Here is a 46,199-nt window from a genome sequence, read left to right on the forward strand (position 1 = left end):
CCTCAACCAGCCAATCTGATCATCCTCAACCGTCACGGATGTCTCCGAACACCTGTCACGGATGTCCCCGGTCTGAACAAACAGCAGGGGGAGAGGGAAGTTAGTCCGACTAGGGTCGAGGCTGTGTGAAAACTCCTGCTGGCCGCAAAACACCCTTAGCCACGCCCCTAAAAATCGCCAATCAGGCGCTCTGTGGCTCTTAGCGGCCGGTCGGGACACGAAAGCTCTCCTTCGCGAGACATCTCAGCTCCGCGTTTCCACACAGCCTCGGTCGTTTCCAGTCTCCAGCCTAAATCCGGAAAGCCGACCTTCCCGGCGAATGCCGGGATCCAGATCGAACCCGTGAGAGCCCAACTCTTGAGCGCGGAGCGATATCGCATCACCCCCAGCCGCTCCGGATGAATCTGGGCCCCGGCATTCGCCGGGGAGGTCGGTTTGTTGGAAACGTCAGTTCGGCTTGAGGCGCGTCTCGTCTTCGGCGAGCTCAGCCCCTACACCATCCCCACAGTCCGCAACCGCGCGCGCGGGTGGATCTCGTTCTGGCTCATCACCACGGTCTGGCCGCGGAAGCGCTCGATGATCGAGCGGACATAGGGGCGCACGCCGGGGCTGGTCAGCAGGACGGGGGACTCGCCGGCCAGGGCCGCGCGTTCGAAGGCGTCGCGGACGCCGCGGATGAAGTCCTGCAGGCGCGAGGGCGGCAAAGCCAGCTGTTTGTCGTCGCCGGGACCGATCAGGCTCTCTGCGAAGGCCTGCTCCCAGTCGGCCGACAGGGTGATGATCGGCAGGGCGCCGTCGTCGCCGCGATTGGCCCAGCACAGCTGGCGGGCCAGGCGGGCGCGGACCTGCTCGACCAGCAGGGTGACGGAAGCCGTGTGCGGCGCGGCCTCGCCGATGCCTTCCAGGATCTGCGGCAGGTCGCGGATCGAAACGCGCTCGCGCAGCAGCGACTGCAGCACGCGCTGGACGGTGGCGGCGGTGGCCGTGCCCGGGATCAGGTCGTCGACCAGCTTCTTCTGCGTCTCGGGCAGCTCCTTCAGCAGCTTCTGGACCTCGGCGTAGGAGAGCAGGTCGGCCATGTTCTCCTTGAGGATCTCGGTCAGGTGCGTGGTCAGCACCGTGGCCGGGTCGACGACCGTGTAGCCCCGGAAGGTCGCCTCCTCGCGCAGGTCGTCGGCGATCCAGGTGGCCGGCAGGCCGAAGGCCGGTTCGCGCACGTGCTCGCCGGGCAGCTCCACCTGACCGCCGCGCGGGTCCATGCACATCAGCATGCCAAGCCGCACCTCGCCGGCGCCGGCCTCCATCTCCTTGATGCGGATGGCGTAGCCCTGGTTGGCCAGGCGCATGTTGTCCAGGATCCGGACCGGCGGCATGACGAAGCCGTACTCGCTGGCCAGGGTCTTGCGCAGGGCGCGGATCTGGTCGGTCAGCTTGCGGCCGTCCAGGTCGTTGATCAGGGTCAGCAGGCCGTAGCCCAGCTCGATCTTGACGTCGTCGATGGCGAGCGACGCGCTGATCGGTTCCTCCTCGGCCTCGGCCGGGGCGGCGGCCTCGAGGGCGGCGGGATCTATGGGCTTGGGCGCCTTGGCGTCCTGGATGCGCTTGTAGGCCAGGAGGCCCGAACCGACCGCCACGGCCGCGAACGGGATGATCGGCATGCCCGGGATCAGGGCCATGACGCCGGCCGAGGCCGAGACCATGCCGAGCGCGGCCGGGTTCATCGCCAGCTGGGTGGTCAGGGCCTTGTCGGCCGAGCCTTCCACGCCGGCCTTGGACACGACCATGCCGGCCGCGATCGAGATGATCAGGGCCGGGATCTGGCTGACCAGGCCGTCGCCGATGGTCATGATGGTGTAGGACGAGGCGGCCTCGCCGATCGGGATCTTGTGCTGCACCACCCCGATGATGATGCCGCCGACGATGTTGATGCCGGTGATGATCAGGCCGGCGATCGCGTCGCCCTTCACGAACTTGCTGGCGCCGTCCATGGCCCCGAAGAACGTGCTTTCCTGCTCCAGCTCCTTGCGGCGCAGCTTGGCGCCTTCCTGGTCGATCAGGCCGGTCGACAGGTCGGCGTCGATCGCCATCTGCTTGCCGGGCATGGAGTCCAGGGTGAAGCGGGCGGCGACTTCGGCGATCCGGCCCGAACCCTTGGTCACGACCATGAAGTTCACGACGATCAGGATGATGAAGACGATCACCCCGATGACGAAGTTGCCCTGCATCATCAGGTGGCCGAAGGCCTCGATCACCGCGCCAGCGCCGCCCGTGCCCTCCTGGCCGTGACCGAGGATCAGGCGGGTCGAGGCGATATTCAGGCCCAGCCGGTAGAGCGTCGCGACAAGCAGCACGGTCGGGAACGAGGTGAACTCCAGCGGCTTCTTGATCAGGATCGCGGTCATCAGGATCAGCACCGATCCCGTCACCGAAATGGCCAGCAGCAGGTCCAGCAGGAACGACGGGACCGGCAGGATCAGCAGGACGATGATGCCGACGACGCCCAGGGCCAGGCCCATCTCGCCGCGCAGGAACCCGTCCAGCAGCGACTTGGCGCTGGGCATCGAGCTTGCGGTCGGGGCGGCGGCTTCGGCCATTCGGAACCTTGGAACGGTGAAGGTCTAGCGGACCAGCGCTTGGAGCGATTTGCGGTCCGCGGCCATATCCTTAATGAAAATTAGCCATGTGCGGCGCCGGACCGATGGTCGCGGCGCCGCGGCATCTTGGCCTCGCCTTAGGCGGCGGCGCCGACCCCGCCCTGGGGCGGCGGCACCGGCACGCCGGCGTCGGAATACTCCTTCAGCTTGTTGCGCAGGGTGCGGATCGAGATGCCCAGGATGTTGGCCGCGTGGGTGCGGTTGCCCAGGCAGTGCTCCAGGGTGTCGATGATCAGCTTCTGCTCGACCTCGGCCACCGTCGAGCCGACGAAGGTGCGCGAGACGGCGTCGGCGGCCATCTGGGCCCCGCGCGCGACCGCCACGTCCGGGGCCGGGGCCATCGGCTGGCCGTCGGGCAGGCGGATGGCGAATTCCTCAATCTCCGCGCCGGTCGACAGCAGCACCGCGCGGTGCATGGCGTTTTCCAGTTCGCGGACGTTGCCGGGCCAGCGGTGGGCGACCAGCCGGCGCTTGGCCTCGGCCGAGATCGGCTTTTCCGGGATGCCGTTGGCGGCCGAGTACTTCTTCACGAAGAACTCGCACAGGCTGATCACGTCGCCCGGACGCTCGCGCAGCGGCGGCAGGCGCAGGTTCACGACGTTCAGGCGATAGAGCAGGTCTTCGCGGAACGTGCCGTCCTTCACGGCCTGGGCCAGGTCGCGGTTCGAGGTGGCGAGGATGCGGATGTCGACCTTGACCGGCTTGGCGCCGCCGACGCGGTCGATCTCGCGCTCCTGGATGGCGCGCAGCAGCTTGGCCTGCAGGCGGGCGTCCATCTCGCTGATTTCGTCCAGCAGCAGGGTGCCGCCGTTGGCTTCCTCGAACTTGCCGATGCGGCGGGCCATGGCGCCGGTGAAGGCGCCCTTCTCGTGGCCGAACAGCTCGCTTTCCAGCAGGTTCTCGGGGATGGCGGCGCAGTTGACGCTGATGAACGGCGCCTTGGCCCGGCGGGACTTGCCGTGGACGTAGCGGGCCATGACCTCCTTACCCGAGCCGCTCTCTCCGGTGATCAGGATCGAGGCGTCGGACGGGGCGACCTGGTCGGCCAGCTTGAGGACCTGCTCCATGGCCGGATCGCGGACGATCATCGGCTTGTCGTCGTCGCTGACGGCGGCCAGGACCGCGGCGATCAGCTCGGCGTCCGGCGGCAGCGGGATGAACTCCTTGGCGCCGGCCTTGATGGCGGCGGCGGCGCGCATCGGGTCGGCGTCGACGCCGCAGGCCACCACCGGCGCTCGGATCCGCTCGGCCTCGTTGGCGGCGATCAGGCCGGCGATGTCGAGGGCGTAGTCGACCATCAGGAGGTCAGCGCCCTGCCCCGCTCGAAGCGCGTTGGTCGCCTGCTCCGTCGTTTCGACGTGCGAGACCTTGGCCCCCGCGTTCATCGCCATCTTCACGGCGACCGAGAGCTGCCCGTTCAGTTTTCCGACGACCAGAAGCCGCATCTCTTACTCTCCCGAAGCTCTTCCGAGGGAAGAACCCAATCCCAGAATTTCCTTTGACGATCCGAGCCTTAGCTCTGGTCGCCGTCCTTGATGATTTCCGTCATGGTCACGCCCAGGCGCTCGTCGACGACGACCACCTCGCCGCGCGCCACCAGGCGGTTGTTGACGTAGATGTCGATCGCCTCGCCGACCTTGCGGTCGAGCTCCAGGATCGAGCCCTGGCCCAGCTGCAGCAGCTGCGCCACCGACATGTGGGCCCGGCCCAGCACGGCGGAGATGTTGACCGGGACGTCGAAGACCGGCGCCAGGTCCGAGGCGGTCTTGTCGGCGATCTCGACCGGCATTTCGGAGGCCAGCATCGCGCCGCCGAATTCGTCGAGGGTGAGGTTGTCTTCGGACATCGGTGTCAGCCTCGCTTATGAGAACATGGGTTCGGCGTGGAGGCCTTCAGCGGCGATCGCCGCCTCCAGCGCTTCGGCGACACGCTGGGCGGCGCCGCTGGGATCGAAGGCCGCGCGGCCCTCGCCCCAGTCGAAGGTGAAGGCGGCCGGCGGCATGGCGCCGTCGGCCCGGGCGACGATCTGGCCCTGGTAGCCGATCTGGGCGGCGACCGTTTCCAGCGCCTGCTGGGTGCGCTCCTCCATCTCGGGGGAAACCCGAACGAAGATGCGCGGCTGGGCCTCGACCTCGCGGGCGAGCGCCTCCAGGGCCGCCGTGACCGGGGCCTCGGGAAAATTGACCAGGGCCGCGTCGGCGATCTTGCGGGCGCAGGCCAGGGCCAGCATGGCCGCGCCTTCGCGATGCTCGTGGGCGACGTGGGTCAGGGCGCCGAAGGCTTCGCGCACGGCGCCGGCGATGTCGGCCAGGGCGTGGGCGGCGTCCTGCTCGGCGCGCGCCACGGCCGAGCGCTCGCCCTGCGCGTAGGCCTGGGCCTTGGCCGCCTCGACCTCTTCGGGCGTGAAGTTCTTCTTCACCTTCGGCGGCTCGTAGGCCACGCCGCCGCGATCGTCGAAGACGGTGTCGAAAGCGAACTTGCGAGGGGGTGTGTCGATCATGCCATCCGCCTCAGTAGATCAGCTCGTCTTCGGTGCCCGAGCCGGCCAGCATGATCTCGCCCTTGGCGGCGAGATCCTTGGCGACCTGGACCATGCCCACCTGGGCGGCGTCGACGTCCTTCAGGCGCACGGGGCCCATGCTGTCCATGTCCTCGCGCATGATCTTGGCCGCGCGCTCGGACATGTTCGACATGAACATGTCGCGCAGCTTGTCCGAGGCGCCCTTCAGCGCCAGGGCCAGCTGTTCCTTCGGCGTGCTGCGCAGCAGGGTCTGGATGCCGCCGGGGTCCAGCTTCGACAGGTCCTCGAACACGAACATCAGGGCCCGGATGCGCTCGGCCGCCTCGCGGTTGCGCTCTTCCAGGGCGGCGATGAAGCGGGCCTCGGTCTGGCGGTCGAAGTTGTTGAAGATCTCGGCCATCATCTCGTGGCTGTCGCGCTTCGAGGTGCGGGCCAGGTTCGACATGAACTCGGTGCGCAGAGTCATCTCGATCTTGTCGAGGATCTCGCGCTGCACCGGCTCCATGCGCAGCATCCGCGTCACGCATTCCAGGGCGAAGTCTTCGGGGAGGCAGGCCAGCACGCGGGCGGCGTGGTCGCTCTTCACCTTCGACAGCACCACCGCGACGGTCTGCGGGTACTCGTTCTTCAGATAGTTGGCGAGCACGGCCTCGTTCACGTTGCCGAGCTTGTCCCACATGGTCCGACCCGCCGGACCGCGGATCTCCTCCATCAGGGCGTCGACCTTGTCCTGCGGCATGAACGAGGCCAGCAGGCGCTGGGTCTGCTCGTACGAGCCCATGATCGCGCCGGTCGAGCTCATGCCCGAGACGAACTCGACCAGCAGGTCTTCGACCACCGAGGCCGACACCGTGCCGAGGCCCGCCATGGCCTGGGACACTTCCTTGATTTCCTCGTCGTCCAGGGCTTCCCAGATGCGGGTGTGATCCTCGCCCAGGGCCAGCAGCACGATGGCCGCCTTTTCAGGCCCCGACAGCTTCTGGACGTCGTTGACTGCGACTTTCATGGCCGTCAGCTCGACTCATGGAGCCAGTTGCGCAGGATCGCGACCGACTCTTCGGGGTGCTTTTCAACGAACTCCGACACCCGCTTGATCGACGAGGCCTTCACCTGGCCTTCGATCTTGGCGATGTCGATCCGGGCGTCGATGTCGCTGACCGGGCCGGCGATCGCCAGCGGCTCGCCGCTCTCGTCGACCACGACCTGCTGCTGGGTGCCGTCCGACAGGGTGATCATGCGGGTGACCGGCTGGCCGGGGCTCGGCAGGGCGGCGGTGACGTTGGGCTCGGACAGGTTCTTGATGAACGGGCGGACGGCGAACAGCAGGATCAGGATGGCGACGATCCCCAGAACGCCAAGCTCGGCGAAGCGCATGATGTCGTTCTTGTCGAAGCCCGACAGCAGACCCTGCTTCTCAAGGCCCTGGTCCTCGGGTTGCGGGAACTTGATGTTGGTGACCTTGACCTGGTCGCCGCGGGCGGCGTCGAAGCCTACGGCGGTCTTCACCAGGTCCTCGATCTGCTGGATCTCCTGGGCGGTGCGCGGGGTGTAGGCGCCAGGCTTGCCGTCCTTGCCGGGAGGGGCCGTGACGCCGTCGATGGCGACCGCCACCGCAACCTTCCGGATCGTGCCCGGCTCCTGGACGGTGGTCTTCACCGACTTGGAGATCTCGTAGTTGGTGACGCTTTCGTTGGCCCCGGCGCGCGAGCCCAGCTGCTGGAAGCCGCCCGCGCCCTGCCCCGGCACGTTGGCGGCCGCCGTCGTGCCCGAGTTGTCCTCGTTCTTGTTTTCCTGGCTGTTCGACTCGTTGGTGCTTTCCGACCGGACCACCTGGCCATCGGGATCGAAGCGCTCTTCCTGGGTGGTGACGCGGTTCAGGTCGAGGTCGGCGGTGACGTTGACGCGCGCCTTGCCCGGGCCGAGCACGCCTTCGATCATGTCCTTGACGGTCTTGGCGATGCGGGCCTCGGCCTCGACCTTGCGATCCTGGGCTTCCTTGCCGGCCAGGCTGTCGTCGCTCGGCGCCGACAGGGTCTTGCCGTGCTGGTCGATGACCGCGACCTTCTCGGCCTTCATGTTCGGCACCGACGACGAGACCAGGTTCTGGATCGCGTGGACCATGTCGGTCGAGGGCTCGCGCGAGCCGACGCCGATGGTGACGGCGGCGGAAGGCTGCTCGGCGTCCTCCTCGAACAGCTGGCGCTTGGGCAGAACGAGGTGCACGCGCACGCTGTTGACGCCCTGCATGGCCTTGATCGTCCGCTCCAGCTCGCCCTGCAGGGCGCGCTGGCGGTTCAGCTGCTGGACGAAGTCGGTCTGGCCGAGCGCATTGCCGCCGTCGAAGATCTCGTAGCCGATCGAGCCGGAGCTCACGAGCCCCTTGCCGGCGACCATCAGGCGGGCGCTGGCGACCTTGTCGCGCGGCACCAGGATGGTCGAGCCGTCGCCCTTGGTCTCGAACTTGATGCCCGCCTGGCTCAGCGCCTGGGTGACGTCCGAGGCCTCTTTCAGGTCTAGGTTGGAATAGAGCAGCTCATTGGGCTCGCGCCCCATGAACATGATGAGGGCCACCAGCACGGCCACCACACCGGCGCCGACGCCCAGCATCGCGGCCAACCGACCGACGCCGAACCTCTGAATCGAACCCAGAAAGCTTTCCACGAAGCCCCATCCCCTGATCAACCGCCCCGACGGGGGCGACCGGCGAACGCGAACGAAGCGCTTGCCGGTAGGCAGGATTTACCCAGTACAAGGTAAACGAGGCGTTTATATTTGGCGGCGCGGGCGACACGCCGGGGCGCCAAAACGTCGCGGCCGCGCCCGGGAGGGCGCGGCCGCTGAACGTCGTCTAACCCTTTTGGCGCAAGGCTTTCAGGGTGTTCGATGCGAGCAGGGACGGTCAAGGCGACGCACTCCCCGCTCCTCGTTAACGATACTGCTGGATCCGCGTGGTCCGCAGCCCGGCCATGCCGTGCCGGTCGATCGACTGCTGCCAGGCGAGGAATTCCTCGTTGGTCAGCTTGTAGCGATCGCACGCCTCGTCCAGCGAGAGCAGGCCCCCGCGAACAGCGGCCACGACCTCGGCCTTCCGCCGAATGACCCAACGCTGGGTTTCCGGCGGCGGCAAATCCGACAGGGTAAGCGGCGCGCCGGTGGGCCCGATCACATACTTCTCACCCCGGCTGTTTGTGCGCTGCTGTTGCAACATGGCTTTACGCCTTTCCCACAACCATCACTGTTGGAGGCCACTATAGGAGCCGCCCAATAACAGCGGCTTAATTCCAATAGTAAAGAAAGGCCTAAAACAATACGGTTTTAGCACTCCGCCGTGTCTCAACCTGAGACACGAGTATTAAAGAAGGTTAAATCCTATGACTAGCGCTTAATATTCAGCAGCTCCTCGAGCATCTGGTCTGCGGTCGTGATGATCTTTGACGAAGCCGAGTAGGCCCGTTGCGTGGTGATCAGCCCGGTGAACTCAGTCGACAGGTCGACGGTCGACGCTTCCAGAGTAGAAGGCGCCAGCGCGCCGGCGCCGCCCTGGCTCGGAGCCTTGAGGCTATAGGTGCCGCTTTCATTGGTGACGCGGTAAGCGTTGCCGTTCACGCCCTTAAGGCCGTTGGGGTTCGAGAACGTGGCCACGGCCACCTGCGCGATCCGGCGGGTGACGCCGTTGTCGAAGATCGCCGAGACGTAGCCCTTCTCGTCGACTTCGATATTGGTCAGGTTGCCGAAGGCCGTACCGTTGGTGTTGACCGACTGGACGACCGACTGGCTGTTGTACTGGGTCAGGCCGCCGGCGGCGCTGGCCAGGTCGATCTGCACGGCCTGGGTGTCGATGCCGAGGCTGGCGGCCCATTCCACCGGCGCGGCCGCCGGCGGGGCGGGCGGCGCCGCGGTGGTGCCCGACGCGCCGATCGTGATCGAGGTCGGGCTGGTCGAGCCGAACAGCGTCCCGGTATTCTTCAGCTTGCCGTCGGTGGTGAAGGTGATGATGCCGCTGCTGATCAGGCCGTTGGACTGGAACTGCAGGTCGCCCGGCTTGGCGCGCAGTTCGGCGTACCACTCGTTGGGGCCGGGGCCTTTCAGCATGGACAGGGTGACGGTGCGCTGGCCGCCCTTGGAGTCCGACAGCGGGATCTGGATCTCGAAGTCCGGCTTGACGCCGACATTGCTCGGGACCGTCTTCAGCTGATCCATGGCGTAGTCGGCCATCGAGTTGTTCTGCGGATCATAGAAGCCGGCGGCCTTGTCCAGGCCCAGGTCGGTCAGGTTGAGCGTCGCGGTGCTGGGCGCGGGCAGGTTCATCGTCGTGAGGCTGGCGCCCGGCAGGCCGCTGGCGGTGATCGCGTGCGGAGCCGTCGCCGAATAGGTCACGGCGCCGCTGCCGATCACCACGCCGTTCTCATAGACCTTGGCGTTGTACTGATAGGCCGTGCCCGTGGGCTCATAGCTGATCGTCAGGTTGTGCTTCGTGCCGCCGGAGTCGGCGACGGCGGTCTTGACGACGCTCAGCGACGAGGACACCGGCTGCTCGGAACGCAGGTTGGCGTTGACGCCGACGCGGGTGGTCTTCTCGGCGGTGCCGCCGACGGTGCCGACGTTGATCGAGTGCAGCTGCATCAGGTCGGACGGATCGGGCGTGATCGTGCCCGTCACCGGATCGGCCAGCCAGCCTTGCAGATAGAGGCCGGCGTCGTTGCGCAGGTAGCCCAGGCTGTCCAGCTGGAACGAGCCGGCGCGCGTGAACGAGCGGGTGTCGGTGGCCGTGACGTTTTCCGGCTTCTCGGTGGTGACGAAGAAGCCCGAGCCGGAGATCGACAGGTCGAGGTTCGAGGTCGTCGACTGGGTTAGGCCCTGCTGGCTGACGAACTGGTGCGTCTGGGCCTTCACGCCGCCGGCGCTGTAGGTCTGGTTCTTCGAGCCCGAGGTGACCAGGGTCGAGAAGTTCGAGCTCGAACGCTTGAAGCCGACCGTGTTGACGTTGGCGATATTGTCCGAGATCGCCGCGAGGGCGGACGAGTTGGCGACCAGACCGGAGACGCCGGCGAGCATGGCGCTGTTGATGCTCATAACGGTAATCCTGCGTTGAAAGGGTTCGAGGGTTCAGCGCGGTTTGCGTTTGGATCCTGGGGAAGACCGTCTTCCGAGGATCGCGTCGGCGTCGTTCTGACGCCCGGTCGATCGGTTGATCAGGCGGCCGCGGGGGCCGTCTGGTCGCTGGTGGTTGTGGTTGTGGCTGTCGCCGTGGCTGCGGCGGTGATGCCGATGACGTTGTCGATGGGGATGGCCCTGCCATCGACGATGACCTTGGATTGGCCGGTGGAGTTGTCGACGGCGGTGACGACGCCTTCGGTACGGCCCTTGATGTTGCTGACCTTGATGTCCTTGCCGTCGCCGCCCACCGCCTTGACGGCGATGGTGTAGACGCCGCCGTCGGCCAGCGCGGTTCCCGCGTCGTCCTTGCCGTCCCAGGTGAGGGTGTGATCGCCGCTCTTCTGGTCTTCGGGCTTGAGGGTGCGGACCACCTTGCCGGCGGCGTTCTTCACCTCGACCGTCAGCGCCGTCGAGGCGCCGGCCTGGGTCCAGGAGAAGGTCGCCTTGCCGTTCTTCAGGGTCGAATTGTCGGTGGTCGCGGTGACCTGCTTGCCGATCATCGACACGCCCTCGGACAGGCCGGTGCCGGTGTTCATGCCGACCAGGGCCGCCAGCAGGTCGTTGGTGACCAGCTGCTGCTCGACGCCCGTCATCTGGGTGATCTGCTGGGTCATCTGGGTCGTGTCGGTCGGCGACAGCGGATCCTGGTTCTTCAGCTGCGTGGTCAGCAGCTTCAGGAAGGTCTCGGTGTTGTTCGCCATCGACGTCCGGCCGTTGTTGATCCGGTCGAGGACGGAGGTGGTGTTCTGCGAGGAGACGGCGGTGGCCATGGGCGTTCCTAGATCCGGATGTCCAGGCCGCTGTCGGCGGCCGTCTTGAGGCCGGGCAGCAGGTCGGAGGGGGTGATGACGATGTCTTCCTCGGCGGTCATGGCGGCGTGGAAAGCCTGGCCCGCGAAGGCGCGGCGACCCTGGTCGTTCCAGCCGTCGAACGCGAAGAAGGCGTTGGGGTTCTGGCCGTTGTTCTGGCTGGACACGTCGAAGGACAGGGCGTTGTCGGCGACGTTGAAGCCGGCGTCCGCAAGCGCCTGGCGCAGCTCGCCCGCCTTGCCGCGCAGTTCCTGGGCGGCGTGGACGGTGTCGAACCGCATCGAGGCGGTCAGGGCGCCGTCGCGGCCGATCTCGATGCGCACGTCGACCTTGCCCAGCCCGTCCGGCGTCAGGGCGACGTCGAAGCGGGTGGTCTTGGCGTCGGCCTTCTTGACGATCTCGGCCGACAGGGCCGCAACGGTCTCCGGCGAGCCGCGCACCGGCGCGGGCGCGGCGGCCGGGGTCGAGGCGCTGGTGATCGGCGCGGCGGCGGCGGGCGGCGGGGCGACGACCGCGGCCGGCGCGGCGGCCGGAGCCGGGGCCTCGATCGCGGCGACGTTGACGGCGGCCGAGGGCTTGTCGCCGTCGGCGTCGCGGGTGTCGGAAGCATCGGTCGCGGCGACCGCGGTCACGGCCTGGGCCGTCTCGACCGGCGCGGCGTCGGCGAGCTTGGCCTGAAGCGGCTGCGGCGCGGGCGCCTTGGCGGTCTCGGCGGGCTTGGCCGTCGGCGCGGCCTCGACGGTCTCGGCCACGTCCGTGGCGAGCGTCGCGGCGGCGACGGCCTCGACGGCCACGGGGGCCGGCTCGGCGAGCTGGGCGGCCAGGACGGAGGCGGCGACCGGCGGCGGCGCGGCGGCGGCCGCCGGCGGGGCCACGACCTGGGCGGTCACGGTCGCCTTGGGCGCTTCGACCTGCGGCTTGGCGGCGTCGGCGGCCTTGCCCTGGACGGGCGCCGCGTCCTGGGCGGCGGGCTGCTCGGAGACCGCAGGGTCGACGGCCAGGGGCGTCGCGGCCTCGTCGGAAGCCCGCTGGGACAGGGCCTCGAGCGCGGTCGCGTCGACGGCGGCGGACGGCACCGTTTCGGGCACAGCGGCGGCGGTCAGGAGCGCGGCGGCGGCCTGCGCCTTCGCCGGCGCGGCGTCGGCGGGCTCTGAGGCGCTGGTCGGCGGCGCGAGCGCGACGGTCTCGGCCGTCACCGGCGCGTCGGTCGCGGCGTCGGTCAGGGCGGCGAAGGCGGCGGGCTCCTCCGGGGGGACGGCTGCAGCCTCGAGCGCCGGCGCGGTGGGCTCCGGCTCGGCCGGGACCGGCGTCGGGGCCGGGGCGGCCATCGCGGCGATCAGGGCCGCCGCGGCGGCGGCCTGGGCGGCGGCGTCGACCTGGGCGGCGTCGGCGGCCACGGCGATCTCGGCGACCTGGTCCGCCTTGGCGTCGGTCTTGGCGGCCTTGGCGTCGGCCTGGTCGGCCGCGGCGTCGCTCTTGGCGTCGGCCTTGTCGGCCGCCTCGTCGCTCTTGCTGGCCTTGTCGGCGCGAGCGTCCTTGGCGTCCTGGACGGCGTCGGCGCGGTCGTCGGCCCGGTCGGCGGCGCCGGTGTCGGCCTTGGCCTCGGTCTTGGCCGGGCGATCGGCGGGCTTGGAGGCCCGGATGTCGTCGTCGCGGGAGTCGCTCTTGGACTCGGCGCGGGCCGGAGCGCGGGGCGCCGGCGTGTCGTCCTTGCGGCCGGCGAGGGCCATCAGGGCGTCGAAGCCTTCGTTGGTCGCCTTCGCGCCGGCGGCGGGAGCCGGCGTGGCGGTCGGAGCGGCGATGGGTGCGGCGATCGCGGTCATTCGCAGTCGAAGCTCGGTTGGCGGCGGTTCATGACGAACGCGCCTTGGCCGCTCCCCTCCAGCAATGGTCGGGCCAACTCGCCGAGCCTCCGCCAAGCAACTGATTTATCTCGGAATTAAGGGAAAGTTCACCATTCGGGCGCGGCTGCGAGAGGCGGTTTTTGCCGGGTCCGGGGGCCAGCGATGACCGGACTTGCCGCGTCGGCGGGTCGCGGCCGCAGTTGGCGCCCTCCTTGCGCATGACATCTGGTCGAATGTCCGACCCTCGGAACTCTTCGCCATGAAATTCAATGGCTTGGCCTATATCGGGATGCTGATCCCCACCCCGCCCCGGCAAGTTTCGCCGGGCAAGGACGCGTCGTGCGTTGCGCGGTTTGCCGAGCTGAAAGGATCGCCCGCATGTCGCTGAACTCGGTCATGGCCACGGCGACGTCCGGCATGATGGCGGCCCAGACGGGCCTGCGCGTCACCTCGGACAACATCGCCAACGTCAACACCAAGGGCTACGTCCGCAAGACGATCTCCCAGTCGAACATGCTGTCCAACGGCATGGGCGTGGGCGTCAATATCGACGCCATCAAGCGTGCGACCGATCGCTTCCTGCAGAGCGCCAGCCTGAACGCCGCCTCCGACAGCGGCCGCGCAGCCGTCGTCGCAAGCTCGCTCGACAGCGCCCAGCAGCTGTTCGGCGATCCCAGCGACGACTCCAGCTTCTTCTCGCGGCTCGACGATATCTTCTCGGCCTTTTCCTCGGCCCAGGACGATCCCAGCTCGACGCTGCGCCGGACCCAGGTCCTTACGCGGGTCAGCGACTTCCTCAACGAGTCGAGCCGGATCACCTCGTCGATCTCCAAGCTCGGCAAGGACGCCGACACGCGGATCTCCGCCGACGTGGACCGGATCAACGACCTGCTGGCCGAGATTGACAGCCTGAACTCGGACATCACCCGGGCCCGGGTGGCCGGCGCCGACGCCACCGGCGCGGAGAACGTGCAGGCCAGCCGCGTCGACGAGCTGGCCAAGCTGATGAACGTCCAGATCACCCCGCGCACGATGGGCGGGGTCATGGTTCGCTCGACCGAGGGCCTGTCCCTGGCCGGCGACGGCGCGGCGAAGGTGACCTACCAGACCTCGCCGACGGCCACGGGCTATCTGACGGTCCAGCTGGCCAACGGCTCGCCGGTGCCGACGCCCCTGAACATCTCGAGCGGCGAACTGCGCGGCCTGCTCGAGGCCCGCAACACCGAGCTGGTCAACCTGTCCGACCAGCTGGGCGAGTTCACCTCGCGGGCGGCCGAGCAGATCAACCGGGCCGCCAACGCCGCCTCGGCCGTCCCGGCCCCCAACACCCTGACGGGTCGCGACACCGGCCTCGACGCCCAGGCCGCCATCAAGGGCTTCACCGGCAAGACGACGATCGCCATCACCGACGGCTTGGGCGTGATCCAGCGCCGCATCGACATCGACTTCAGCACGTCGTCGATGGATGTCGACGGCGTGCCGGTGTCGTCCCCGCCGGCCTTCACGTCCGCCAACTTCATCACCCAGCTGAACGCGGCCATGGGCACGCTCGGCTCGGCCGGGTTCGCGGGCGGCGCCCTGACGCTGTCCGGCTCGAGCGGCCTGGGCGTGGCGATCGCCGACGGCTCCCCGGCGTCCAGCAAGGCCGGCAAGGGCTTCAGCCACTATTTCGGCCTCAACGACATTATTCGGACCGACGGCTACTCGCCCTACGAGACGGGCCTTGGCCCCTTGGACGCGCACGGCTTCACGTCGGGCGACATGACGATCCGCCTGACCGACGTCGAGGGCGGACGGATCCGCGACGTTCTGGTCACCCCGCCGCCGGGCGGCACGATGCAGGACCTGCTGGACGCCCTGAACTCGCGGGCCGGCGGCGTCGGCCTGTACGGCTCCTTCTCGCTGAACGGCAAGGGCCAGATCAGCTTCACCTCCAACACCACCAGCGCGGTGACGATGTCCGTGGTGGCCGACAATACCGAGCGCGGCGTCGGCGGCCCCTCCGTCAGCCAGCTGTTCGGCATCGGACCGGCCGAACGCAGCACCCGGGGCGAGAAGTTCTATGTCGACCCGACGATGGACCAGAACCCGGCGCGGCTGCCCTTCGCCCAGCTGGACCTGTCGCAGACCGTTGGCGGCAAGCCGGCCCTGACCGTCGGCGATGGTCGCGGGGCCCTGGCCCTGGCCAAGGCCGGCGACACCGTCACCAGCTTCTCGGCGGCCGGCGACACCTCGGCCGTCACCATGAGCGTCACACGCTACGCAACGGACTTCAGCGGCTCCATCGCCCGCAAGGCGTCCACGGCCGAGAACCGCAAGGACTCCGCCGCGTCGGTCTCCAGCGAAATCGACAGCCAGCGCCAGTCCGAAGAGGGCGTGAACCTCGACGAAGAGCTGATCAACCTGACCACCTACCAGCAAGCGTTCAACGCCTCGGCCCGCCTGATCCAGGCGGCCAAGGACCTGTACGAAGTGCTGACCGACCTTGTGAGGTAAGCCATGACCCGGGTCTCGACCGTCCAGAACTACAACATCATGACCTCCAACCTGATGCGGGCCCAGATCCGCCAGAGCGAGGTGGGCAACCAGGTCTCGAACCAGAAGGTCGCCGCGGACCTGAAGGGCTACGCCAAGAACGCCGAGATGCTGACCGCCATGCGCAGCACCCAGGCGCGCTTGACGGGCCTGGTCGACCAGACGCGCCAGGTGAGCAACCGGCTGGAAATGCAGGACTCCGGCCTGGGCAAGGTCGCCGACTCCACCAAGTCCGCCCGCGAGGCCATCGCCAACGCCCTGGCCTCCGGCAGCGCCCAGACCATGATGCAGCAGCTGCAGGCGGCGTTCGGCAACGTCGTGCAGGGCCTCAACACCAAGGCCAACGGCCTCTATGTGTTCTCGGGCGCCAAGACGGACACGCCGACGACCGACGCGACCACCATGGGCAGCCTGACGCTGGCGCCGACCACCGCCTCGCTGTTCAATAACGACACCTACATCGCCACCGGGCGCGTGGATGAGCAGGCCAGCGCCAATATCGGCGTGCTCGGCAACGCCGTGGGCGAGCAGGTGTTCGACGCCTTCAAGCTGGTCCAAGCCCACGTCGACGCCTTCGGGCCGTTCACCGGCAAGCTGACCGACACCCAGGTCAATTTCCTGAACGGCGTGCTCGGCGAGTTCGACAAGGCCTACAAGGGCGTCGTCGACATCCAGGGCAAGAACGGCGTGACCCAGAAGCGCTTCGAGAGCGCCGAGGGCGACCTGCAGAACCAGGTCGACACCCTCGCGGGCATGGTCGGCGGCATCACGGACGTCGACATGGCCGACGCCGTCACCCGTCTGGAGTCGGCCAAGCTGGCCGTCCAGGCCTCGGCCCAGGTGTTCACCAGCCTACAGGCCTCGTCGCTGCTGAACGTGCTGAAGTAACGGCGGAACCTCGCAAAATCGGCCCTCGCCCGCTATATGGCGGCGATGACCGCCGAGTTGCCGACCAAGACCGACACCGCCGACACCCTGATCGCCCGCGCCGTCGAACAGGCGCGCGCCGCCGTCGGCCTGCCCGAGGGAACCCGGATCGTCGCGGCCATGTCCGGCGGCGTGGACTCGACCGTCACCGCCGCCCTGCTGGCTCGCGCCGGCTATGAGGTCGTCGGCGTCACCCTGCAGCTCTACGACCACGGCGCGGCGATCTCGCGCAAAGGCGCCTGCTGCGCCGGCCAGGACATCCTGGACGCCCGCATGGCCGCCGAGCGCATCGGCATCCCGCACTACGTCCTCGACTACGAAAGCCGTTTCCGCGAGCAGGTGATCGAGGACTTCGCCGACGCCTATCTGCGCGGCGAAACGCCGATTCCCTGCGTGCGCTGCAACCAGACCGTCAAGTTCCGCGACCTCCTGGACGTCGCCCGCGACCTGGGCGCCGAGGCCATGGCCACCGGCCACTACGTCCAGCGCGGCATGCCTTCTGGCGCGAACCGCCCGCAACTGCGCCGCGCCGCCGACCCGGCCAAGGACCAGAGCTATTTCCTGTTCGCCACCACGCGCGAGCAGCTCGACTTCCTGCGCTTCCCGCTGGGCGGCATGGACAAGCCGACCGTGCGCGCCGTCGCGGCGGGCCTGGGCCTGTCGATCGCCGACAAGCCCGACAGCCAGGACATCTGCTTCGTGCCCGAGGGCAAGTACACGACCGTCATCGACCGCATCCGCCCGCAAGGCGCGGAGGCCGGCGACATCGTGCACCTGGACGGCCGCGTGCTGGGCCGCCACGAGGGCGTCACCCGCTACACGATCGGCCAGCGACGGGGCTTGAACATCGCCGTCGGCGATCCGCTGTTCGTGGTCCGCATCGACGCCGACAAGCGCCAGGTGATCGTCGGCCCGCGCGAGGCCCTGCTGACCGCCGCCCTGACCTTGAAGGAAACCAACTGGCTGGGCGGCCAGGACGACCTGGCGGCCGCCGCCGACGAGGGCCAGGCCGTGCTGGCGCGCGTGCGCTCGACCCGCGAGCCCGTTCCTGGTCGCCTGACGCTGATGGACGGCGAGGTCGCCGTGGCCTTCGACGGGTCCGAAGAAGGCGTCGCGCCGGGTCAGGCCTGCGTGCTCTACGACCCGGCCGATCCGGAGCGCGTGCTGGGCGGCGGGTTCATCGCGCGGGCGGTGCGGGCGATGGATATCACCCCGGCCTGATCGGATCGAAAGGCGGCCTCCAGGGTTCTGCAAGGGACCACGCTCTGGAGACCCCGCATGCTTCGATCCCTGCTCATCGGCCTTTCGGCCGGCTCCCGCGCCCTGACGCCGCTGGCCACCGTCAGCGAGGCGGCCCGCAGCGGCCATCTGTCCGAGACCAATCCGGCGGTCCGCCTGCTGGCCCATCCGCTGTTCTCGGCCGGCTCCAAGGCCCTGGCGGCGGGCGAACTGTGGGGCGACAAGCTGAAGTCCGCGCCGGATCGGATCGTGCCGGCCGGCATCGCCGCGCGGCTCCTGGCCGGCGGCCTGAGCGGCGCGGCCCTGGCCCCGCGCAAGCAGCTGCTGCTGGGCGCCGCCCTCGGGGCCGGCGCGGCGGTGGCGGCGTCCTACGTCACCTTCGGCGCGCGCATGAAGGCCCTGCGCCGCTGGGGCCAGACCCCGACAGGCCTCGTGGAGGACGCCCTGACGGTGGGCGCGGCCCAATGGGTGGTGCGAGGCGCCAAGTGAGCACGCCGGAAAAGGCCGCCGCGCCAAAGCCGCCGGAAGCGCCAGAGCCGCCTCGGCCCGCCAAGGTCACGGCCGAGGGCGTCCGTCGCCAGCGCCGGCACATCAAGGACCTGACCGGAGAGGACCCGCTGCGCGGCGGGGTGGCGGACTAGGGCCGAGTCCCTCTCCCCTTGCGGGAGAGGGTGGCCCGGAGGGCCGGGTGAGGGGTTGCGCTCCGCTATCCGGAAAGGCCTTTCAACCCCTCATCCGTCGGCTTCGCCGACACCTTCTCCCGCAGGGGGAGAAGGAAACTACTCCGCCGCCATGTTGGCCGCTTCCAGGGCCTCGCCCACCGTCAGGCTGTCGGCCCGGCGCGACGTGCGCTCCAGCTCGCGACGATCGACCACCTCGCCGCAGGCTTCGCAGGCCATCACCGGGTGGAAGGCGCAGCCGCAGCCCTTGTGGGTGAACATCACCGGCGAGTTGTCGCGGCCGTAGACGTGGCGGTCGCCCCATTCGGCCATGGTCAGCAGCACGGGCGACAGCGCCAGACCCTTCTCCGTCAGCCAGTACTCGTGGCGCGGCGGGCGTTCCGAATAGCGGCGGGTCTCCATCACGCCGTGACCGACCAGGCTCTTCAGGCGGGCGGCCAGGACGTTGCGGGCGACACCCAGCCGCTCCTGCCACTGCTCGAACCGCTTCACCCCGGCGAAGGCGTCCCGGAGGATCAGCAAGGTCCACGGGTCGCCGACGACCTCGAGGGTGGCGGCGACCGAGCAGCGCTCGTTGGTGTAGTCAGCGGTTCGACCCATGACGCAAGGTTGAGGCGTTCCGTGGCGGAAAGCAAGAGCGTTGCGTTTGAAGATGAACCGATCTAGGTTTTTATTCGCAATTGACTCTCTCGGTTCATTTGCAGACTGGCGAGCGGTCCCGGCGTCCGCCCCGACCGCTCGCCCCTTTCCCATCACGATCTCGCAAGCCTCTTGCGCGGGATGTGGCGATCAGGGCCTATCTCGCCTCAAAAGTTCTGTAGGGAGAAAATCATGTCCGCCGCCGATCCCGTCGTCATCGTCTCCTATGCCCGCACCCCGATGGGCGGCTTCCAGGGCGCTCTAGGCGGGGTGAAGGCCACCGAGCTGGGCGCGAGCGCGGTCAAGGCCGCCATTGAGCGGGCCGGCGTGGCGGGCGACAAGGTCGAGCAGATCATCATGGGCTGCGTGCTGCCGGCCGGCCTTGGCCAAGCCCCGGCGCGCCAGGCGGCGCTGGGCGCGGGCCTGCCGCTCTCGGTCGAGGCGACCACCGTCAACAAGATGTGCGGCAGCGGCATGCAGGCGGCGATCATGGCCCACGACGCCCTGGCGGCCGGCTCGGTCGACTTGGTCGTGGCCGGCGGCATGGAGAGCATGACCGGCGCGCCCTACCTGATGGCCAAGCACCGGGCCGGCGCCCGCATCGGCCACGACCAGATCTGGGACTCCATGTACCTGGACGGCCTGGAGGACGCCTACACCCCCGGCAAGCTGATGGGCGCCTTCGCCGAGGACACCGCCGCCCAGTACCAGTTCACCCGCGAGGCCATGGACGCCTATGCGACCAAGGGTCTCGCGAAAGCCAAGACCGCCATCGAGACCGGCGCCTTCAAGGGCGAGATCACCCCGGTCAGCATCCAGACCCGCAAGGGGACCGAGGTCATCGATACGGACGAGCAGCCGCTGAAGGCCGATCCGGCCAAGATCCCGACCCTGCGGCCGGCCTTCGCGCGCGACGGCGGCATCACGGCGGCCAACAGCAGCTCGATCAGCGACGGCGCGGCCGCCCTGGTCATGACGCGCGAGAGCGTCGCCAAGGCGCTGGGCCTGCCGATCGTCGCCCGCGTCGCCGGCCACGCCGCCCACGCCCACGAGCCGGGCCTCTTCACCACCGCCCCGGTCCCGGCCATGAAGAAGGCGCTCAAGAAAGCCGGCTGGAGCGTCGAGGACGTCGACCTGTTCGAGGTCAACGAGGCCTTCGCCGTGGTGGCGATGATCGCGCAGCAGGAGCTGGGCATTCCCGAGGACAAGCTGAACGTCAACGGCGGCGCCTGCGCCCTGGGCCACCCGATCGGCGCCTCGGGCGCGCGCATCCTCTGCACCCTGATCGCAGCCCTCCAGGCCCGCGGCGGCAAGAAGGGCCTGGCGTCCCTGTGCATTGGCGGCGGCGAGGCCACGGCGATGGCGGTGGAGCTGGTGTGAAGACTGGTGAAGATGCTCCCCCGCGATGCGGGGGAGCTGTCGCGGAGCGACTGAAGGGGCTAGCTGGACGTTGACCGCGCTCGCCCGCTCCGGCCCTTTGGGCCACCGCCCTCGCAACGCGGGGGAGGATCAAGCGTTGGAACCCTCATGACCGACACGTTCCGCCACAACCCCGAACTGTCCCGCTACGAGCTCGAGGTCGACGGCCTGCTGGCCGTGGCCGACTATCAGCGGTCGGGCCACCGGCTGGTGATCCCGCACGTCGAGGCCGACCCGGCCCTGCGCGGCACCGGCGCCGCCGGACGCCTGATGACCAAGGTCGCCGAGACGGCCCGCGCCGAGGGCATGCGGATCACCCCGCTGTGCTCCTACGCGGCGGCCTGGCTGAAGCGGAACGATCCGGACCTGATCGCCTAGGGCTGTTTCGGGGCCGGCGGCGGGCTCTCGAAGCTGCCGGCCGGGCCGGGGAATACGATCGGGCTTTCCCAGCCGTCGGGGCTGACCGACGAGACGCCGAAGAAGTAGTCGTCGATCACCACGTCCCTCAGGGTCACGGTCGCGGCCGGGCCTGGGACCCAACGGTTCAGGCGCCAGGTCGGGTCGGTGGTCACCCGCCACCAGACGCGATGGCCCGCCGCGCCGGGCGTCGGGGCCCAGGAGACCTTGGTGTCGGGGCTGACCGCGCCCTCGATCTTGACGCCCGACGGCGGCGGCGGGGCCGAGGCGAGGCTGGCCATCGCCACCACGTTCAGCCGGGTGACCTGGGCGAGGTAGGTGAAGTCGACGCCCTCGATCGTGTCGCCATAGGCCTTGCCGTTCTCGGTCCGCAGGTCCTGGTGCTGGCGATCGTAGTTCTCGACGGCCTCGGTCACCCGCACGGCCGGATAGCCGGCCTCCAAGAGCGGCACCTGGTCGCCGCCCCGGCCGTAGCGGTCGGTGCGATAGACCATCACCACGTCGAAGTTCGTCAGGTACTTGTCGGCCAAGCCATCGAGATAGCGGGCCAGGTTGCGCGAGGGGCTGTCGACCTCGCCGCCGTTGTAGCGGCGGCCGTTGGCCTGCTCCGGCGTCTCGACGGCCTTGGTGCCTTCCGAGAAGACCCGGACGTGGGTGTTGTCGATCACCCCGCTCTGGCCGCGGCTGTTGCCGACGATGTCGTTGTTGAGGTCGGCCTCGACCTTCCAGCCCTGAGCGCGAGCGTAGTCGGCGAGGATCTTGCCGCCCAGCAGCCCCTGCTCCTCGCCCGAGAGAACGGCGAACACCAGGGTGGCGGGAAACTTGTGCTTGGACAGCACCCGCGCCGCCTCGATCACCGCCGCCACGCCCGAGCCGTCGTCATTGGCGCCCGGCGCGTCGCTGGTGAAGTTCATGACGTCGGTCACGCGGCTGTCGATATGGCCGGCGATGATGATCACCCGGTTGGGGTCGGTCGTTCCCTTCTGGATCGCCAGCACGTCCATCACCTCGGTCGGGTTGGGCACGCGCCGGCCCGTGACGACCTGCGACGGCGTCTCGACGGTCAGGCAGCCGCCGCAGTCCCTGGAGATCGCCTCGAACCGCGCCTTGGCCCAGCGACGCGCCGCGCCGATGCCGCGCTTGTCCGACTGGGTGTCGGACAGGGTGTGGCGCGTGCCGAAGCCGACCAGCGAACGGATCGTGCTCTCCAGCGCCTTGGCGTCGACATCGGCGGCGACGGTGCGCAGCAGCGGCTGATCCGTCGAGGGCGCCGGCGTTTCGGCGTGGGCGACACCAGCCGCCATCAGGCCGGCGGCGAGGACGAGGGACAGACGCATGGCGACTCCGGGACAGGAAGCGCGAACGTTGCCGTTCAGGCCGTCTCCGGACAATCCCCTTTCAGCCCCGCCATGAACGCCACCCGCTCCAGCACCTCCGGCCCCGCCGCCGGTCCGGCCGCATAGGTGAAGTGCTCCGGCGTGATCGGCTTGCCGCTGACCTGGTCAATCAGCACGGGCTCGGCCGCGTTCCCCGTCTCGCGGTCCACGAGTTGGCCCGCAATCCCCTCGACCGCGAAGTGGCGGTTGCCGAAGGCCAGCATCGCCGTCAGCACGCCGCCGAAGTCGCGGCCCAGGTCGGTCAGCACGTATTCGTAGCGCGGCGGGCGCGTGCTGTAGGCGCGCTTTTCCAGCAGGCCGTTCTCGACCAGGGCCGCCAGGCGCTTGGTCAGGATGTTCGGCGCGACGCCCAGGCTCTTCTCGAACTGGTCGAAACGTCCAAGACCCTGACTGGCGTCTCGGAGGATCAGGAAGGTCCAGGCGTCTCCCACCCGCTCCAGCGTGCGAGCGACCGGACATTGGGTGGGGGCGCGTTCAGATTTGCTCATGACGAAATATCTGGGGAGTGACTTGCGATTTGCAAGTTAACTCATAGCTAGCCATCAAGCCGGACCGATGGGGCCTCGGCAAGGGACTTTGAAACACCGATGAGCGACACCAGCACGAGTAGCGCCCCTGGGGGCGCGGCCCTGATCACCGGCGCCTCGACCGGCATCGGCGCGGTCTATGCCGACCGCCTGGCCAAGCGCGGCCACGACCTGATCCTGGTCGCCCGCGACGAGGCCCGCCTCAACGCCCTGGCCGAGCGCCTGCGCGGCGAGACCGGCGTCAAGGTCGAGGTCATCAAGGCCGACCTGACCGACAAGGCCGACCTTGTGAAGCTGGAGCAGCGCCTGGCGGCCGACACCGCGATCACGGTGCTGGTCAACAACGCCGGCGTCGCCGGCGCGGGCGACTTCGTCGGCTCCGAGCCCGACGCTTTCGAGAAGATGATCCAGCTGAACGTGGTGGCGGTCACCCGCCTGGCCTCGGCGGCGGCCCGCAACTTCGTCCCGCGCAACGCCGGGACGATCATCAACCTGGCCTCGGTGGTGGGTCTGATGCCTGAGCTGAACATGCCGGTCTATGGCGCGACCAAGGCCTATGTGACCTACCTGACCCAGGCCCTGCGCGCGCAGTTCGGCGACTCCGCCGTCCGCCTGCAGGCCGTTCTGCCGGGCGCGACCCGCACCGAGATCTGGGAGCGCTCGGGCTCGGACATCAATGCGATGGACCCGAACATGGTCATGGATGTCGACGACATGGTCGACGCGGCGCTGGCGGGCTTCGACCAGGGCGAGCTGGTGACGATCCCGTCCCTGCCCGACGCGGCCGACTGGACCCATGCGCTGGCGGCCAAGGCCAAGCTCTATCCGAACCTGTCGCGCAGCCAGCCGGCGGCGCGTTTCAAGACGGCCTGAGGACGGATTCCTCGCCGGCGCGGCGCTCACTCCCGCGCCGGCGAGTCCGCCCTGGACCCGCGCCTCGGCCTGATGCCGGCCGAGGCGCCGATCCGGAACGCGGGAAAAACTAGCTAAGGACCATCACGACGACGCGGCGGTTCTGGGCCCGGCCCTCGCGCGTCTCGTTCGGGGCGACCGGGGCGTCCTGGCCGTAGGAGATCGTCGACATCCGGTTCAGGGCCACGCCGTGCTGGCTGAGGAACTTGCGGACCGTCTCGGCGCGCTTCTCGCCAAGCTCGTCGTTATATTCCTTGGAGCCGGAATTGTCGGTGTGACCCTGGATCTCGAGGTAGACGTTCTTGTTGTCGGCCTTGAGCTTCTCGGCGAACTCGCCCAGGCGCTGCTCGGCTTCCGGCGACAGGTTCGCGGCGTTGACCGGGAACTTCACCGAGTCGTCGCTGAGCACCAGGGCGTACTGGAACTTGCCCTCGGCCAGCTTGCCGGCGGCGATGGCGCGGTCCAGGGCCTCCTTGGAGGTCTTGTCCAGTTCGCCGATCTGCGTGTCATGAGCGCTGACCCGCTCGTTGACCGCCCCGACCTGGGTGTTGACGTACTTCTTGGTCGCGCAGCCGGAAACCGACAGGCCGCCCATCACCAGGGCGGCGGCGACCATCATGGTCTTCGTGCTTGCTATCATCTTGGTTCTCATCCGTAGTGACGCAGCGTCCTGCAACGCTCGCTGATGCAAAACCGACAGCCGAACTTGGCCAAAGATGGGCGCGATTCCGGCGCTTCCGGGCCAAGCTTGAGCATTGAATTACAAGCACATTATAGCCGCGCGCGAACCCGGATCGCGGCCTTTGGTTCCGGCGAAAATTATTCCGTTTCCGACGCCGAAAGCCACGCCAGGAAGGCTTTCAGGGCGGGACTCGGGACCTTGGACTTCAGCCAGGTCAGCCAGTCGCGGCCCGCCCCGACCTCGACGTCGAAGGGCCGCGCCAGGCGTCCCCCGGACCAGGTCACGACTGAACATATTGGGCGGCGCCAGCGCCACGCCAAGACCCTGGACCGCCGGCCGTCGACAGCGACCGCGGCGGCGGCGAGGACGCCCGTAACACCGTCCACGCGAACGTGGCGCGGGCGGTCGTGGCGGCGGGGTTCGGCGCCTAGCGGAGAAAGTTATCCACAGGGCGCCACAATAATCCCGACATCCCCGGCGACACGTCAGTGCGCGGGGAGGTCGGGTGTTTGTGAATTCCCGTACCTTTCCCCGCCTAGAAATAACCATTTCCGTTGCGCCACGCCGACTTAGACAAAAACACAGGTTTCTTACGCCCGGTGCTCGCGGCGGCCTCATGATTTCAGGTCATGAGCACCGCCCCTTCCCCCACCGCCGCCCGTCGCTGGTGCGACGCCCTGCAACAGAAGCTGATGGACGCGATCGACGCGGCCTGGGCCATGGCCGACGGGAGCGACGACCCGGCGGTCATCGCCAAGGCCCGCGAGCAGGCGCGCCTGGCCGGCCAGATCGCCGGCATGGCCCGCAAGGTCCTGTCCCTGGATCCGCCGCAGCCCAAGCCCGCCAACCTGCCCGGCTTCATCCACGAGGCCTTCGACCGCCTGGACGCGGCCACCGCGCCGATCCTGGCGGCCGCCGCGCGCAAGGAGGCGGCCGAGGCCGGCAAGCCCGCCGCCGCCCAGGCCGTGGCGATGCAGAACGCGCTGCGGAAGCTGAAGCGGCGCTAAGCGCCCTCTCCCGCATCGGTCCAGCCCGGGGCCCGCAGGTTGGCCGCGGCGATCAGCTTCTGGCGATAGAGGCCGATCATGTGGTCGTCGATCAGCGGGAAGCGGCGGGTGATCGGCCAGAGCACGCTGAACACGCCCAGCCACAGGCCCAGCAGGAACGGCGTGCGATCATATCGCTTGGGCGGCTCGCCCAGACGCCCCAGCACGCGCACGTCGCCGCTGTGCTGGTAGCCGAGATACGGCGGCGGCACGGCCGGAACGATGTCGCGGCCATTGACCAGGCGGTAGTGCGGGCACTTGACCTCGGCGTCGAAGCTGCGCTGGCCGACGCGCGGCGATCCGAAGGTGTAGCAGGCCGCCAGGATGTCGCGCTCGAACGCGGCCGAGGCGATCTGCGCCAGGGCGCCGCCCAGCGAGTGGCCCGTGATGTAGAGGCCCTTGTCCGGCGGCACGCGCGGGCCGGCCAGGTCCTTGGCGATCGCGTCCTCGACGCTGCGGAAGGCCTTCAGGAAACCCTCGTGGACGCAGACGGTGTCGTCCCCGGCGCGCAGCGGCTGGCGCCCCGCCGCCAGATTGACCTCCCAGTCGGCGAAGTCCTGCGTGCCGCGAAACGCCAGCACCGTCATCTGGTCGCTGGTCGCCAGATAGGCCTGGGTCCCGATCGAGGTCGCATAGGTCGCCACCAGATCGAAGCCGCCCTTCTTCAGGCGGGCCCGCATGGTCCCGAGGCTGACGCCCGTGGGGTCCTCGAAATTGTCGTAGGCGATGGCGCACAGCGACGCCATCAGGGCGCAGGTGCGGTCCGAATAGGCCGCCCGCCAGGTGGGCGCGGCCACGACCATGGCGTCGGTGATCGGAGTCAGGCGCTCGGCCAGCGTCTTGGCCTCCGCGACGACGGCGTCGAAGCGCGCCTGCAGGTCCCGGACCTCGGCCTCGTCGGCCGGGCCGTCGCTTGCGCCCGATTTGCGGGGCGCCTTGGCGACCCCAGCCTTCCTCGCCCTGACCGCCATGACCAGCCCCGCCGTCGCTGGCGTGCGAAGGGCGCAAGCGCCGCGTCAACACGCCTGGAGAGCATTCAAGTCAGACACAACTCCGGTCCGGGGGCAATCGTTAAGACCGGGCGGCGAGGCCTCAGGCCCCCTCCTCGTCGACATAGATCACGACCGGCTTGCCGCGCGACAGCGGCTCCCAGCCGGCCTCGATGGCCGAGGCGATGGCCTTGGCGACGATGCGCACCGGGATCTGCGACGGCTTCAGCGGCGGGGCGCTGAACTTGGGCTTGGGGCCGGGCGGGAACTCGATCATCGCCTCGCGCTGGCCGGCCTGGTGGCGCACCGCCAGCACCTTGCCGTGCCGCTCGGACGGGTCGTAGGACCACTGCGGCAGCCGGTGCAGCCGCCAGACATAGGGTTCTCCGTCGACCTCGATGTCGAACTCGACGATCAGCTTGGTGGTTTTGGCCATGCGAGGGCATAGCGCGGACGGCGGCCAAGAAAAAGGGTTCGGCGCGCCCGGCCCACGAAGCCAGTGGCCTTTCGCGGGCCGAATCTCCATCATCGGCGGATGATCGTCGCCATCCTCCAGGCCCGCATGAGCTCCACCCGCCTGCCGGGCAAGGTGCTGATGCCCCTCGTGCGCCAGCCGATGATCGTGCGCCAGATCGAGCGCGTCGCCCGCGCCCGCCGGATCGACAAGCTGGTCGTCGCCACCTCGGACGGGCCCGAGGACGACCCGATCGAGAAGGCGGTGCTGCGGGAAGGCATCCCGGTGTTCCGGGGCTCGCTGCACGACGTCCAGGACCGGTTCCTCGGCGCGTTGGACGCCCATCCGGCCGAGCACCTGGTGCGCCTGACCGCCGACTGCCCCCTGGCCGATCCCGACCTGATCGACGCGACGATCGATCTCTGTCTGTCCAGCGCCGCCGACTACGCCAACAACACCGCCCCCGGCCGCGCCTGGCCCAAGGGCACCGACATCGAGGTGGTGCGCGCCGCCGCCCTGCGCGAGGCGGCCAAGGTCGCCACGCCCGAGGCCCGCGAACACGTCACCTGGGACATCCGCATGCAGCCGGAACGCTGGCGGCAGGTGTTCCTGGCCTGCCACCCCGACCAAGGCGCGGTGCGCTGGACGGTCGACCGCCCCGACGACTACGCCTTCGTCGCGGCGGTCTATGACGCCCTCTATCCGAAGAACCGAACCTTCACCTCGGACGACGTGCGGGCCTTTGTCCGCGATCGGCCAGACCTTGCGGACTACGGGGGCGACCGGCGGGTATGAGCCGGATTGTCTTCGTCTGCGCGGCGGGCCCGAGCATCGGCGGCGGCCATGTGATGCGCTCCCTCACCCTGGCGCGCGCCCTGCAGCGGGCCGGCGCGACCTGCGCCTTTCGGGCGAGCCCCGAGGTCGGCGCGGTGCTGGACGCCTTCGCCTCCGACATGGCGCGGGCGACGGATGACGCGGGCTTCGACGCCGTCGTCTTCGACCACTACGGCCTTTCCGCCGAGGATCACCGCGCCTTGGCCAAGGGCCGCCCCACCCTGGTGATCGACGACCTCGCCGACCGTCCGCTGGCCGCCGACCTGGTGCTGGACTCCGGACCGGCGCGGACGGCGCAGGACTATGCGGGCCTTCTGCCGCCCGGCGCGCGCCTGCTGCTGGGGCCCTCCTACGCGCCGGTGCGTCCCGCCTTCGCGGCCCTCCGCGAGGCCGCCCTGGCCCGGCGCGCTGCGCGGCCGCCGGTGCGCCGGATCCTGGTGTCGCTTGGCCTGACCGATGTCGGCGGGATCACCCAGCGGGTGGTCGGGCTGCTGCGCCCCCTGGTCGGCGAGGCGGTCCTCGACGTGGTGGTCGGCGGCGGCGCGCCCAGCCTGCCGGCCCTGCGCGCCCTGGCCGAGCAGGACGAACGCCTCGTCCTGCATATCGACACCCAGGACATGCCGCGCCTGACGCTGGAGGCCGACCTCGCGATCGGCGCGGGCGGCTCGACCACCTGGGAGCGCTGCGTGCTGGCCCTGCCGACCCTGACCCTGATCCTGGCCGACAACCAGGTCGCCGCGGCGCGGGCGCTTGAGACGGCCGGCGTCGCGCCGTGCCTGGACGTCGCGGCGGCAGGCTTCGAGACGGCCTTCGCCCGCGAGGTCTCGGACCTGCTGGCGAACGCGGAGCGCCGGGCGGCGCTGTCGGCGGCGAGCGCGGGTGTCTGCGATGGCCTCGGAGCAGAGCGGGTCGCGGTGGCGTTTTTGGAGAGAGTGGGGACTTACCCCACCGCGCGCCACGCCACGTAAGCCGCCGTCAGCACGATCATCCCCGCGAACAGCCGCCGCGCCAGCAGGACGCGACCAGCCATCAGCGGCGCCAGCCGCGCGCCCGCGAGCACGCCAAGCCCGCCGCCCGCGACCAGGGCCAGGAACACCGGCCAGTCGACCAGACCCGAGGCCGCGTAGCTGGCGCTGGTGGCCGCGCCGAACAGGGTCACCGAGACCAGGGACGAGGCCGCCGCGTTGGCCAGGGTCATGCCGGTGGCGGCCATCAGGCCCGGCGCGATCAGGAAGCCGCCGCCGATGCCGAAGAAGCCCGCCGCGAAACCGGTCATCAGGCCGATCGGCGCCAGCCTCATGGCCTTGGCCGGATCGATGCGGACGTCCGGATCGCCCGGCGAGCGTGGCGCCCGCAGCATCGAGAGCCCGACCAGGGCCATGGCCAGGGCGAACCAGGCCAGCAGATGCTGGGCCGGCAGGGTCTTGGCCACCTGGGCGCCGAGCAGCGAACCGACGAGCCCCGGCCCGCCGAAGGTCAGGGCGCACGGCCACTTGACCCGTCCCGCCTTGGCCTGGGCCGCCAGGCCGGCGGCGGCGTTGACCGCCACCGCCGCCGCCGAGGTCCCGATCGCCACGTGGGCGTCGCGCAGGCCGACGACGTAGAGCAGCAGGGGCGTGGCCAGCACCGAGCCGCCGCCCCCGAACAGGGTCAGCAGCAGGGCGACCAGCGCTCCGCTCAGCACGGCGGCGGCGTATGTCCAGACCGGGTCCATGGCCTCACGCGCGCGCCGGACGGTTCCAGGGCGCCAGGGCCAGCAGGCGGGCCATGCCACAGAAGCCGGTGACGCCGGCGAAGGTCAGGCCCGCGCCGACGAAGCCGGCGATTCCGAAGAACAGCGGCGAGACGGCCAAGCCCAGGATGACGCCGGTCAGCACCAGCAGACCGGCGGCGATCTGCACCTGGCGCATCATCTCCAGCGGCGCCTTGGCGTCGACCTCGACCGGCAGGCCGGCCGCGTCCCAAGCGTCGAGACCGCCGTCGAGGACATAGCCGCGCGTCCCGCAGGTGGCGGCCAGGGTCGGCGCGTGGGCGCCGGTGCGCATGCCCGAGCGGCAGGTGAAGATCACCTCCCGCGCGTCGGGCGCGCCCAGCCCCTTGGCGGCGAGGGTCGAGACGGGACGCGACAAAGCTCCCCTGACACGTCGGCGGGCGAACTCGTCGGGCTCGCGGATGTCGATCAGGACGGCGCGGCCGTCGGCGAGGCGCTGGGCGGCGTCTTCAGGCTTCAGCGGGATCAGTGGGGCGGTCATGGGCGGCGCTCTCCGTGGGAGGACAGAAGATCTCCGCGAGGACGCCCACCACCTTGACGGCGGCGGGGTCGGCGATCCGGTACCACACCGTCTGGGCTTCGCGGCGCGCGGCCACGATCCCCTCCTCGCGAAGCACCGCCAGGTGCTGCGAGAGGGCCGACTGCGACAGGCCGACCAGGGGCGTCAGTTGCCCCACCGACCGTTCGCCATCGGCGAGCTGGCACAGGATCATCAGCCGGCGCTCATTGGCCAGGGCGCGCAGAAGCTTGGCGGCTTCCGCGGCGCTGGCCTCGAACTGGCTGACATCGAAACGCGAGAGATCGAACATGAACGCCATATATTAGCTTGTGCTAAATTAGCAAGTCCTTATATGAAGAGCCTGCTGATTGGAGGCTCTAGCCATGCGTCCCGACGTTCAAGCGTTTTTCGATCCCGCCACCTTCACGGCCAGCTACCTGGTCAGCGATCCCGCGACCGGCGTGGCCGCGATCATCGACCCGGTGCTGGACTTCGAGCCCAAGGCGGCCAAGCTCTCGACCGCCTCGGCCGACGCCCTGCTGGACGCCGTGGCGACGCGCGGCCTGACCCTGGCCTATGTGCTGGAGACCCACGCCCACGCCGACCACCTGTCGGCGGCCGACTACATCCGCAGGAAAACCGGCGCGAAGATCGTGATCGGCGCGCGCATCGTCGAGGTGCAGAAGACCTTCATCCCGGTGTTCGAGGCCGAAGCCGAGGTCGCCGCCGACGGCGCCGCCTTCGACGTGCTGATGAACGAGGGCGATACGCTGCCGCTGGGCGAGCTTTCGATCGGCGCCCTGCACACGCCCGGCCACACGCCGGCCTGCCTGACCTACACGATCGGCGACGCGGCCTTCGTCGGCGACACCCTGTTCATGCCCGACTACGGCACCGCCCGCGCCGACTTCCCCGGCGGCGACGCGGCCACGCTTTACCGCTCGATCCGCAAGGTCCTGGCCCTGCCGCCGCAGACCCGCATCTTCGTCGGCCACGACTACCTGCCGGCGGGGCGCTCGGACTACCGCTGGGAGACCACGGTGGCCGAGGAGCGGGCGCGCAACATTCACGTCCATGACGGCGTCGACGAGGCCGAGTTCGTCGCCCTGCGCCAGGCCCGCGACGCGACCCTGGCCGCGCCCACGCTGATCCTGCCGTCGCTGCAGGTGAACATCCGCGCTGGCGCCCTGCCCGCGCCCACGCCGGCGGGGAATGTCTTCCTGCGTCTTCCCGTCAGCGGCGCCCCGCTGGCCTGACCGCTAGCCCGGCCGGGCCTGGGACAGGGCCTGGGCCAGGGTCTCCAGCGAGAACGGCTTGGAGATGAACGGCCAGTCGCCGGCGCGCGCCCGGCTCTGGTCGCCGCCGACATAGCCCGAGCACAGCACCACCGGCAGGCCCGGACGCGAGACGGCCAGTTGCTCGGCCAGATCGACGCCGCTCTTGCCGCCCGGCATGATCACGTCGCTCAGCACCAGCTCGATCTCGCCGTCGTCGTCCAGGCGCGCCAGCGCCTCGTCGACGCCGCCGGCGCGCACCACCGCGTGGCCGAGGTCGTTCAGCATCGCCTCGACCAGCTCGGCCACCTGGTGGTCGTCCTCGACCAGCAGCACCCGGGACGGCGTCTGGGCGCGGATGGGATCGACCTTCTGCGCCGCGTTCCGAGGCGCGCCGGCCTCGACCACCGGCAGCAGCAGCGACACGCTCGAGCCCTCGCCCACCACGCTCTCGATCTCGACCGAGCCGCCGCTCTGGCGCGCGAAACCATAGACCTGCGACAGGCCAAGGCCGGTGCCCTGGCCCGGCGGCTTGGTGGTGAAGAACGGCTCGACGGCGCGGGCGATGGTGGCCGCGTCCATGCCCGAGCCGGTGTCGCGCACCGAGACCTTCAGATAAACTCCTGGCTCGAGCTCGCCGCGCGGCTCGCTGATGGTCACCGCGCCGGACTCGATGGTCACGGACCCACCCGCCGGCGTGGCGTCGCGGGCGTTGACGACCAGGTTGAGCAGCGCCGCCTCGAACTGGCCGGCGTCGATGCGCGCGGCCCGCACGCCCGCGCCCAGCCGCAGCTTGAAGCCGTAGGCGTCGCCGAGGGCGCGTTTCAGCAGCTCCTCGCTCTCGGCGATCAGGCCGTCGACGCGGCGGACTTCCGGTTTCAAGGGCTGGCGGCGGGCGAAGGCCAGCAGGTGCTGGGTCAGCTTCTCGCCGCGCCTGGCCGCCGCCAGGGCCGCGCCGATCATCCGCTCGCGGCGGCGCGCGTCGTCGGGATGGCGCGCGACCACGTCCAGCGCGCCGATCACCACCGTCAGCAGGTTGTTGAAGTCGTGGGCCACCCCGCCGGTCAGCTGGCCGATGGCCTCCAGCTTCTGGGCCTGCAGCAGGGCCGCCTGGGCCGCGTCGCGCTCGGCGACCGCCGCGGCCGCGCGCTCGCTGAGCAGCTCGTTGATGTTGGTCAGGTTCTCCTCGGCGCGCTTGGCGTCGGTGATGTCGAAGGCGATGCCGGAGAAGCCCGAGAAGACGCCGCTCGAATCCAGGCGGGGCTGCGAGAACGACTTCAGCCAGCGCCACTCGCCGTCCGCGCGGCGATAGCGTCCCTCCAGGCTGAACGGCTTCAGCGAGGCCTCGCCTTCGATCTGGGCCTTGAGGATGCCCGGCAGGTCCTCAGGGAAGAGGCGCGAGCGCCAGTCCAGCGTCATCGCCTCGTCGTAGGACAGGCCCGCGAAGTCGACATAGGCCTGGTTGACGAACTCGCGCGCGCCGCCGGGCCGCGACGTCCACATCAGGGCGGGGGCGCTGTCGGCCAGGGCCCGGAACCGCGCCTCGCTCTCGCGCACCTGCTCTTCGGCCCGGCGGCGGTTGGTGACGTCGAAGTTCAGGCCGATCATCCGCACCGGCTTGCCGGTCGCGTCGCGGACCACCTCGCCCCGACCATGGACCCAGCGCTCACCCTGGCTGGTGTCGGCCAGGCGGTACTCGACCTCGTACTCCTCTGAGCCCGTGAGGGCCGCCCGCACGCGCTCCCGGGCGATCTCGCGGTCGTCGGGGTGGACGTACTGGGCCATGTCAGCCAGTTGCATCGGCCCTTCCAGCGGCGCGCCGAGGTTGCGCCGCGCGGCCGGCGAGAAATAGAGCTCGCCGGTCTCCAGATTGAACTCCCACGGCCCGACGCCGGCGGCGGTCTGGGTCACGCGAAGCCGCTCCTCGGCGTCGCCCAGGTCCCGCTTGATCCTGGCCAGGCCCCGGATCGCCCCGCGCAGGCCCTCGGCGATCGCGACCACCATCACCGCGCACAGCAGGTAGATGACCAGGGTCGATAGCTCGTCCTCGGACAGCGGCACGCCCTCGCGCCCGCCCCACAGCCACCAGCCGAACGCGCCGCCGGCCACGGTGGGGATCAGCCCCCAGCGCCAGCCCGCGTACAGCGTCACCATCATGATGGCGGGGAAGAACGGCTGGGTCGCGCCGACCCCGCCATGCAACCCCAGCAGGGCGACGCGGATCAGCACCGCCATGCCGATCCCGATCAGCGCCGCCAGGGCGCAAAGCGGCGCCGGTGGGGGAACCGGAGGGATCAGCCAGGCGCTAATCAGGCCGTCAATGCGTCCTTGCTCGTCAGAGACAAGGGACGGGGCGTCTTTTTTCTCCATCTTCGTCCCGGCAAAGATGTCTTGCGCGGAAGATGGGCACGCTTACCTAAGACAAGCAACACGGGAGATCACGATGGCCGATGCTCTGAACACCGGACTGAGCGCCAAACAACGGTCCGACATCGCCGCGGCCCTGAACAAGGTGCTGGCCGACAGCTATGCGCTCTATCTGAAGACGCACGGCTATCACTGGAACGTCCGCGGCCCGAACTTCCAGTCCCTGCACGTCCTGCTCGAAGGCCAGTACACCGAGGAGTGGACGGCGCTGGACGCCATCGCCGAGCGCATTCGCGCCCTGGGCGAGCTGGCCCCGCAGGGCTACGCCGCCTTCGGCAACCTTTCGAGCATCAAGGACGGCAACCCCGAAAGCGACTGGGAAGCCATGCTGAAAGAGCTGCTGGCCGACAACGAGACGGTGATCCGCACCCTGCGCGACAGCTTCCCCGTCCCGGACGAGGCCGGCGACGAGGCCACGGCCGACCTGTTCACCCAGCGCCTGCAGGCGCACGAGAAGCACGCCTGGATGCTTCGTTCCACCCTGGGCGGCAAGTAGCCGCCCGAGGGCGGCGTGAACCTCCCGACGGCGTCAAACGTCCGCAAGGCCGCCGCGACCCTGCTGGTCGTCGGCGGCCTTTGCGCGTGCTCGACCACGACCTACTACGTCGCCGCCGGCGAGGGGCGCGAGGCGGGCCTCTTCCGGGTGACCGGCAGCTTCAGCGACAAGGGCCTGGCCCGCTATGTCGCCGACTACGACCCGGCCATGCTGGCCCTGGCCCGGCGCCACGATCCACGTCCGCACAAGGACTATTGGGGTCGCGTCGAGGGCTGGGAGGTCATCGACCTCAAGGCCATCCCCCGCCTGGGCGACCGCGAGCCGGACTTCGAGGCGGCGCGGACCATCAACGCCCTGCGCCCGGCGGTTCCCGACGGGCTGGAGCCGGCCAAGCCGTTCGTGCTGACCGGCTCGGCCGACGCGCGGGCCAAGGCGCTGAAGTGCCTGACCCAGGCGGTCTATTACGAGGCCGGCTTCGAGCCCGGCGAGGGCCAGATGGCCGTGGCCCAGGCGGTGATCAACCGGATGCGCCATCCGGGGTATCCGAAGTCGATCTGCGGCGTCGTCTACGAGGGCGCGGCGCGGACGACCGGCTGCCAGTTCAGCTTCGCCTGCGACGGCTCCCTGGCGCGCGCGCCGGCCCCGCTCCTGTGGGCCAACGCCGAGGCCGTGGCCAGGCGGGCGCTGAGCGGCTTCGTGTTCAAGCCGGTGGGCACGGCGACCCACTACCACGCCGACTACGTCGCGCCCTATTGGGCCCCGACCCTGGTCAAGCTGAAGCAGTTCGGCCAGCACATCTTCTATCGCTGGACGGGCCCTTCCGGGACGCTGGCGGCGTTCAACGGTCGCTACTCCGGGAACGAGACCGTCTCGGCCGATGTCCTGCTGGCGGCCGACCCGCGGATCCTGGAGGGCGCGCCGCCGACCGCCCTGGCCGCCCCGGCCGCGCCTCCGCCGCCGGTCGTCACCGGCGCCGTGGCCCAGATGCTGGGGGTGCCGAACCTGGTGCTGCCCAACGCCAGGCTGGTGAGCGTGCCCGACGCCAACGCGCCGAACGGCGAGCGGGTGGTGGCCCAGGGCGTGGTCGCCGGCCGCCGCATCCCCACCCCCGACGAGATCGCCAGGATCAACAAGGCGCTGGAAGCGGTGTCGGAAGCGCCGCCGACGAAGGCCCAGCCGCCCAGTTCGCTGAATCCGCCGAATTAGGCGTTCTAGATGCTCCCCCGCGATGCGGGGAAGCTGTCGCGGAGCGACTGAGGGGCCACAAGCTGGACTTATGCCGTGTTGGCCCCCTCCGGCCCTCTGGGCCACCTCCCCCGTTGCACGGGGGAGGACCTATCTGGTTCTCACCAAACCCCGATCTTGTTCGCCTCGGCGTGGCTGATCGGGTGGTGGGCCTTCTTGTGGTCTTCCTCGGCCAGGAAGCGGACGGCTTCCAGGGCGGCCATGCAGCCCATGCCGGCGGCGGTGACGGCCTGGCGGTAGACGTCGTCGGTGACGTCGCCGGCGGCGTAGACGCCCTTGATCGCGGTCGAGGCCGTGCCCGGCTTGACCTTCAGATAGCCGCCCGGACCGGTTTCCAGCTGGCCGGCGAACAGCTCCGACGAGGGGGCATGGCCGATGGCGATGAAGACGCCGTCGCAAGCCAGCTCGGTGGTGGCGCCGGTCTTGACGTTCTTCAGGCGCACGCCCGTGACGCCCATCGGATCGGTCTCGCCCTTGACCTCGTCGATGACGCTGTCCCAGACCACCGCGATCTTCGGGTGGGCCAAGAGGCGCTCCTGCAGGATCTTCTCGGCGCGCAGCTCGTCCTTGCGGTGGACCAGGGTCACCTTGCTGGCGAAGCTGGTCAGGAACAGCGCCTCCTCGACGGCCGTGTTGCCGCCGCCGACCACCACAACCTCCTTGTTGCGATAGAAGAAGCCGTCGCATGTGGCGCAGGCGCTGACGCCAAAGCCCTGGAACTTGGCCTCGGTCTCCAGGCCCAGCCACTTGGCCTGGGCGCCGGTGGCGATGATGATGGTCTCGGCGATCCAGTCCTGGCCGCTGTCGGTCTTGACCGTGAACGGGCGCTGGGAGAGGTCGACGCTGGTGACGATGTCGTTGACCAGCTCGGTGCCGACATGCTCGGCCTGGGCGCGCATCTGGTCCATCAGCCACGGCCCCTGGATCACGTCGGCGAAGCCCGGATAGTTCTCGACGTCGGTCGTGATGGTCAGCTGGCCGCCGGGCTGGATGCCGGCGATCAGCACGGGCTTGAGCAGGGCGCGCGCGGCGTAGATGGCGGCGGTGTAGCCGGCGGGACCCGATCCGATGATCAGGCAGCGGGTGTGACGGGGAGCGGTCGTGGACATGGCGGATATCTAGGCTCGATTCCGCCGTTGCGCCAGATTTGAGGGCTTCAGCGCGATCATGTCACGGTGAAGGTGAATAGACATAACCCCGTTTTTGGTGTGGACTTCCCGTCAGTGGCGACAAAAGCCACGGGAGGAACACTCATGAAGCTCGGAGTCATGCTGGGCGTGGGGCTGGTCGTCCTGTTCGCGGGCCTGGCCAATTTCTGGATCGGCGACATCAAGCTCGGCCTGGTGATGATCGCCATATTCTGCGCCCTGGCCGGCGTCTCGGCCATGGTCGGCAAGCGGGAATACGAGGAGCGCCGCAGCCGCCGGCCGCCGCTGCACGACTACGAACCGCATCTGGAGTAAAGTTGGCCCATGTATTTTCCCCAGTAGGGAGGAGCGGAGGGCATGGATGACGCGTCTATCCTATCGATTGACGGTTTGGGGCCCTTGCGTGTGGCTCGCCACCTGCGGCGCGCTCTTCGACTATTTCAATAAGTTCTGGGGTCCGGGGCTTTTAGGCGGGGCGCTGATCGGATTTCTTGCCGGTCGAGAGCGCTGGAGAGCCCAGCAGCGAGATCGGGCGCTGCGCGCGCGGCTCACTGACGGCCTTAACGGCCTGCCGCAGTATGGTCCTTGGGACGAGAAGAACGGTTCGGATCTGGATTGACACCTCGTCCACCTTTGGCGGGTTAAGCTGGCGGCAACCACGTTTCCGGGTGATCCGCCATGTCCGCCCCCTTCATCGAGATCGCCGGTCGCCGGATCGGCGCCGACCATGCGCCCTATGTGATCTGCGAGCTGTCGGGTAACCACAACGGCAGTCTCGACCGCTGCCTGGAAATGGTGGACGCGGCGGCCGACACCGGCTGTGACGCGATCAAGATCCAGACCTACACCGCCGACACCATCACGCTCGATGTCGACCGGCCGGAGTTCAAGATCCATGGCGGCCTGTGGGACGGCCGCAGCCTGTATGAGCTCTACCAGGAGGCCCAGACGCCGTTCGAGTGGCACGCGGCCATCTTCGAGCGCGCCAAGCAGCGCGGCGTGACCATCTTCTCCAGCCCGTTCGACGAGACCGCCGTCGACCTTCTGGACGACCTGGGCGCGCCGGCCTTCAAGATCGCCTCGTTCGAGGCCGTCGACCTGCCGCTGATCCGATACGCCGCCGCGAAGGGCAAGCCGCTGATCATCTCGACCGGCATGGCCAACCTGGAAGAGATGAAGACCGCCCGCGACACGGCCCTGGCCGCCGGCGCGCCGGGCGTCCTGCTGCTGCACTGCGTCTCCAGCTATCCGGCGACCTTCGGCGACGCCAATGTCCGCACCATCCCCGACATGGCCGCCCGCTTCGACTGTCCGATCGGCCTCTCCGACCACACGCCAGGGACGGCCGCGGCCGTGGCGGCGGTGGCGCTGGGCGCGGCCTGCGTCGAGAAGCACTTCACCCTGGCCCGCGCCGACGGCGGCCCGGACGCGGCCTTCAGCCTGGAGCCGGCCGAATTCAAGGCCCTGGTCGACGACACCAGGAACGCCTGGGCCGCCCTGGGCGTCGCGCACTACGACGTGCTGGGCGCCGAGCGCGCCAACCTGCAGTTCCGCCGCTCGCTCTACGTCACCGCCGACGTCAGGGCGGGCGAGGTCCTGAGCCGCGGCAACATCCGCTCGGTGCGCCCCGGCGCCGGCCTGCCGCCGGGCGACCTGGACAAGGTGCTGGGCCGCCCGGCGACCCGCGACCTGACGCGCGGCGAGCCCCTCGACTGGTCCATGGTAGGGTAAGGTCCGGGCGGGCTCGCGGCCAAGGAAGCGTCCAAGCACTTGGTGCGGGCCGCGGTGGCGGTGAACTTGGGTGGGCGTTCATAAACCCGACCTCCCCGGCGAACGCCGGGGCCCAGATCGAACCCGTTGACGGTCGGAAGTTGGCTAGGCTTCAGGCGCGAACACCCAAACCGCTCCGGATGAATCTGGGCCCCGGCATTCGCCGGGGAGGTCGGAAGAGCGGGCAATCGCACACCGTGAGAGAAGGAAGCCTCGCCCAACAAGTAAGTAAACTTTCACTGGACTGACATGGAAGCGGCCTATAGCGCGGGCGTGATCCGCCGTGGGGCCTTAAGCGATGAGCCATCGCGCGCCCCCGCTGGCGGCTCGCGTCTCTCGAACGACGGCCACAAGGCCGCGAACAAGGTCTCTCACATGCGCACTCAACCCTCCCTCAAGCTGGCGTGCCTCTTGGGCGTGTCCCTGCTGGGCGTCGCCTCGGCCGCCCAGGCCCGCCAGGCCGCCGAGCCGACCACGGCGCTCGAAGAAGTCGTCGTCACCGCCGAGCGCCGCTCGGAAAACCTGCAGAAGGTGCCGCTGTCGGTGGCCGCGGTCGGCGGCGACCAGCTGCGCGCCGTCCAGGCCGGCGGCGAGGACATCCTGGCCCTGTCGGGTCGCGTCCCCAGCCTGTACGCCGAAACCACCACGGGCCGGATCTTCCCGCGCTTCTACATCCGCGGCCTCGGCAATATCGACTTCTACCTGGGCGCCTCGCAGCCCGTGTCGATCATCCAGGACGACGTCGTCCTGGAGCATGTGACCCTGAAGTCGAACCCGATGTTCGACATCAAGCAGGTCGAAGTGCTGCGCGGCCCGCAAGGCTCGCTGTTCGGCCGCAACACCACCGCCGGCATCATCAAGTTCGACACCGCCAAGCCGACCCAGGACCTGCAAGGCCGCTTCTCGACCTCTTACGGTAGCTACGGGACGACCACCTTCGACGGCGGGATCGGCGGTCCGATCGTCCAGGACAAGCTGGCCTTCCGCCTGTCGGCCCTCTACCAGCACCGCGACGACTGGGTCGACAACACCTTCGCCGGGACCAGCGCCGACGGCACCGTCACGCCCAAGAAGAACGCCATGGGCGGCTACACCGAGAAGGACGCCCGGATCCAGATCCTGGCGACGCCGAACGACAAGCTGACCGTGCTCGGCTCGGCCCACGTGCGCGACTACGACGGCACCTCGACCCTGTTCCTGCGCGGCGCCCTGATCAAGGGCTCGAACAAGCCCAACGCCCCGCGCGACAGCGTCGCCTATGACGAGGCCAACAACAATCCGCAGGCCTATCAGATGGCCGGCGCCAGCCTGAACATCGCCTACGACTTCGGTCCGGTTACCCTGACCTCGATCAGCGCCTACGAGGCCGCCAAGGGCAAGAGCCGCGGCGACACCGACGGCGGCGCGGCGGCCAATTTCCCGGTCAACGGCGTCCCGAACGGCTTTGGCCAGTCGATGGGCCAGCTGAAGGACCTCGACCAGGTCAGCCAGGAAATCCGCCTGGCCAGCAACAGCGACGGCCGCCTGAAGTGGCAGGTCGGCGGCATGCTGTTCAGCTCGGAAGACCTGACCAACTTCTACCAGCGCGCCTTCTTCACCAAGACCAACCCCAACAACTGGGTGGCGCTGAGCAACGACAACACCTCGTGGGCCGTGTTCGGCCAGGCCAGCTACAAGGTCACCGACAAGCTGACGGTCACCGCCGGCGCCCGCGAGACCAAGGACGTCAAGAAGACCAACCTGCTGAAGACCGCCGACACCGCCGCCGGCGTCGTCACCTATGCCGGCCGCCGCTACGTGCGCCTGGCCGACACCCAGCCCAGCTGGGACCTGTCGGCCCTGTACGAGGCCACCGACGACTTCAGCGTCTACGCCCGCGTGGCCAAGGGCTTCCGCGGCCCGACCATCCAGGGCCGCTCGGCGGTGTTCAACAGCGACTTCACGACCGCGAACTCGGAAACCATCCTGTCGTGGGAAGCCGGCTTCAAGAGCCGCCTGCTGGACAACACCCTGCGCCTGAACGCCTCGGCGTTCACCTACGAGGTCAGCGACATCCAGCTGAACGGCAACGACAGCAACGGCAACGGCGTGCTGTTCAACGCCGACAAGGCGAAAGCCTACGGCCTGGAAGCCGACGCCGAGTGGCGCCCGATCCCGAACCTGCTGCTGACCGCCGGCGCCAGCTGGCTGCATAGCGAGATCAAGGACAAGCGCGTCTACGCCCAGGTCTGCGCCCTGAACGGGATCGTGGTCTGCACGGTGGAGAACCCGACCATCAAGGTCGGCGCCAACACCTTCGCCCAGATCGACGGCCAGCCGCTGCCGAACGCGCCGAAGTACAACCTGAACTTCACGGCCCGCTACGACGTCCCGGTGGCCGACGATCGCCGCCTGTTCGTCGCCACGGACTGGAACGTCCAGGGCTACACCAACTTCGTGCTCTACAAGACCGAGGAGTTCTACTCGAAGGGCAACTTCGAGGGCGGCGTGAAGCTGGGCTACGAGAACCTCGACAAGGGCTACGAGATCGCCCTGTTCGGCCGCAACATCACCAACGAGAAGAACCTCAAGGGCGTGATCGAGAACTACATGGCCGCCGTCTACAACGAGCCGCGCGTCTGGGGCGTCTCGCTGAGCGCCAAGCTGAAGTAACCCCTTCCTCCCCCGCCCCGCCGTTCCGGCGGGGCGAACTTTCCGGCCTCGGCGTGAAAGCGCCGGGGCCTTTTCTTTTTGGGCGACTTTCCTCCCCCATTTTCGTGTCATCCCGGCCGTAGCGCGCAGCGCGGAGCGCCGGGACCCAGGGGCGGCGCGCACGGCGTTCCTTCCCCCCCTGGGTCCCGGATAGCCTCTGCGAGGCTTCCGGTATGACACGAGAATTGAGCGGCCGCTTTTCAGCTACGCCGCATCCGGCTGGGCCGGCGGGTGCAGGCGGCCGCCTTGGGCGAGCAGGGCGTCGATGGTCTCGGCCGCGACCGGCGGGCTGAACAGGAAGCCCTGGGCCTGGGCGCAGCCGATGGCCTTGAGGATCTCGCGCTGGGCCGCGGTCTCGACGCCCTTGGCCATCACCGACAGGCTCAGCGCCTTGGCCAGGCGGACGATGGCGGCGACCACCGCCTCTGAGTCCGCGTCCTGGCCCAGGGGCGCGACGAAGCTGCGGTCGATCTTGATCCGGTCAATCGGGTAGCGGCGGATGTAGGACAGGCTGGCGCAGCCGACGCCGAAGTCGTCCAGCACCAGCGAGAAGCCCATCTGCCGCAGGCTGTCGACGGTGTCGTGCGCGCCCTCGCCGTCGCCCAGCAGCGCGCTCTCGGTGATCTCGAGCGCCAGCTGGCGCGGATTGGCGCCGGTCTCGCGGATCAGTTCGGCCAGTTCGTCGATGAAGCCGGCGCGCTTCATCTGCCGGGCCGAGACGTTGATGCCGACCTGCAGGCCCCGCCAGCGGAGGCTGTCCCGCAGCGCGCGCCGCAGGACGTAGCGCCCCATCTCCTGGCTGAGACCGCAGTCCTCGGCCAAGGGGATGAAGGCGTCGGGCGGGATCTCGCCGCGCGTCGGATGCGACCATCGCGCCAGGGCCTCGACCCCGATCACCCGATCGCCGGCGTCGACCTGGGGCTGGTAGTCCAGCCGCACGGCGCCGTCGCGCAGGGCCGCGCGCAGGTCCTCCTCCAGCGCCCGCCGCGCCTTCAGGGCGGCGTCCATGGCGTCCTCGAAGAAGCAGTAGCGGCCCCGGCCCTCGCTCTTGGCGCGATACAGCGCCACGTCGGCCCGCCGGGCGGCCTCGGCCGCGCCGATATGGGCCTGGTCGGGCGAGACCAGCACCACCCCCACCGAGCCGCTGACGAAGTGGACGCCGAACGACATCTCCATCGGGCCGCACAGGGCGTTCAGCAACCGCTCGGCCAGGATCGCCGCGCCGTTGGGGTCGATATCCGCCGCGACCACGCCGAACTCGTCGCCGCCCAGGCGCGCCACCGTCTCGCCGCCGCGGCAGACGCTGGCCAGGCGCTCGCCGACCTTGCGGATCAGCTCGTCGCCGGCCGCGTGGCCGTGGGTGTCGTTGACCGCCTTGAAGCGGTCGAGGTCGATGGCCAACACGGCCATGGGCCGAGCCTTGCGCTCCAGCCCCTCGATCGCCTGGCGCAGCCGCTCCTCGAACAGCAGGCGATTGGCCAGGCCCGTCAGGCCGTCATGCAGGGCCAGGTGCTTGGACCGCGCCTCGCTGGCGATCAGCCCCTCGGCGATCATCCGTCCGCGCCGGGCCAGCAGGATCGTCGCCAGGGCCAGGGCGCAGACCACGGCCATGACCGGGCCGATCGTCTTGCGCAGCAGGCGCTGGCCGGGATGCGGCGGGTTCCAGTCCAGGGTGGCCACGACCGCCCCGTTCGCGTCGAGCAGCGGCAGGTGGGTGTAGCCCGTCTCGTCGTCGAGGGTGTCGAGGGCGCGATGCAGATGGGTTCCCGCCAGCAGGAAGCGGTCGGCGAAGGCGTCGACGAAGGCCCCCTCCATCTTCATCGCCGTGATCACGATGGCCTCGGGCGTCCGCCGCACGGGCGCGGTCTGGGTCTCCGAGCGCACGAGGCTGGCGGTGACCAGATAGATCTCGTCCTCGATCTTGGCGAAGGCGCTGACCTGGGCCGGCGCGGCGATCAGCGCCCGTCTCCGCTCTCGGCCGTCCCTGGGCTTGAGGCCATGTTCGCTGACGCGCAGCTTGGCCACCAGCGGGGCCAGCTTGGCGACGCGCCGCTCGGCCTCGGCCTGGGTCAGCCGTCCTTCCTTGGCTTCGGCCAGCCGCATCCGGTCCTGGCCGTCCAGCACGAACACCTGGTCGAAGCCGGTCTGCTGGGCCAGGTAGTTGGTGATGTTGTCCCTGGCCCAGGCCACGTCGAACGGCTGGTCCAGGTGATCCACCGCCTCGTCCCAGATCACCTGGGGGGCGACGGCGTGCTCGACGTCGCGGATCGTGGCGACCAGGCCGCGCTCGACCAGGTCGCGGTCGTGCTGCTGCGCCTCCTGATCGATCTGGCCCGCCAGGATGATCATGACGGATAGAAGCAGGCCGACCGAGGCCAGGGCGATCATCGCCAACGGCGCCGACAGCTTCCGCGAGAGGGCCGTCATTGCGCGGCGTTTCCTTCCATTAAGCTCTACCATGAACGTTAGGCGGAAATGGCTAATCTCTACGGAACGGGTAGGCTTAATCAAATCTGAAGACGCGCGGCGCGGCGTCGCACCGGCCCCGCGTCGCCGGCCGTTCTTCGGCCCGCCCGTTCACTTTGGGCCTGAAAGGTTCTAGAGAGACCGACCCGTCCCCTTAGAACTGCGCGAAACCTCCCTTGCGACTTCCCCAGGCCCGTCTCGACCAGGTTCTCGATCGTTTCCGCGAAGTGGAGGCGCGCATGGGCGCGGCCACCGACGGGACCGAGATCGTCAAGCTCTCCAAGGAGCACGCCGAGCTGAAGCCGGTGGCCGAGGCCGTCGAGCGCCTGGCCAAGCTCTCCGCCGAGCGCGCCGAGCTGGACGTCATGGCCGCCGATCCGGAAATGGCCGACATGGTCCGCGACGAGATGGTCGCCCTGGACGAGCAGCTGCCGGTCCTGGAACGCGACCTTGCTTTGATGCTGGCGCCCAAGGACAAGGACGAGAGCGCCTCGGCCATCCTGGAAGTGCGCGCCGGCACCGGCGGCGACGAAGCGGCCCTGTTCGCCGGCGACCTCTTCCGCATGTACCAGCGCTACGCCCAGCTGCACGGCTGGCGCGTCGAGATCGACAGCATCTCGGAAGGCGAAATGGGCGGCTACAAGGAAATCGTCGCCTCGATCACCGGCGACGGCGTGTTCGGCCGGCTGAAGTTCGAGAGCGGCGTCCACCGCGTTCAGCGCGTGCCGGCCACCGAAGCCCAGGGCCGCATCCACACCTCGGCCGCCACGGTCGCGGTGCTGCCCGAGGCCGAGGACGTCGAGATCGAGATCAAGGAAAGCGACCTGCGGATCGACACCTACCGCTCGTCGGGCGCGGGTGGCCAGCACGTCAACAAGACCGACTCGGCCGTGCGCATCACCCACTTGCCGACCGGCGTGGTGGTGACCTCCTCGGAAAAGTCGCAGCACCAGAACCGCGCCCGGGCCATGAAGAACCTGAAGGCGCGTCTCTACGACATGCAGCGCGAGGCGCTGGACAGCGCCCGCTCGGAGGCCCGCAAGAGCCAGGTCGGCAGCGGCGACCGCTCCGAACGCATCCGCACCTACAACTTCCCGCAGGGCCGGGTGACCGACCACCGGATCAACCTGACGCTCTACAACCTGTCGCGGATCATGGAAGGCGACGCCCTCGACGACGTGATCAACCCGCTGATCGCCGAGGATCAGGCCGAGCGCCTGGCGAGCCTCGAAGAGAGCTTCGGCTAAGTCATGGCCTTCACCCGCACCTACGACGAGGCCGAGCCACAGCGGGTCAACAAGTGGCTGGCCCAGAGCGGCGTCTGCTCGCGCCGCGAGGCCGAGCAGTTGATCAGCGACGGCCTGGTCTCGATCGACGGCGAGGTCGTGGAGGACGTCGGCCGCAAGATCCAGCCGGGCCAGACCCTGGTGCTGGCCGATCGCGCGACGGCCAAGCTGGACGGCACGCCGACCTACCTGATCCACAAGCCGCGCGGCGTGGTCTCGTCGCAGCCGGATCCCGGCCAGGTTCCTGCCGCGCGCCTGCTGACCCGCGCCAACCTGTGGGGCGACGCGGCGGGCGTGGCCATCCCGCAGTCGGGCGACCTGATCCCGCCGGTCGGCCGCCTCGACAAGGACTCCCGCGGCCTCTTGCTGCTGTCGCAGGACGGCGTGGTGGCCAAGGCCGTGATCGGACCTCAGTCGGATCTGGAGAAGGAGTATCGCGTCGCCGTCATGGGCGAGTTGACCGAGGAGAAGCTGGAGCTTCTACGCTTCGGCCTTGAGCTCGACGGCCGCGAACTGAAGCCGGCGGAGGTGGAGGTGATCTCCGACCAGCGCCTGCGCTTTGTCCTGCGGGAAGGCCGCAACCGGCAAATCCGCCGGATGTGCGACCTCGTCGATTTGAAGGTGGTGGACCTGTTCCGCGTGCGGATCGGTCCGCTGGACCTGGGCGACATGCCCGAAGGCCGCTGGCGGCCGCTGACGAGCGCCGAACGGACGGCGTTAGTGGAAGCCTAGCCGATCTGGTCGATGATCTCGGCGCGCAGCTCGGCGCGGGTCATGCCGGGCCAGGCCCATTCGCTTTGCGCCGGACGCGCCGGCGACAGCGCAACGCGCGGCTGGGTTTGGGTGCGGGGCGCGCGCCGAACGGCGGCCTCGCGGATAGAAACGATTTTCATGAAGTTCCAAAACAGGGGCCTGCTGAATTGCGGGCCCCGAACGCTAGATGGGTGGGAAATCGCTCGAAGCCGTCGATGACGGCGCGGAGCGGATGAAGCGCGGCCTTGCGTCTTGTGACGCGTGAGCGGCGAGCGCTTATGGATGACAGATGGTGCGGCGGGCGTCTCGTTCAAGGGGCGCGCCGCCCAAGAATCCCTCTCTCTGGATGTAGCGCGACATTTGGTTTCGCAGTGCGAGACACTTGGTTTCGCAGTGCCTTTGAAATTCAGCAAGGGCCAATAGCACTCAGCGGAACGGTCTGGCGGGCTCGGCGTTTGACCAGCGCTCCCTGATCAGCTCCCCCGACCTTGTCAGGTAGAGCAAGAGCCCCGGCGATGCCTCGCCGGGGCTCTCTTTATTCACGCTTCAAAGATCGTTCGAAGGACCATGGAAGGCCCTTTCAAAGGTCAGTTCGGGCTAGCCGCCAGCGCAGTCAGGCAGGCGACGGCGCCGGCGGTCAACTTGCCGGCCAGGTAGGCCGTACCCGCGATGTTCGGGTGGGTGTTGTCCG

Annotated in this window: 43 protein-coding genes and 1 pseudogene; 20 read left to right on the plus strand and 24 right to left on the minus strand. The window is 69.2% G+C overall.

The annotated features are described in order from the left end of the window. Window positions 1-491: 491 nt before the first annotated feature. The 10 genes from flhA to DI526_RS11975 all read right to left on the minus strand — a co-directional run bounded on the left by flhA (window position 492) and on the right by DI526_RS11975 (window position 12,964). A complete protein-coding gene (gene flhA / locus DI526_RS11930; protein ID WP_304277932.1) occupies window positions 492-2,594 on the minus strand; it encodes a flagellar biosynthesis protein FlhA in 2,103 nt (700 codons plus the stop codon). A gap of 137 nt (window positions 2,595-2,731) precedes the next feature. After that, complete coding sequence (flbD, locus tag DI526_RS11935; protein ID WP_304277935.1) at window positions 2,732-4,099, minus strand: sigma-54-dependent transcriptional regulator FlbD; 1,368 nt, start codon at window positions 4,097-4,099, stop codon at window positions 2,732-2,734. A 68-nt stretch (window positions 4,100-4,167) separates the two neighbouring features. After that, entirely contained in the window at window positions 4,168-4,500 is a 333-nt protein-coding gene (gene fliN / locus DI526_RS11940; RefSeq protein ID WP_304277937.1) for a flagellar motor switch protein FliN, read from the minus strand. Between the two features lie 15 nt (window positions 4,501-4,515). Then, complete coding sequence (locus tag DI526_RS11945) at window positions 4,516-5,154, minus strand: flagellar assembly protein FliH (RefSeq protein WP_304277969.1); 639 nt, start codon at window positions 5,152-5,154, stop codon at window positions 4,516-4,518. 10 nt (window positions 5,155-5,164) lie between these two features. Continuing rightward, window positions 5,165-6,181: a flagellar motor switch protein FliG gene (gene fliG / locus DI526_RS11950; protein WP_304277971.1), complete on the minus strand. Its 1,017-nt coding sequence runs from the start codon at window positions 6,179-6,181 to the stop codon at window positions 5,165-5,167. A 5-nt stretch (window positions 6,182-6,186) separates the two neighbouring features. Next, on the minus strand, window positions 6,187-7,836 hold the full coding sequence (gene fliF, locus DI526_RS11955; RefSeq protein ID WP_304277974.1) for a flagellar basal-body MS-ring/collar protein FliF: 1,650 nt from the start codon (window positions 7,834-7,836) through the stop codon (window positions 6,187-6,189). A 265-nt stretch (window positions 7,837-8,101) separates the two neighbouring features. Beyond that, on the minus strand, window positions 8,102-8,383 hold the full coding sequence (gene sciP / locus DI526_RS11960) for a CtrA inhibitor SciP (protein ID WP_013080463.1): 282 nt from the start codon (window positions 8,381-8,383) through the stop codon (window positions 8,102-8,104). 167 nt (window positions 8,384-8,550) lie between these two features. Continuing rightward, complete coding sequence (gene flgE / locus DI526_RS11965; RefSeq protein ID WP_304277982.1) at window positions 8,551-10,248, minus strand: flagellar hook protein FlgE; 1,698 nt, start codon at window positions 10,246-10,248, stop codon at window positions 8,551-8,553. A gap of 119 nt (window positions 10,249-10,367) precedes the next feature. Beyond that, window positions 10,368-11,102 carry a flagellar hook assembly protein FlgD gene (locus tag DI526_RS11970; RefSeq protein WP_304277984.1) on the minus strand — a complete coding sequence of 245 codons (735 nt, stop codon included), beginning with the start codon at window positions 11,100-11,102 and terminating at the stop codon, window positions 10,368-10,370. Between the two features lie 8 nt (window positions 11,103-11,110). Further along, window positions 11,111-12,964, minus strand: a complete 1,854-nt coding sequence (locus DI526_RS11975) for a flagellar hook-length control protein FliK (protein ID WP_304277988.1) — start codon at window positions 12,962-12,964, stop codon at window positions 11,111-11,113. Window positions 12,965-13,363: 399 nt separating this feature from the next. Here DI526_RS11975 and flgK point away from each other — a divergent pair, with 399 nt between their 5' ends. The 5 genes from flgK to DI526_RS12000 are packed head-to-tail and all read left to right on the plus strand — an operon-like array spanning window position 13,364 to window position 18,327. Then, a complete protein-coding gene (gene flgK / locus DI526_RS11980; protein ID WP_304277991.1) occupies window positions 13,364-15,481 on the plus strand; it encodes a flagellar hook-associated protein FlgK in 2,118 nt (705 codons plus the stop codon). Between the two features lie 3 nt (window positions 15,482-15,484). Further along, window positions 15,485-16,408: a flagellin gene (locus DI526_RS11985; protein WP_304277994.1), complete on the plus strand. Its 924-nt coding sequence runs from the start codon at window positions 15,485-15,487 to the stop codon at window positions 16,406-16,408. A gap of 45 nt (window positions 16,409-16,453) precedes the next feature. Further along, window positions 16,454-17,668 (plus strand): tRNA 2-thiouridine(34) synthase MnmA, encoded by a 1,215-nt coding sequence (gene mnmA / locus DI526_RS11990; RefSeq protein ID WP_304277997.1) that lies wholly within the window; start codon window positions 16,454-16,456, stop codon window positions 17,666-17,668. A gap of 57 nt (window positions 17,669-17,725) precedes the next feature. Continuing rightward, window positions 17,726-18,175 (plus strand): DUF4126 domain-containing protein, encoded by a 450-nt coding sequence (locus tag DI526_RS11995; protein WP_304277999.1) that lies wholly within the window; start codon window positions 17,726-17,728, stop codon window positions 18,173-18,175. Next, window positions 18,172-18,327, plus strand: coding sequence for a hypothetical protein (locus DI526_RS12000; protein WP_304278002.1), 156 nt, complete (start codon window positions 18,172-18,174; stop codon window positions 18,325-18,327). Before DI526_RS11995 ends, DI526_RS12000 begins: the two co-directional genes overlap by 4 nt. A 138-nt stretch (window positions 18,328-18,465) precedes the next feature. Here DI526_RS12000 and DI526_RS12005 read toward each other — a convergent pair whose 3' ends face one another. Continuing rightward, window positions 18,466-18,966, minus strand: a complete 501-nt coding sequence (locus tag DI526_RS12005) for a helix-turn-helix domain-containing protein (protein WP_304278005.1) — start codon at window positions 18,964-18,966, stop codon at window positions 18,466-18,468. A gap of 231 nt (window positions 18,967-19,197) precedes the next feature. Between DI526_RS12005 and DI526_RS12010 the strand changes: the two genes are divergently transcribed. Together DI526_RS12010 and DI526_RS12015 are read left to right on the plus strand one after the other, a co-directional pair. Next, window positions 19,198-20,385 (plus strand): acetyl-CoA C-acyltransferase, encoded by a 1,188-nt coding sequence (locus tag DI526_RS12010; RefSeq protein ID WP_304278008.1) that lies wholly within the window; start codon window positions 19,198-19,200, stop codon window positions 20,383-20,385. Between the two features lie 147 nt (window positions 20,386-20,532). Then, window positions 20,533-20,802: a GNAT family N-acetyltransferase gene (locus DI526_RS12015; RefSeq protein WP_013080474.1), complete on the plus strand. Its 270-nt coding sequence runs from the start codon at window positions 20,533-20,535 to the stop codon at window positions 20,800-20,802. Here the strand turns inward: DI526_RS12015 and DI526_RS12020 are convergent. Both DI526_RS12020 and DI526_RS12025 read right to left on the minus strand, forming a co-directional pair. Next, complete coding sequence (locus DI526_RS12020) at window positions 20,799-22,178, minus strand: M20/M25/M40 family metallo-hydrolase (RefSeq protein ID WP_304278013.1); 1,380 nt, start codon at window positions 22,176-22,178, stop codon at window positions 20,799-20,801. The genes DI526_RS12015 and DI526_RS12020 overlap by 4 nt on opposite strands. 35 nt (window positions 22,179-22,213) lie before the next feature. Beyond that, window positions 22,214-22,726 (minus strand): helix-turn-helix domain-containing protein, encoded by a 513-nt coding sequence (locus DI526_RS12025; RefSeq protein WP_304278015.1) that lies wholly within the window; start codon window positions 22,724-22,726, stop codon window positions 22,214-22,216. A 99-nt stretch (window positions 22,727-22,825) separates the two neighbouring features. On the opposite strand from DI526_RS12025, the gene DI526_RS12030 reads away from it, so the two are divergent. Continuing rightward, complete coding sequence (locus DI526_RS12030) at window positions 22,826-23,638, plus strand: SDR family oxidoreductase (protein WP_304278018.1); 813 nt, start codon at window positions 22,826-22,828, stop codon at window positions 23,636-23,638. A 109-nt stretch (window positions 23,639-23,747) separates the two neighbouring features. On the opposite strand, the gene DI526_RS12035 is transcribed toward DI526_RS12030, so the two are convergent. Next, window positions 23,748-24,317 (minus strand): OmpA family protein, encoded by a 570-nt coding sequence (locus DI526_RS12035; protein ID WP_304278021.1) that lies wholly within the window; start codon window positions 24,315-24,317, stop codon window positions 23,748-23,750. A 179-nt stretch (window positions 24,318-24,496) separates the two neighbouring features. Next, on the minus strand, window positions 24,497-24,643 hold the full coding sequence (locus DI526_RS12040; protein WP_304278023.1) for a hypothetical protein: 147 nt from the start codon (window positions 24,641-24,643) through the stop codon (window positions 24,497-24,499). Window positions 24,644-24,988: 345 nt separating this feature from the next. Between DI526_RS12040 and DI526_RS12045 the strand changes: the two genes are divergently transcribed. Then, window positions 24,989-25,366 carry a hypothetical protein gene (locus DI526_RS12045; protein WP_304278025.1) on the plus strand — a complete coding sequence of 126 codons (378 nt, stop codon included), beginning with the start codon at window positions 24,989-24,991 and terminating at the stop codon, window positions 25,364-25,366. Here DI526_RS12045 and DI526_RS12050 read toward each other — a convergent pair. Both DI526_RS12050 and DI526_RS12055 read right to left on the minus strand, forming a co-directional pair. Then, entirely contained in the window at window positions 25,363-26,376 is a 1,014-nt protein-coding gene (locus tag DI526_RS12050) for a lipase family protein (RefSeq protein WP_304278028.1), read from the minus strand. The two genes, DI526_RS12045 and DI526_RS12050, sit on opposite strands and share 4 nt — an antisense overlap. A gap of 121 nt (window positions 26,377-26,497) precedes the next feature. Next, complete coding sequence (locus DI526_RS12055) at window positions 26,498-26,830, minus strand: hypothetical protein (protein ID WP_304278030.1); 333 nt, start codon at window positions 26,828-26,830, stop codon at window positions 26,498-26,500. 99 nt (window positions 26,831-26,929) lie between these two features. Here DI526_RS12055 and DI526_RS12060 point away from each other — a divergent pair, with 99 nt between their 5' ends. Together DI526_RS12060 and pseG are read left to right on the plus strand one after the other, a co-directional pair. Continuing rightward, entirely contained in the window at window positions 26,930-27,643 is a 714-nt protein-coding gene (locus DI526_RS12060) for a cytidylyltransferase domain-containing protein (RefSeq protein ID WP_304278033.1), read from the plus strand. Next, window positions 27,640-28,650, plus strand: a complete 1,011-nt coding sequence (gene pseG / locus DI526_RS12065; RefSeq protein ID WP_304278036.1) for a UDP-2,4-diacetamido-2,4,6-trideoxy-beta-L-altropyranose hydrolase — start codon at window positions 27,640-27,642, stop codon at window positions 28,648-28,650. The genes DI526_RS12060 and pseG overlap by 4 nt, the downstream gene beginning before the upstream one ends. Here pseG and DI526_RS12070 read toward each other — a convergent pair. Genes DI526_RS12070 through DI526_RS12080 form a run of 3 tightly spaced genes read right to left on the minus strand, consistent with a single transcriptional unit; the run spans window position 28,623 to window position 30,262 of the window. Further along, window positions 28,623-29,396: a sulfite exporter TauE/SafE family protein gene (locus DI526_RS12070; protein WP_304278039.1), complete on the minus strand. Its 774-nt coding sequence runs from the start codon at window positions 29,394-29,396 to the stop codon at window positions 28,623-28,625. The two genes, pseG and DI526_RS12070, sit on opposite strands and share 28 nt — an antisense overlap. A gap of 4 nt (window positions 29,397-29,400) precedes the next feature. Further along, on the minus strand, window positions 29,401-29,934 hold the full coding sequence (locus tag DI526_RS12075; protein ID WP_304278042.1) for a rhodanese family protein: 534 nt from the start codon (window positions 29,932-29,934) through the stop codon (window positions 29,401-29,403). After that, a complete protein-coding gene (locus DI526_RS12080; RefSeq protein WP_304278074.1) occupies window positions 29,903-30,262 on the minus strand; it encodes a helix-turn-helix transcriptional regulator in 360 nt (119 codons plus the stop codon). The genes DI526_RS12075 and DI526_RS12080 overlap by 32 nt, the downstream gene beginning before the upstream one ends. A gap of 73 nt (window positions 30,263-30,335) precedes the next feature. On the opposite strand from DI526_RS12080, the gene DI526_RS12085 reads away from it, so the two are divergent. Next, on the plus strand, window positions 30,336-31,208 hold the full coding sequence (locus DI526_RS12085) for an MBL fold metallo-hydrolase (protein ID WP_304278043.1): 873 nt from the start codon (window positions 30,336-30,338) through the stop codon (window positions 31,206-31,208). Between the two features lie 3 nt (window positions 31,209-31,211). Here the strand turns inward: DI526_RS12085 and DI526_RS12090 are convergent, their stop codons facing one another. Further along, window positions 31,212-33,596, minus strand: a complete 2,385-nt coding sequence (locus tag DI526_RS12090; RefSeq protein ID WP_304278045.1) for a PAS domain-containing sensor histidine kinase — start codon at window positions 33,594-33,596, stop codon at window positions 31,212-31,214. 73 nt (window positions 33,597-33,669) lie between these two features. On the opposite strand from DI526_RS12090, the gene DI526_RS12095 reads away from it, so the two are divergent. Both DI526_RS12095 and DI526_RS12100 read left to right on the plus strand, forming a co-directional pair. After that, window positions 33,670-34,149, plus strand: coding sequence for a Dps family protein (locus DI526_RS12095; RefSeq protein ID WP_304278048.1), 480 nt, complete (start codon window positions 33,670-33,672; stop codon window positions 34,147-34,149). Window positions 34,150-34,164: 15 nt separating this feature from the next. Beyond that, window positions 34,165-35,301 (plus strand): annotated as a pseudogene (locus DI526_RS12100) (cell wall hydrolase); the annotation flags it as partial. 194 nt (window positions 35,302-35,495) lie between these two features. Here DI526_RS12100 and trxB read toward each other — a convergent pair. Next, on the minus strand, window positions 35,496-36,503 hold the full coding sequence (gene trxB / locus DI526_RS12105) for a thioredoxin-disulfide reductase (protein ID WP_304278051.1): 1,008 nt from the start codon (window positions 36,501-36,503) through the stop codon (window positions 35,496-35,498). 144 nt (window positions 36,504-36,647) lie between these two features. Between trxB and DI526_RS12110 the strand changes: the two genes are divergently transcribed. From DI526_RS12110 to DI526_RS12125, 4 genes are all read left to right on the plus strand, one after another. Beyond that, a complete protein-coding gene (locus tag DI526_RS12110; protein ID WP_304278054.1) occupies window positions 36,648-36,857 on the plus strand; it encodes a hypothetical protein in 210 nt (69 codons plus the stop codon). 88 nt (window positions 36,858-36,945) lie between these two features. Further along, complete coding sequence (locus DI526_RS12115) at window positions 36,946-37,161, plus strand: hypothetical protein (protein WP_304278056.1); 216 nt, start codon at window positions 36,946-36,948, stop codon at window positions 37,159-37,161. A gap of 59 nt (window positions 37,162-37,220) precedes the next feature. Further along, window positions 37,221-38,273, plus strand: a complete 1,053-nt coding sequence (gene pseI / locus DI526_RS12120; RefSeq protein ID WP_304278058.1) for a pseudaminic acid synthase — start codon at window positions 37,221-37,223, stop codon at window positions 38,271-38,273. Between the two features lie 414 nt (window positions 38,274-38,687). After that, window positions 38,688-40,964, plus strand: a complete 2,277-nt coding sequence (locus DI526_RS12125; protein ID WP_304278060.1) for a TonB-dependent receptor — start codon at window positions 38,688-38,690, stop codon at window positions 40,962-40,964. 243 nt (window positions 40,965-41,207) lie between these two features. Here the strand turns inward: DI526_RS12125 and DI526_RS12130 are convergent, their stop codons facing one another. Further along, window positions 41,208-43,430 (minus strand): bifunctional diguanylate cyclase/phosphodiesterase, encoded by a 2,223-nt coding sequence (locus tag DI526_RS12130; protein ID WP_304278062.1) that lies wholly within the window; start codon window positions 43,428-43,430, stop codon window positions 41,208-41,210. Between the two features lie 215 nt (window positions 43,431-43,645). On the opposite strand from DI526_RS12130, the gene prfA reads away from it, so the two are divergent. Next, window positions 43,646-44,716: a peptide chain release factor 1 gene (prfA, locus tag DI526_RS12135; protein ID WP_304278066.1), complete on the plus strand. Its 1,071-nt coding sequence runs from the start codon at window positions 43,646-43,648 to the stop codon at window positions 44,714-44,716. A gap of 3 nt (window positions 44,717-44,719) precedes the next feature. Next, complete coding sequence (locus DI526_RS12140; protein WP_304278069.1) at window positions 44,720-45,487, plus strand: pseudouridine synthase; 768 nt, start codon at window positions 44,720-44,722, stop codon at window positions 45,485-45,487. Here the strand turns inward: DI526_RS12140 and DI526_RS12145 are convergent. Then, window positions 45,484-45,648, minus strand: a complete 165-nt coding sequence (locus tag DI526_RS12145) for a hypothetical protein (protein ID WP_304278072.1) — start codon at window positions 45,646-45,648, stop codon at window positions 45,484-45,486. The two genes, DI526_RS12140 and DI526_RS12145, sit on opposite strands and share 4 nt — an antisense overlap. Between the last annotated feature and the right edge of the window lie 551 nt (window positions 45,649-46,199).

Source organism: Caulobacter segnis, from assembly GCF_003243465.1.
GTDB classification, from domain to species: Bacteria; Pseudomonadota; Alphaproteobacteria; order Caulobacterales; family Caulobacteraceae; genus Caulobacter; species Caulobacter segnis_A.

Coding starts and splice junctions, on each gene's coding strand:
- flhA (WP_304277932.1), bottom strand. CDS start 2,594: ATGGCCGAAGCCGCCGCCCCGACCGCAAGCTCGATGCCCAGCGCCAAG.
- flbD (WP_304277935.1), bottom strand. CDS start 4,099: ATGCGGCTTCTGGTCGTCGGAAAACTGAACGGGCAGCTCTCGGTCGCC.
- fliN (WP_304277937.1), bottom strand. CDS start 4,500: ATGTCCGAAGACAACCTCACCCTCGACGAATTCGGCGGCGCGATGCTG.
- DI526_RS11945 (WP_304277969.1), bottom strand. CDS start 5,154: ATGATCGACACACCCCCTCGCAAGTTCGCTTTCGACACCGTCTTCGAC.
- fliG (WP_304277971.1), bottom strand. CDS start 6,181: ATGAAAGTCGCAGTCAACGACGTCCAGAAGCTGTCGGGGCCTGAAAAG.
- sciP (WP_013080463.1), bottom strand. CDS start 8,383: ATGTTGCAACAGCAGCGCACAAACAGCCGGGGTGAGAAGTATGTGATC.
- flgE (WP_304277982.1), bottom strand. CDS start 10,248: ATGAGCATCAACAGCGCCATGCTCGCCGGCGTCTCCGGTCTGGTCGCC.
- DI526_RS11970 (WP_304277984.1), bottom strand. CDS start 11,102: ATGGCCACCGCCGTCTCCTCGCAGAACACCACCTCCGTCCTCGACCGG.
- DI526_RS11975 (WP_304277988.1), bottom strand. CDS start 12,964: ATGACCGCGATCGCCGCACCCATCGCCGCTCCGACCGCCACGCCGGCT.
- flgK (WP_304277991.1), top strand. CDS start 13,364: ATGTCGCTGAACTCGGTCATGGCCACGGCGACGTCCGGCATGATGGCG.
- DI526_RS11985 (WP_304277994.1), top strand. CDS start 15,485: ATGACCCGGGTCTCGACCGTCCAGAACTACAACATCATGACCTCCAAC.
- mnmA (WP_304277997.1), top strand. CDS start 16,454: ATGACCGCCGAGTTGCCGACCAAGACCGACACCGCCGACACCCTGATC.
- DI526_RS11995 (WP_304277999.1), top strand. CDS start 17,726: ATGCTTCGATCCCTGCTCATCGGCCTTTCGGCCGGCTCCCGCGCCCTG.
- DI526_RS12005 (WP_304278005.1), bottom strand. CDS start 18,966: ATGGGTCGAACCGCTGACTACACCAACGAGCGCTGCTCGGTCGCCGCC.
- DI526_RS12010 (WP_304278008.1), top strand. CDS start 19,198: ATGTCCGCCGCCGATCCCGTCGTCATCGTCTCCTATGCCCGCACCCCG.
- DI526_RS12015 (WP_013080474.1), top strand. CDS start 20,533: ATGACCGACACGTTCCGCCACAACCCCGAACTGTCCCGCTACGAGCTC.
- DI526_RS12020 (WP_304278013.1), bottom strand. CDS start 22,178: ATGCGTCTGTCCCTCGTCCTCGCCGCCGGCCTGATGGCGGCTGGTGTC.
- DI526_RS12025 (WP_304278015.1), bottom strand. CDS start 22,726: ATGAGCAAATCTGAACGCGCCCCCACCCAATGTCCGGTCGCTCGCACG.
- DI526_RS12030 (WP_304278018.1), top strand. CDS start 22,826: ATGAGCGACACCAGCACGAGTAGCGCCCCTGGGGGCGCGGCCCTGATC.
- DI526_RS12035 (WP_304278021.1), bottom strand. CDS start 24,317: ATGATAGCAAGCACGAAGACCATGATGGTCGCCGCCGCCCTGGTGATG.
- DI526_RS12045 (WP_304278025.1), top strand. CDS start 24,989: ATGAGCACCGCCCCTTCCCCCACCGCCGCCCGTCGCTGGTGCGACGCC.
- DI526_RS12050 (WP_304278028.1), bottom strand. CDS start 26,376: ATGGCGGTCAGGGCGAGGAAGGCTGGGGTCGCCAAGGCGCCCCGCAAA.
- DI526_RS12055 (WP_304278030.1), bottom strand. CDS start 26,830: ATGGCCAAAACCACCAAGCTGATCGTCGAGTTCGACATCGAGGTCGAC.
- DI526_RS12060 (WP_304278033.1), top strand. CDS start 26,930: ATGATCGTCGCCATCCTCCAGGCCCGCATGAGCTCCACCCGCCTGCCG.
- pseG (WP_304278036.1), top strand. CDS start 27,640: ATGAGCCGGATTGTCTTCGTCTGCGCGGCGGGCCCGAGCATCGGCGGC.
- DI526_RS12070 (WP_304278039.1), bottom strand. CDS start 29,396: ATGGACCCGGTCTGGACATACGCCGCCGCCGTGCTGAGCGGAGCGCTG.
- DI526_RS12075 (WP_304278042.1), bottom strand. CDS start 29,934: ATGACCGCCCCACTGATCCCGCTGAAGCCTGAAGACGCCGCCCAGCGC.
- DI526_RS12080 (WP_304278074.1), bottom strand. CDS start 30,262: ATGTTCGATCTCTCGCGTTTCGATGTCAGCCAGTTCGAGGCCAGCGCC.
- DI526_RS12085 (WP_304278043.1), top strand. CDS start 30,336: ATGCGTCCCGACGTTCAAGCGTTTTTCGATCCCGCCACCTTCACGGCC.
- DI526_RS12090 (WP_304278045.1), bottom strand. CDS start 33,596: ATGGAGAAAAAAGACGCCCCGTCCCTTGTCTCTGACGAGCAAGGACGC.
- DI526_RS12095 (WP_304278048.1), top strand. CDS start 33,670: ATGGCCGATGCTCTGAACACCGGACTGAGCGCCAAACAACGGTCCGAC.
- trxB (WP_304278051.1), bottom strand. CDS start 36,503: ATGTCCACGACCGCTCCCCGTCACACCCGCTGCCTGATCATCGGATCG.
- DI526_RS12110 (WP_304278054.1), top strand. CDS start 36,648: ATGAAGCTCGGAGTCATGCTGGGCGTGGGGCTGGTCGTCCTGTTCGCG.
- pseI (WP_304278058.1), top strand. CDS start 37,221: ATGTCCGCCCCCTTCATCGAGATCGCCGGTCGCCGGATCGGCGCCGAC.
- DI526_RS12125 (WP_304278060.1), top strand. CDS start 38,688: ATGCGCACTCAACCCTCCCTCAAGCTGGCGTGCCTCTTGGGCGTGTCC.
- DI526_RS12130 (WP_304278062.1), bottom strand. CDS start 43,430: ATGACGGCCCTCTCGCGGAAGCTGTCGGCGCCGTTGGCGATGATCGCC.
- DI526_RS12140 (WP_304278069.1), top strand. CDS start 44,720: ATGGCCTTCACCCGCACCTACGACGAGGCCGAGCCACAGCGGGTCAAC.
- DI526_RS12145 (WP_304278072.1), bottom strand. CDS start 45,648: ATGAAAATCGTTTCTATCCGCGAGGCCGCCGTTCGGCGCGCGCCCCGC.